The following is a 57,117-nucleotide window of genomic DNA, read 5'->3' on the forward strand; positions in this document are numbered from 1 at the left end:
CTCCGAAGGCCGGTAACCCCGTTGCGGGGCTACGTAGAAAGTAATGGGGGGGGGCTGGTCGCGCAGTTCCCCGCGCCCCTGAGGGGCGCGGCCCTCTATTCCACCGTCACCGACTTCGCCAGGTTCCGCGGCTTGTCGATGTCCCTGCCCAGGGCCAACGCCGTGTGGTACGCGAGGAGTTGGAGCGGGATGCCCATCAGGATCGGGTCCAGTTCGTCCTCGTTCTTGGGCACCACGATCGTCTGGTCGGCCTTCTCCTGCTCCTGGTGCGCGACCGCGAGGATCTTGCCGCTGCGGGCCTTGATCTCCTCTAGGGCCGCGCGGTTCTTCTCCAGGAGGTCGTCGTCGGGGACGATCGCGACCGTGGGGAGCGCGGGCTCGATGAGGGCGAGCGGGCCGTGCTTCAGCTCGGACGCGGGGTAGGCCTCGGCGTGGATGTACGAGACCTCCTTGAGCTTGAGCGAGGCCTCGCGGGCGACGGGGTAGCCGCGTACGCGTCCGATGAAGAGCATCGAGCGGGCGTCCGCGTACTTCTTGGCGATCTTCTTGATCTCGTCCTCCTGCTTGAGGATGTCCGAGATCTGGCCGGGGAGCCTGCGCAGACCCTCGATGATCCGCTTGCCGTCGGTGACCGACAGGTCGCGGATGCGGCCCAGGTGCAGGGCGAGCAGGGCGAAGGCGACCGTGGTGTTGGTGAAGCACTTGGTCGAGACGACGCAGACCTCGGGGCCCGCGTGGACGTACACGCCCGCGTCGGCCTCGCGGGCGATGGCCGAGCCGACGACGTTCACCACGCCGAGGACGCGGGCGCCCTTGCGCTTGAGCTCCTGGACGGCGGCGAGCACGTCGTACGTCTCGCCGGACTGGGAGACCGCGATGTAGAGGGTGTCGGGGTCCACGACCGGGTTGCGGTAGCGGAACTCGGACGCGGGCTCCGCGTCGGCGGGGATGCGGGCCAGCTCCTCGATCATCTGGGCGCCGATCATGCCCGCGTGGTACGAGGTGCCGCAGCCGAGGATCTTGACGCGGCGCACCTTGCGGGCGTCGTGCGCGTCGAGGTTGAGGCCGCCGAGGTGCACGGTGGAGAAGCGGTCGTCGATGCGGCCGCGCAGGACGCGGTCGACCGCGTCGGGCTGCTCGAAGATCTCCTTGTGCATGTACGTGTCGTGGCCGCCCATGTCGTACGACTCGGCCTCCCACTCCACGGTGGTCGGCGAGGCGGTCGTGCGGGAGCCCTCGGTGGTGTAGGTGCGGTAGTCGTCGGCCTTGATGGTGGCCATCTCGCCGTCGTCGAGCGTGACGACCTGGCGGGTGTGCGAGACGAGCGCGGCGACGTCCGAGGCGACGAACATCTCCTTCTCGCCGATGCCGAGGACGACCGGGGAGCCGTTGCGGGCGACGACGATGCGGTCGTTGAAGTCGGCGTGCAGGACGGCGATGCCGTACGTGCCCTCGATGTGGCGCAGGGCCTCGCGGACCTTCTCCTCCAGGGTGTCGGCCTGGGAGCGGGCGACGAGGTGGGTGAGGACCTCGGTGTCCGTCTCGGAGAGGAACTCGACGCCGTCGGCGGTGAGCTTGGCGCGCAGCTCGGAGGCGTTGTCGATGATGCCGTTGTGGACGACGGCGACCTTGCCGTCCTGGGACAGGTGCGGGTGGGCGTTCTCGTCGGAGGGGGCGCCGTGGGTGGCCCAGCGGGTGTGGGCGATGCCGGTCGTGCCCTTGAAGCGGGCGGGGACCTTGGCCTCCAGGTCGCGGACGCGGCCCTTGGCCTTGACCGTCTTCAGGCCGGTGGCCTTGGGGCTGGTGACGGCGATGCCCGCGGAGTCGTAGCCGCGGTACTCCAGGCGCTGGAGGCCTTCGAGGAGCAGCGGGGCGACATCGCGCTTGCCGATATATCCGACGATTCCGCACATAGAGGGTGTCCTAGTCGTAGAGGGTGGTCGTGATCCTGCGGCGCCGGGCGTCCGCGGCCTAGCCGTAGACGATGCGGCGCAGCTGTCTCAGCGTGAGCTCGGGCGGTGCCACCGCGCGGTACGCGAGATCGGCCGAGATGCGCTCGAAGATCGCCGCGTTCAGCAGGCCCTGACCCTGCAGTTCGCGGTGGCGGCGACGGACGAACTCCTCGGTCGTCTCGTCGAAGTAGGCGAGCACGTCCTGGATGACCCGCAGCGCTTCGCCCCGCTGGAGCGGGGTGCTGCGGGTGAGGTGGTCCACCAGGTCGTCGTGCATTCGTTGATCCTGGGGGATCGGATGCCCTTTCGCAAGAATCCTGCCCGGAATCGGGCACGGGTGGCCTACATTCGGCGGAGGACCGCCTGTTTCGCCGTGCTGAACTCGTCGTCCGTGAGGATTCCGGCCTGGTGGAGCTCGCCCAGCTCGCGCAGCCGGCGCAGCAGGGCGTCGTGGTCCTCGGCCGGGGCCTGGGGGGCCGGGCCCGCCGGCACGGCCGGGGGCGAGTCCGCCTGAGCCGCCGCGGCGGCGGCCGAAGGGTGCGGAAGCCGGGCCTGGACCGCCGCGGCGACCAGCGCCATCAGCGGGTCCTTCTTGAAGCCCCACAGCTCGACCGAGTTCGGGTCGTACTTCGGCGGGGCCTTGGTCGGGGCGTTCTTCACGGTGAACCGGAGGTAGCCGTTCTCCAGGCCGACCGCGGGCTGCCACTCCACCGCCGCGATGTCGTCGAGGGTGAGCGAGCGGGTCCCGGCCGCGGACTTGGCGTCCTCCGTCTTCCAGTTCCACTCCAGCCGGACGTTCTCCCCGTCGAAGCTCGCCGTGCCGTCGCCCGCCGACACCGACAGGGGCACGGAAGGGCCGGACAGGAGGTAGTCCGGGCAGGAGGCGGCGGGTACCTGTTCGATCAGGTGGGCGTTGCGCACCTCGTCGACCAGATACTCCGCGACGCCGTACCTGTCCGGGTCCACGGTGAGCTGATACGGGTCCGCGCCGCCCGTGAGCTTGCCGCCCGTCGCCTGGAGCAGCGGGTCCGCGCCGTCACGCAGGCGCAGCCTCAACCGGCCCGACTTCTTGCCCTGTTCGAAGGCGATGCCCGCCAACGCCGTCAGCGGTACGGCCAGTTCGCCCAGCGTCTTGCGCAGCAGGGACACATTCTTGTCGTGGCCCGGCACGAGGCGCAGCGTCTCTCCGTCGAAGGTCCAGGTCCCGTCGCGCTGGATGATTTCCGCCATGGGGGAATTCTCGCATTGGCCGTCCCGCGGCCCGGTGCCGCGGTGGACCGCGGAACTGGTCTACACCCCTTGACCCTTTGTAGGGGGCGCGGTCCCATGGTGACCGTTCGATTGCGATGACCCACAGTTGCGTCGGCCCGTCGAAGGGACCCGCTTGTGAGACACATTCAAAGATCGACTCGTCTGCTCGGCTCGCTGCTGCTCGTCGCCGCGGCCGGTATCTCATCCATGGCGGCCCTGCCGGCCGGTGACCGTGAGGAGAAGGCCACGTCCGCGACTCCGCTCGGCCAGATCGTGCCGGTGCCCGCCAAGGTCGACGCGGGCGGCCCCGCGTACGAGATCACGTCGAAGACCCGCATCCGGGTCCAGGACGACTCGCGCCAGGCGCGCAGGATCGGCGACTACCTCGCGGGGCTGCTGCGTCCCGCCACCGGGTTCAAGCTGGGCGTCACCGACGACGAGGGCCGTGACGGCATCCGGCTGCGCCTCGGTTCCGACGACAAGAGCCTGGGCGACGAGGGCTACCGCCTCGAATCCAGGCGCGGCTCCCTCACCATCACGGCCCGGGGGGCCGCGGGACTCTTCCACGGCGTGCAGACCCTGCGCCAGCAACTGCCGGGCCAGATCGAGCGGAAGACCCGGCAGGCCGGGCCCTGGCTCGTCGCGGGCGGCACCATCGAGGACACCCCGCGCTACGGCTACCGCTCCACCATGCTCGACGTCTCGCGGCACTTCTTCACCGTCGACCAGGTCAAGCGCTACATCGACCAGGCGGCGCTCTACAAGATGAACACGCTGCATCTGCACCTCAGCGACGACCAGGGCTGGCGCATCGCCATCGACTCCTGGCCGCGCCTCGCCACTTATGGCGGGTCCACGCAGGTCGGCGGCGGCAAGGGCGGCTACTACACGAAGGCGCAGTACAAGGAGATCGTCGCGTACGCCGCCTCGCGCCATCTGGAGGTCGTCCCGGAGATCGACATGCCGGGGCACACCAACGCCGCGCTCGCCTCGTACGCCGAACTGAACTGCAACGGCGTCGCGCCGCCGCTCTACACCGGCACCGAGGTCGGGTTCAGCTCGCTGTGCGTGAAGAAGGACGTCACGTACGACTTCGTGGACGACGTGATCCGTGAGCTGGCCGCCCTCACGCCCGGCAGGTACCTCCACATCGGCGGCGACGAGGCGCACTCCACCAGTCACGAGGACTTCGTCGCGTTCATGGACAAGGTGCAGCCGGTGGTCGCCAAGTACGGCAAGACGGTGATGGGCTGGCACCAGCTGACCGGCGCCACGCCCGCCAAGGGTGCCGTCGCGCAGTACTGGGGCTACGACAAGACCGGCGCGGCCGAGCGCGAGCAGGTCGTGAACGCCGCGAAGAACGGCACCAGGCTGGTCCTCTCCCCGGCCGACCGCTCCTACCTCGACCACAAGTACACCAAGGACACCCCGCTCGGGCTCTCCTGGGCGGGCTACGTCGAGGTCCAGCGGTCCTACGACTGGGACCCGGGGACGTATCTCCAGGGCGCGCCCGCCGACTCGATCATGGGTGTCGAGGCGCCGCTGTGGTCGGAGACCCTCTCCACCTCCGCGCATCTCGACTACATGGCGTTCCCGCGGCTTCCCGGGATCGCCGAGCTCGGCTGGTCGCCCGCGGCCACGCACGACTGGGACGCGTACAAGGTGCGGCTCGCCGCGCAGGCCCCGCGCTGGGACGCGCTCGGCATCGGCTACTACAAGTCGCCGCAGGTGCCGTGGCCCGCGCAGTAGCACGTACGTAGATGGGGCTCAGGAGGACCGTCTCCTGAGCCCCATCGGTCTTATGCGATCGGGTTCTTGAGCGTCCCGATCAGCTGCAGTGCACCCGAGGGGTCCGCCAGGTCCACCATCTGCTCGTTGTTGCGCAGCTGGAGCCGGTTGAGGCAGGACAGCGCGAACTCCGGGGCGAACATGTCGTACTGCTTGAACTTGTCGGCCAGTTCGGGCATCGCCTCCTGGTAGGCGGTGACGCACTCCGCGACCGTCCGCCAGAACGTGTCCTCGTCGATGAGGCCCTCGCCGACGAGGTTCGCGGACAGGAAGCGGAAGAAGCAGTCGAAGACGTCCGTGAAGATGGACAGGAGCTTCTTGTCCTCGGGGACCTCCACGCGGATCCGCTCGACGACCGGCGGAAGCACCGCGTCCGGGTCCATCACCGCGATCTCCTCGGCGATGTCCTTGAAGATCGCGCGCTGTACGACGCCGTCCTTCAGGACCAGGATCACGTTCTCGCCGTGCGGCATGAAGACCAGGTCGTACGCGTAGAAGCTGTGCAGCAGCGGCGTCAGGTACGCGTGCAGATAGCGGCGCAGCCACTCGGCGGGGGCGAGGCCCGAGCGCTCGATCAGCGCGCCCGCGAAGGTGCCGCCGTCGCGGTCGACGTGCAGCAGCGAGGCCATGGTGGCCAGTTGCTCGCCCTCGGCGATGCGCTCCACGGGGCTCTCGCGCCACAGGGCGGCGAGCATCTTGCGGTAGGGGGAGTAGCGGTCGGTGGCGGCCTCGTACTCCAGGTGCCGGTAGCCGACGGCGGCGCGCTCGCGGATGATCGTCAAACCGGTGCCGCGCAGCGTCTCGTCGTTCTCGATGACACCGGCGAGCCAGTCGTTGATCGCCGGGGTCGCCTCCATGTACGCCGCCGAAAGGCCGCGCATGAAGCCCATGTTGATGACGGAGAGGGCCGTCTTCACATAGTGCTTGGCGGGTGCGGTGGAGTTGAAGAAGGTGCGGATCGACTGCTGCGCGAGGTACTCGTCGTCGCCCTCGCCGAGGCAGACGAGGTGGCGCTGGGCGACCTCCGCGGCGAACGTCACCGACAGCTTGTTCCACCACTGCCAGGGGTGCGCGGGGATGAGGAGGTACTCCGCGGGCTCCAGGCCCTGGGTGCGCAGGACCCTGTCGAAGCGGTCCAGGGTCGCCTCGCCCAGCTCGGCGCGGAGGAAGGACTCGTAGTCGAGGCCCGCGCCCGCCGTGAACGCCGCCCGGTCCCTGCGCGCCGCCAGCCACACCAGGCGGACGGGGCTCGCGGTCTCGGGGGCGTACGAGAGGTACTCGTGCACGCCGAAGCCGAGCCGTCCGTTGTTGGCGACGAAGCAGGGATGGCCCTCCGTCATGCCCGTCTCGATCTCCTGGAAGCCGGAGCGGGAGAGCTCGGCGGCGGGGATCGCGGGCTTGGTGAGCTTGTAGCAGATGCCGGAGAGCGTGGAGGAGATCTCCTCCAGGTAGACCGGGAGCATCGCGTCGCTCAGGCCGAGCGCGCCGCGCAGTTCGGTGAAGAACTCCAGGGAGTTGAGCGGGAGTTCGGTGCCGTCGCGGTGGCGGGTGATCGACTCGGCGTCGATCTGCCAGTGGTCCAGGCGCAGCACGCGGGCGCTGAAGCGGTAGCGGGTGAGGGCGTCGTCGCTGCGGATGACGTACCCGCCGTCGCCGAGCGGCTCGGGGGTGAGCAGCCGTTCGTGGGCGAACTCGGCGAGCGCTTTGCGGATGAGCAGACGGTTGGCCGTGGCCCAGCGCTCCGGGGTCAGGTGCGCCACGGTGTCGGACAGGGTCATATCGCCAATTCCCTTTCACGTACTGCTGCTTCGAACTGCGCCCGGGTGCAGAAGCTCAGCAGGGCTTCCTTCTCCGGCTTCTGGATGACGGTCTCGGGCCGGAACCCGACGGCTTCGTTGAGGGCGTGCACCGCGGTGTTGCGCACGTCGGGCTCGACCACGACCCGCTCGGTCGCCGGGTCGGCGAACAGCTCCCGCATCACCGCGGTGATCACGCCGCGCGTGAAGCCGGGGATGCGGACGTCGGAGGGTGCGGTGAGGAAGTGCATGCCGACGTCGCCGGGCAACGGGTCGTACAGGCCGACGAGTTCGACGTACGCCGGGTCGTAGCGCTCCATCAGGAAGGAGGGCACGCCCTTGTGCAGGCCGAGGAACGCGTCGTGGTGCCCGGCGGCGGCGATCGCCATGTACTCGCGCTCGACGTCGGGCAGCGTGGCGCCCTGCATCAGCCAGAACGCGGCCTTGGGGTGGGTGACCCAGCCGTGCACGAGTTCGGCGTCGGTCAGGACGTCGAGCGGCCGGAAGGTGAAGTCCCGTGCGGCGGCGGGGAGTTCGTTCGGGTCGGTCATGCGAGGATCCCCTCCGGGGCCGCGAACTCCTGGAACGCGATGGACTTCTCGACCGGGTAGATCTCGCGGCCGAGCAGCTCGCCGACGATGTACGCGTTGCGGTACGCGCCCATGCCGAGGTCGGGGCTGGTGATCGAGTGGGTGTGCACCGAGGCGTTCTGCAGGAAGATGCCGCTCCCGGTGGTGTCGATGCTGTAGTTGCGGGCGACGTCGAAGCGGCCCTGGCCGTCCCAGCGGATGCGGTCGTGCACCGGGGCGAGGAACTCGGGGACCCGGTAGCGGTATCCGGTGGCGAGGATCAGGCCCTGGGTGCGCAGCTCGAAGTCCTTCTCCTGCTCCTCCTGGCGCAGGCCGAGCGTGTACGTCAGCGTCGAGCTGTCGTAACTCGCCCCGCTCAGCGCGGTGTTGGTGAGCAGCCGGGTCTGTACGGGCCCGGTGAGGTTCTTCTGGTAGAGCAGGTCGAAGATCGAGTCGATCAGCGCGCCGTCGATGCCCTTGAAGAGGCCCTTCTGCTGGGTCTCCAGGCGGTAGCGGGTCGGCTCGGGCAGCGCGTGGAAGTAGTCGATGTAGTCCGGAGAGGTCATCTCCAGCGTCAGCTTGGTGTATTCGAGCGGGAAGAAGCGCGGCGAGCGGGTGACCCAGTTGAGCCGGTAGCCGTGTACGTCGATCTCGCTGAGCAGGTCGTAGTAGATCTCGGCGGCGGACTGGCCGCTGCCCACCAGTGTGATCGACTCCTTCTTCTGCAGCTCCCGCTTGCTCTGCAGATAGCGGGAGTTGTGGATCGCGTCGCCGCCGAGACCGTCGCAGGCCTCGGGCAGGTGCGGGGGCGTGCCGGTGCCGAGGACGAGGCGGCGGGCGCGGAAGAACTCACCGGCCGTCGTGCGGACCACATAGACGTCGTCCTCGTACGACACCTCGGCGACCGTCGTGCTGAAGCGGACGGAGGAGAGTTTCGCGGCGGCCCAGCGGCAGTAGTCGTTGTACTCGGTGCGCAGGGGGTAGAAGTTCTCGCGGATGTAGAAGGAGTACAAACGCCCCGATTCCTTCAGGTAGTTGAGGAAGGAGTACGCGGACGTCGGGTCGGCGAGGGTGACCAGGTCCGACATGAACGGGGTCTGGAGGTGGGCGCCCTCCAGGAACATCCCGGAGTGCCACTCGAAGTCCGGCTTGGACTCCAGGAAGAGGCCGTTCAGCTCGTCGAGCGGCTCGGTCAGGCAGGCGAGGCCGAGGTTGAACGGGCCGAGGCCGATCCCGATGAAGTCGAGGGGCTCAGGAAGCGCGGTCAAGGGAGTCTCCCAGGTACTGCTCGGCGTGTCCTGCGATCAGGTCGAGGACGGCGGTGATGTCGTCGGTGGTGGTCTCTGGGTTGAGCAGGGTGAACTTCAGGAACTGGCGCTCGCCCACCTTGGTGCCCGCCACGACCGCGTCGCCGGACGCGAACAGGGCTTTGCGGGCATAGAGGTTGGCGCGGTCGATGGCGGCCGGGTCGCAGATCGCCCCGGGGATGTAGCGGAAGACGAGCGTGGAGAGCTGCGGCTCCACCACGACGTCGTAGCGCGGGTCGGCGGCGAGCAGTTTCCAGCCCTCCGTGGCGAGGTCGCACACCTCGTCGAAGAGGCCGCCGATGCCGTCGGCGCCCATCACGCGCAGCGTCATCCACAGCTTGAGGGCGTCGAAGCGGCGGGTCGTCTGGAGGGACTTGTCGACCTGGTTGGGTATGCGCTCCTGCACCGCGCGGCGCGGGTTGAGGTACTCGGCGTGGTACGTCGCGTGGGACAGCGTGGCCGCGTCGCGCACCAGGACGGCCGAGGAACTCACCGGCTGGAAGAAGGACTTGTGGTAGTCCACGGTCACCGAGTCGGCGTGCTCGATGCCGTCCAGGAGGTGCCGGTTCTTGCGCGAGGCGAGCAGTCCGCAGCCGTACGCGGCGTCGACGTGCAGCCAGGTGCCGTACTGCGCGCACAGCTCGGCGATCTCGGGCAGCGGGTCGATGGAGCCGAAGTCGGTGGTGCCCGCGGTGGCGACGACCGCCATGGGGGAGAGGTCGTCGCGGCGGCAGCGCTCCAGCTCGCGGGCCAGGGCCACGGTCTGCATGCGCTTGTTCTGGTCGGTGGGGATCACCACGACGGCGTCCTCGCCGAGGCCGAGCAGCCGGGCCGCCTTCTGGACGCTGAAGTGGCCGACCTCGGAGGCGAAGATGCGCAGCCGGGTGGGGTCCTGCTCCTTGGCCTCCTCGCGGGCGAGCAGCAGGGCCTGGAGGTTGGACTGGGTGCCGCCGCTGGTGAACACCCCGTCGGCGGCGGGGCCGAGGCCGATGCGCTCGGTGGTCCAGTCGATGAGGCGGCGCTCGATGAGGGTGCCGCCCGCCGACTGGTCCCAGGTGTCGAGGGAGGAGTTGACGGCGGAGAGCACGGCTTCGCCCAGGACGGCGGGGATGACGACCGGGCAGTTGAGGTGGGCGAGATAGCGGGGGTGGTGGAAGTACACCGCGTCGCGCAGATAGAGCTCTTCGAGCTCGTCGAGCGCGGCGACGGTGTCGTGCAGGGGCTCGTCCAGGTCGACGGCCGCGATGCGGGGCGCGAGGTCGTCGGCCGAGATCCCGGTGAACGGGCGGGAGGTGGTGGCGAGTTGGGCCGCCACCCGCTCGACTCCTTCCGTGACGGAGCTGCGGTACCGCTCCGCGGTGGTGTCATTGAGCAGGTGCGAGCGCATGAACTGTCCTCCAGGTGAGGGGACTGGAGCCGCGCCCCCGGGGACAGGAGTGTGGGGAGGCGAGGGCGCGGCGTGGAACTAAGGTTAGCCTAACCTAAGCTCCTGCCTCATTGAACCCCAGGGGTCTCACTGAGTAACAAAAACGGAGCCACCTGGTCCGTTTTGGACGGGGTGACTCCGTTTGTGGCGCGGCCAGTTGGCGGTCAGCTCTTCTTGAGCTTCTTCGCCTTCTCGAGCGCGTCCGCGAGGTCCTCGAGGATCGGCGCGCACTTGTCGTACGAGCAAATGGGCTCGGTGACGCGCGGGATGACCTGTCCGGCCTTGACCGCGGGCAGCTTCTGCCAGGTCGGCTTGGACTTGTCGAGCTCGGCGGGCTGGAGCGCGGAGGTGCGGTTGTCCATCATGATGAGGTCCGCGTCGTACTGGTCGACGTTCTCCCAGCTGAGGTTCTCGAACCAGCCGCCGGACTCCTTCTTGGCCTTCTCCGGCGGCTCGATGATGTTCACGCCGAGCGCCTTGAAGTACTCCAGGTCGATCGAGAGGTTCGAGCCGGAGACATAGAAGAGGTCCTGGCTCGCGGAGCCGACGAGGACCTTGATGTCCTTGCGCGTCCTGGCGACCTTGCGCAGCCGCTCGGACGCCGCCTCGAAGCGCTTCTTCGCCTTGACGACCTTGTCCGACTTCACATCCGCGCCGAGCGACTCGGCGAGCTCCTGGATGCGCTGCAGCGGGTGGGTCAGCTGGCGGTCGTAGACGCTGATGCCGACGCTCGGGGCGAGCTTGAGGACCTTGTCCTTGCTCTCCTCGGGGACGTACCAGAGGGTGCCCTGGCCGTCGAACATCGTGGAGATCAGCACGTCGGGGGCGAGGCCCGCGTACTTCTCGATGTTGAACTGGCCCCATTCGTTGCCGATGACCGTCAGCTTGCTGATGTCCATGTCGCCGGCCTGGACGTCGGGCTTGCCGTCCTTGGTCTTCGTCGGGCCGAAGACGCCCTTGACCTCGATGCCGTAGTCGAAGAGGGCGGCGGCGACACCGGTGAAGGCGACGATGTTCTTCGGCGTCGCGTCCTTCTTGGCGGTCTGGCCGCGATCGTCCTTGAAGCTCCAGGGGCCCGACTTGCCCGCGTTGCCCCCGGTCTTCCCCGACCCGTCCTTTTTCTCGTCGCCGCAGGCCGCGAGGACGGCGGTGAGGCCGAGGGCGCCACCGGCGGCGAGGATGCCGCGGCGGGAAGGCTGGGAGAGGCGGGCCTTGGGCATGAAGGTCTCTGCTTTCGTGACGTACGGCGGCCGGGGCCGCTGGCCGGAAGTAGAGCTTAGGCTAGCCTAAGCTCACTCGAAGTCCAGCGGCCCCTCACGTCACGCTCGCCCCGCCGGGGGCGCACTGCTCGCCTTGCCGGGACTCAGTCACGCGCCCTGCCGGGGCCCGCCACGCGCCTTGCCGGGACTCAGCCCGCGAAACCCAGCTCGCGCGCGATCAGCATGCGCTGCACCTCGCTGGTGCCCTCGCCGATCTCCAGGATCTTGGAGTCGCGCCACATCCGGGCCACCGGGTACTCGTTCATGAAGCCGTACCCACCGTGGATCTGGGTGGCCTCGCGGGCGTTGTCCACCGCGACCGTCGACGAGTACAGCTTGGCGATGGCCGCCTCCTTCTTGAACGGCTCGCCCGCGACCAGGCGCGACGCCGCGTCGTGCCAGCCGACCCGGGCCATGTGCGCCCGCGTCTCCATGTCGGCGATCTTGAACTGGATGGCCTGGTTCGCGCCGATCGGCCTGCCGAAGGCGTGCCGCTCCTTGGCGTACTTCACGGACTCGTCCACACAGCCCTGGGCGAGCCCGGTGGCGAGCGCGGAGATGGCGACGCGGCCCTCGTCCAGGATGCGCAGGAACTGGGCGTAGCCGCGGCCCTCCTCGCCGAGCAGGTTCGCCGCGGGGACCCGGACGTCGGAGAAGGACAGCTCGCGGGTGTCCGAGGCGTTCCAGCCGACCTTCGAGTACGGCGCCGCGACCGTGAACCCGGGCGTCCCCGACGGCACGATGATCGCGGAGATCCGCGGGCGGCCGTCCTCCTTGCGGCCGGTGACGGCGGTGACCGTGACCAGGCCCGTGATGTCCGTGCCGGAGTTGGTGATGAAGCACTTGGAGCCGTTGATCACCCACTCGTCGCCGTCGCGCACCGCCGTCGTGCGCGTGCCGCCCGCGTCCGAGCCGCCGTCCGGCTCGGTCAGGCCGAACGCGCCGAGGATCTCGCCCGAGCACAGCCGCGGCAGCCACTCCCGCTTCTGCTCCTCCGTGCCGAAGAGGTGCAGCGGCATCGCGCCGAGGGAGACGCCCGCCTCCAGGGTGATCGCGACGGACGAGTCGACGCGGGCGAGCTCTTCGAGGGCGATGCCGAGCGCGAGATAGTCGCCGCCCATCCCGCCGTACTCCTCGGGGAAGGGCAGGCCGAACAGGCCCATGCGGCCCATCTCGCGGACGATCTCGTACGGGAATTCATGCCGCTCGTAGAAGTCGCCGATCTTCGGGGCGACCACGTCGTGCGCGAACGCCTCGACGGTGCGGCGCAGTTCCTCGTGCTCGGGGCTCAGACGGTGGTCCATCGTTCTTCACTGCTCCTGGTGGGTCAGGGCGCGGACGGTGCGGGACGGGCTGGGTCGGCCCAACTGGTCGGCCATCCACGCGCTGGTGGCGCTGAGGCGGCCGAGGTCGACCCCGGTGTCGATGCCGAGGCCGTGCAGCATCCACACGAGGTCTTCGGTGGCGAGATTGCCGGTGGCGCTCTTCGCGTACGGGCAGCCGCCGAGGCCGCCCGCGGACGCGTCCACCGTCGTCACGCCGTGCTGCAGGGCAGCGAGGGTGTTGGCGAGCGCCTGGCCGTACGTGTCGTGGAAGTGCACGCCGATGCGGTCCGTCGGCACGCCCTCCTCGTTCAACTCGGCGAGCAGGGACTGCACATGGCCCGGCGTCGCCACGCCGATCGTGTCGCCGAGGCTCAGCTCGTCGCAGCCCATGCCGAGCAGGGCGCGGCAGACGCGGACGACCTGCGCGACGGGCACGGGCCCCTCCCACGGGTCGCCGAAGCACATCGAGAGGTAGCCGCGGACGTGCAGCCGGTGCTCCCGCGCGCGGGAGACCACCGGGTCGAACATCGCGAGCGCCTCGTCCACCGTGCGGTTCAGGTTGGCCTTGGCGAAGGACTCGGTGGCGCTGGCGAAGACGGCGACCCGGTGCGCGCCGAGCGCGAGGGCGCGGTCGAGGCCGCGTTCGTTCGGCACGAGGACCGGCAGGTGCACGCCCTGGAGGTCGCCGAGCAGCGGGAACAGCTGTTCCGCGTCGGCCAGTTGGGGCACCCACTTGGGGTGCACGAAGCTGGTCGCCTCGACGGTGGTCAGGCCCGCGTCGGCGAGGCGGTGGATGAACTCCGCCTTGATCTCCGTGGGGACGACGCCCTTCTCGTTCTGCAGGCCGTCGCGCGCGCCCACCTCGTGGATGCGGATGCGGGGCGGCAGGTCCTGGGCGGGGACGGCCATGGGGAGTCCTGCGGCGGTCATGACGCCTCCTGCGGGTCGGCCTCGGTCTCGTGGGGCTCGACCACGGCCAGGACCTGGTCCATGGCGACCGTGGCGCCCGGGGCGACGTCCAGCTCGGTGACGGTGCCGGCGTGCGGGGCGGAGATGACGTGCTCCATCTTCATCGCCTCGACCACCAACAGGCTCTGGCCCGCGGTCACCTGGTCGCCGGGGGAGACCTTCACGACCGTGACGGTGCCCGGCATGGGGGCGGTGAGCGCGTCGGCCCCGGCGTGCGCGGCGCCGGTGAGGGAGGCGGCCACGGGGTCGTGGTCCTGCACGTGCCAGGCGTCGCCGTCGCGGCCGAGCCAGTCGCCCGCGCGGCGGAAGGTGTGCAGCGTGCCGTCGACGGTGACGCGGACGCGGTCGGGTTCCACGGTGTGCGGGCCGCGGGTGACATGGGTGACCGGGTCGAGCCCCGGCACGCGCAGCCAGTGGGTCAGGGGCGCGGGGGTGCCCCCGAGCCGCCAGCCGCTCGGCACGGAGAACGGGTCGGTCCAGCCGTCCCCCGCCGGGGGCGCGAGCGCGGCCTCGCGGACCGCGGCCGCCGCCTCGTACACCTCGTCGGGCACGCCGTCCGGGACCAGCCCGTCCGCCTCGCGCTCCACCAGGCCGGTGTCCAGATCGCCCGCCACCACGGCCGGGTGGGCCAGGAGCCTGCGCAGGAAGCCCGCGTTCGTCGGCACGCCGAGGGTGACGGTCTCGGCGAGCGCGGCGCGCAGCTTGCGCAGCGCGGTCGCGCGGTCGGGGCCGTACGCGATGACCTTGGAGAGCATCGGGTCGTAGAGGCTGCCGACCTCCGTGCCCCGGCTCAGCCCGGAGTCGGTGCGCACGCCGTCGCCCTGCGGTTCGTGCAGGGAAAGCACCGTGCCGCCGGACGGCAGGAAGCCGCGGGAGGGGTCCTCCGCGCAGATGCGGGCCTCCACCGCGTGACCGGTGAGGGTGATGTCCTCCTGCCCGAAGGGCAGTTGTTCGCCCGCCGCCACGCGCAGCTGCCACTCCACCAGGTCGAGCCCCGTGATCAGTTCCGTGACCGGGTGCTCCACCTGGAGGCGGGTGTTCATCTCCATGAAGTAGTACGACGAGGGGTCCTTGCCCGGCACGATGAACTCCACCGTGCCCGCGCCCGCGTACCCGCACGAGCGGGCCGCCTGGACCGCCGCCTCGCCCATCGCCGCGCGCGTGGCCTCGTCCAGGAGGACGCTGGGCGCCTCCTCGATGATCTTCTGGTGGCGGCGCTGGAGCGAGCACTCGCGCTCGCCGAGGTGCACCACGTTCCCCCGGCCGTCCGCGAGGACCTGGATCTCGATGTGCCGGGGGCGGTCGATCCAGCGCTCCACGAGCAGGGTGTCGTCGCCGAAGGAGGCGCGGGCCTCGCGCCGCGCCGCCGCGATCTCGTCGGCGAGCAGCGCCTCGTCCCGCACCAGGCGCATGCCCTTGCCACCGCCGCCCGCGCTCGGCTTGAGCAGCACCGGGGTGCCGATCTCGCGGGCCGCTTCGGCCAGTTGGCCGTCGGTCAGGCCGCTGCCCGACGAGCCGGGGACGACCGGGACCCCGGCCTTCCGCACGGTCTCCTTGGCGCGGATCTTGTCGCCCATGAGGGAGATGGCGTCGGCGGGCGGGCCGATGAAGGTGAGGCCCGCCCCGGCGCAGGCCCTCGCGAACTCGGCGTTCTCCGCGAGGAAGCCGTAGCCCGGGTGGACCGCCTGGGCGCCGGACGTGGCGGCGGCAGCCAGGATGCGCTCGACGGACAGATAGCTCTCGGTGGCCGGTGCGGGACCGATCCGTACGGCCGTGTCCGCCTCGCGCACATGCCGGGCGTCCGCGTCCGCGTCGCTGAAGACGGCGACGGAGCGGACGCCGAGCGCCCGCAGCGTGCGGATGACGCGGACCGCGATCTCGCCGCGGTTGGCGACGAGCACCGTGTCGAACATGGTCCCTCTCCCCGGGGTGGCCCCTTGCTGGAAGTCGCTCATCGTCCGCCCCTCACATCCGGAAGACGCCGAAGCCGGGCTCGCCCAAGGGGGCGCCCGCGCACGCGGTCAGGGCCAGACCGAGCACCTGCCGGGTCTCCAGCGGGTCGATCACGCCGTCGTCCCAGAGGCGGGCCGTGGCGTAGTAGGCATTGCCCTGCTGCTCGTACTGCGCGCGGATCGGGTCCTTGAACGCCTCTTCGTCCTCGGCCGCCCACTCCTCGCCGCGCGCCTCCAACTGGTCGCGCTTGACGGTCGCGAGGACGGACGCGGCCTGCTCGCCGCCCATCACGGAGATCTTGGCGTTCGGCCACATCCACAGGAAGCGGGGGCTGTAGGCCCGGCCGCACATCGAGTAGTTGCCCGCGCCGTACGAACCGCCGACCACGACCGTCAGCTTCGGCACGCGCGTGCAGGCCACGGCCGTGACCATCTTGGCGCCGTGCTTGGCGATGCCGCCCGCCTCATAGTCCCTGCCGACCATGAATCCGGAGATGTTCTGCAGGAACACCAGGGGGATGCCGCGCTGGTCGCACAGCTCGATGAAGTGCGCGCCCTTCTGGGCGGATTCGGCGAACAGGATGCCGTTGTTCGCGACGATCCCGACCGGGTGGCCGTGGATGTGTGCGAAGCCGGTCACCAGGGTCTGGCCGAACTCGGACTTGAACTCGGCGAAGCGCGAGCCGTCGACCACGCGCGCGATGACCTCGCGTACGTCATAGGGGGTGCGGGAATCCGTCGGCACCGCGCCGTACAGCCCCAGGGGGTCGACCTTGGGCTCCTCCACCGGCTCGACGGACCACGGCAGTTCACCGCGCCCGGGGAGCGTGGAGACGATGGTGCGCACGATCCGCAGGGCGTGCGCGTCGTCCTCGGCGAGGTGGTCGGTCACTCCGGAGACGCGCGAGTGCACCTCGCCGCCGCCCAGCTCCTCGGCCGTGACGACCTCGCCGGTGGCGGCCTTCACCAGGGGCGGGCCGCCGAGGAAGATCGTGCCCTGGTTCCGGACGATCACCGCTTCGTCGCTCATCGCGGGGACGTACGCGCCGCCCGCCGTGCAGGAGCCGAGGACGGCGGCGATCTGCGGGATCCCGGCGCCGGACATCCGCGCCTGGTTGTAGAAGATCCGCCCGAAGTGCTCGCGGTCGGGGAAGACGTCGTCCTGCATCGGCAGGAAGGCGCCGCCCGAGTCGACCAGGTAGAGGCACGGGAGGTGGTTCTCCAGGGCCACCTCCTGGGCGCGCAGGTGCTTCTTGACGGTCATGGGGTAGTACGTGCCGCCCTTGACCGTGGCGTCATTGGCGACGATCACGCACGCGCGGCCCGAGACCATGCCGATGCCCGCGATGACCCCGGCCGCCGGGGCGTCCCCTCCATAGAGCCCGTCCGCCGCGAGCGGTGCCAGCTCCAGGAAGGGCGAGCCCGGGTCGAGGAGCGTGTCCACGCGGTCCCGGGGCAGCAGCTTGCCGCGTGCCACATGGCGGGCCCGCGCCCGCTCGCCGCCGCCGAGGCGGGCCGCCGCGAGCTTGGCCCGCAGCTCCTCGGCGAGGGCGGTGTGCGCCGCCTCGTTCGCCCGCCATGCCTCGGACGCGGGATCAGCCGCGCTCGTCAGCACTGGTGCCTGCCGCATCAGTCGAGCCCCCTTGCTCGGTCCACTCGGTCGACCTCTGGATCACTCTGGATCGGTTAATGAGCGTTAACGCGTTTCCTTCAGGTTAACGAGCGCTAACCGCCCTGTCTAGAATCAATTCCATGGCCACGAGAACCGACGCCCCCACCCGCCGTGAGCAGATCCTCAAGGAGGCCGCCCGGCTCTTCGCCGAGCGCGGCTTCCACGGGGTCGGCGTGGACGAGATAGGGGCCGCCGTGGGCATCAGCGGACCCGGCCTCTACCGGCACTTCGCGGGCAAGGACGCGATGCTGGCCGAGCTGCTCGTCGGCATCAGCGGGCAGCTCCTGACGGGCGGCAAGCGGTGCGTGGCGGGCCCCGACAGGTCGCCGGAGCAGGTCCTTGACTCGCTCATCGAGGGGCACATCGACTTCGCTCTCGACGACCGCTCCCTGATCACCCTGCACGACCGGGAGCTGGACCGCCTGCGGGACAGCGACCGCAAGCTGGTCCGCCAGCTCCAGCGGCAGTACGTGGAGATCTGGGTCGACGTGGTGCGCAAGGTCTATCCGGACCTCGCCGAGAGCGCGGCCCGCGTCTCCGTGCACGCGGTCTTCGGACTGTTGAACTCCACTCCGCACCTGAGCAGGCGCGACGCCCTGCCGAGCCGTGCGGCGATGGCGGAACTCCTGCACCGCCTTGCGCGCGGGGCGTTCGCGGCGGCCGCCGGGGAGTGACGCGCATCTCTGGACGCTCTGATGACTCCCGGGTAACCTGTTGACTGAGCAAGCGCTTAGTCGTCGTGGGCAGAGGGAGTTCTCCGTGCGCCGTACCGTTTTCAATGAGGACCACGAGGCGTTCCGGGAGACCCTGCGCGCCTTCATCGAGGCCGAGGTCGTCCCGGTCCACGACGAGTGGTTCGCCGCGGGTGAGGTGCCGCGCGAGTTCTACTACAAGCTCGCCGAGCTCGGCCTCTTCGGCATCAACGTCCCCGAGGAGTTCGGCGGCGCGGGCCTTGAGACGCACAAGTTCGAGGCCGTCCAGTACGAGGAGACCGCGCGCGCGGGCGTCACCTTCGGCGGCTCCGGCGTGCACGTCCTGCTCGCCCTGCCGTACATCAAGATGCTCGCCACCGACGAGCAGAAGAAGCGGTACCTGGAGAAGTTCGTCTCCGCCGAGGAGATGTGGGCCCTCGCGATGACCGAGCCCGGCACCGGCTCCGACCTCGCGGGCATGAAGACCACCGCCAAGCTCTCCGACGACGGCACGCACTACGTCCTCAACGGCTCCAAGACCTTCATCACCGGCGGCGTGCACGCCGACCGCGTGATCGTCTGCGCCCGCACCTCCGCGCCGACCGCCGAGGACCGCCGCCACGGCATCTCGCTCTTCGCCGTCGACACCAAGTCCGAGGGCTACTCCATCGGCCGCAAGCTCGACAAGCTGGGTCTGCGCACCTCCGACACCGCCGAGCTGGCGTTCGTCGACGTGAAGGTCCCCGTCGAGGACCTCCTCGGCGAGGAGAACAAGGGCTTCTACTACCTCGGCAGCAACCTGCCCTCCGAGCGCTGGGGCATCGCCTACGGAGCGTACGCGCAGGCCAAGGCCGCCGTCCGGTTCGCCAAGGAGTACGTCCAGGACCGCACGGTCTTCGGCAAGACGGTCGCCTCCTTCCAGAACACCAAGTTCGAACTGGCCGCCTGCCAGGCCGAGGTGGACGCCGCCGAGGCCGTCGCCGACCGCGCCCTGGAGGCCCTGGATGCGGGCGAGCTGACCGCCGCCGAGGCCGCGTCCGCGAAGCTGTTCAACACCGAGGTCGCGCACCGCGTCATCGACAAGTGCCTCCAGCTGCACGGCGGTTACGGCTTCATGAACGAGTACCCGATCGCCCGCCTGTACGCGGACAACCGCGTCAACCGCATCTACGGCGGCACCAGCGAGGTCATGAAGATGATCATCGCGAAGGACATGGGCCTGTGACCCGGCCCGCAGAGACAGCCCTGTAGAACTGCGTTCATGAACCAGGCACTTGAGGACCTCCTCGATCTGCTCGACCTGGAGCAGATCGAGGAGGACATCTTCCGGGGCGTGAGCCGCCCGTCCATCGTGCCCCGGGTCTTCGGCGGCCAGGTCGCCGCACAGGCCCTGGTGGCCGCCGGGCGCACCGTCCCCGACGCGCGGCCCGCCCACTCCCTGCACGCGTACTTCCTGCGTCCTGGCGACCCCGGCGCGCCCATCGTCTACACCGTCGACCGGATCCGCGACGGCCGCTCCTTCACCACGCGCCGCGTCGTCGCCGTCCAGCACGGGCAGCCGATCTTCCACCTCTCCGCGTCCTTCCAGACGTACGAGGAGGGCCTGGAGCACCAGACCGGCATGCCGGCCGCGCCGGACCCGGAGACGCTGCCCACGGCCGCCGAGATGCTGCCGCGCCATCTGCCGCCGAAGGTCGCCGACCGGCTCATCAAGGCGCGCGGCGCGGTGGACATGCGGTACGCCGACGTGCCTCCGTGGGGCACCGTCGGGGAGCGCCGCGAGCCGCGCTCCCAGGTGTGGTTCCGGGCGGGCGGCAAGCTCGCGGACGACCCCCTGCTGCACGTCTGCCTCGCCACATACGTCTCCGACATGACGCTCCTTGACTCGGTGCTGCTCGCGCACGGCAGGGGCGGCTGGGCGGTCGGCGACGTCGTCGGCGCCTCGCTCGACCACGCCATGTGGTTCCACCGTCCCTTCAGGGCGGACGAATGGCTCCTCTACGACCAGGAGTCGCCGTCGGCCTCCGGCGGGCGCGGCCTCGGACAGGCACGGATCTGGACGCAGGACGGGCGGCTCGCGGTCACCGTCATCCAGGAAGGCGTGGTTCGCGTTCCTCGCTGATCGGACATACCGTCCGATACATGAGTGAGCAACCGTCAGCGGGTGGCACAGGCGGCGGCGAAAGCACCTTCACCGTCCTCGTCGCCGCCGTCGCCAACCTCGGGATCGCGGTGGCCAAAGCCGTCGCCGGTGTCATCAGCGGATCCAGCGCCATGCTCTCCGAAGCGGCGCACTCGGTCGCGGACACCGTCACGGAACTGATGCTGCTCGTCTCCCTGAAGGCCGGTGAGCGGCCCGCCGACGAGGAGCATCCGCTCGGCTACGGAGGCGCCCGCTACATCTGGGCGCTGCTCGCCTCCGTCGCCACGTTCGTCGGCGGCGGCGTCTTCGCCGTGTACGACGGCATCCACACCCTCACGCACGGCGAGGACCCGGGCGACCCGCTCGTCTCGTACATCGTGCTCGGCATCGCCTTCCTCCTGGAGGGCTACTCGCTGCGGACCGGCCTCAAGCAGGCCCGCGACGAGGCGAACCGCTTCGGGGTGCCCCTCAAGCGCTATCTGCGCCACACGCCCGACACCGCGGTCAAGGCCGTCGTGATGGAGGACTCGGCGGCGCTGGTGGGCCTCATGCTCGCCGCGGCCGGACTGCTCGGCGGGCAGCTCACCGGGTCCGGCGTGTGGGACGGCATCGCGTCGCTCTGCATCGGCGTACTGCTCGTGTACGTCGCATGGGTCCTCGGCCGCGCCAACTCCGAACTGCTCATCGGGCGCCCGCTGCCCCAGGAGATGCGGGCCGCGGTCCGGGCCGAACTGCTCGCCGACCCGCACGTCGTGGACGTACTGGAGCTGACCACGCTGCTCCAGGGGCCCAAGGAGGCCCTGGTCGCCGCGAAGGTCGACTTCAGGGACATGTCGAGCGCCGCCGACATCGAGCGGGCCTGCGACCGCATGGCGCACCGCATCCAGGAGCGCTTCCCCGCGGTCCGCCGGGTCTACCTGGACCCGACGCCGGGACCGTCTCAGGAGTCGCCGGAGAGCCCCGCGGCGTCGAGCAGGTAGGCCGTCATCGGGTCGTAGTGGCGCGGGCTCGTGACGTGGTCGTCCAGCGGGACCGTGACCTGCACCGTGCCCTCGGCCTCGGCGATGAACAGCGCCGGGTCGTTGCAGTCCGCGTACCCGACGGAGTCCAGGCCGCGCTGGCCCGCGCGCCCCGCCCAGCCGTGGTCGGCGACGACCAGGTCGGGCTGTGGGCGGCCCTCGCGCTCCAGGCCGTCGAGGATCGCGTTCATCGGCTCGGGGGAGTGCGTGTGCCACAGCGTCGCGCCGCGCTCCAGCATCGCCACGTCGGCGAACTGGAAGACCATGCCCTCGTCGGCCGTCAGGCCCTCGGGGATCACCACGATCTCGCAGCCCGCCGAGCGCAGCGCCGCGGCCGTCGCGCGGTGCACGTCGAGCATCCCTCCGGGGTGGCCGGTGGCGAAAAGCACCCTCTCCTTGCCGGCGGCCGCCTTGCGCAGGCGGGCCGCCATCCGCTCCAGGGCGTCGACCGTCAGCTCCGGGTCGATGGTGTCCTGGCCCTGCCGGTGCTGCGGGTCGTCGATCACGCCGCAGCGCTCCGCCATCACCGCGAGGACGTCCTGCTCGTCGGTCCAGCGCTCGCCGAGCTCCAGGCCGAGCCAGTAGTGGCGGTCGCCGTTCGCGAGCTTCCTGTAGTGGCTGAGGTTGTTCTCGCGAGGGGTGGCGACGTCGCCCGCGATGCGGGTGCGGACGAGGTGGTCGACGAGGGCGGCACGGCTGGGTATGGACATGGCTCTATTGTGCCGTCGCTCGGGCCGCGGGGCCGGGGCGTCCCTCAGGCTGGCCTGTGACGTTCGCCAAGTGCTGCGTCGCTCTTCGGCCGCGGGTTCGTCGTGGCTTGGCGCGCAGTTCCCCGCGCCCCTTGCGGGGCGCTGCTTACGGGGTCCGGTTCAGCGCGAACCACAGTTCCATGCGTACGTCCGGGTCGTCCACGTCGGAGCCCAGGAGGTTTGCGCATCGCGCGATGCGTTGGCGCACCGTGTTGCGGTGGACTCCCAGTGCCACGGCTGTGCGGTCCCAACTGCCGTGCAGGGAGAGCCAGGTGCGCAGGGTTTCGGTGAGGGGCCCGTTGTCGTCGAGCGGGGCGAGGAGTACGCGCGCGTGGGCGGTGGCTTCTTCGGGGGAGACCAGGGCGGCGAGGCCGTTCTCGTGGTGGCGTACGAGGGGCTGGCGGGTGGCCTCCGCGCGGCGCAGGGCGCGGGCCGCGCGGGTGTCGGCCGCCGCGAGGTCGCCGGGCGGCGCGGGCGCGGCGACGCCGAGGGTCCAGCCGTCCGTGGGGGTGATCTCGCGGTCGGCGGGGACGAGGAGGCGTACTACGTCGTCGCTGTGCGGGTCGACGAGGCCGCTGCCGAGCGCCGCGGCGAGTGCGGAGGCGGCCAGGGGGGTGTGCTCCCCGCGCGCGTGCACCACGGTCCACAGGTCGCTGCCCAGGAGAGGGCCGATGTCCGTGGGGGAGGCGCCGAGCAGGAGTCGTACGAGGGCGGCGGAGCGGGCCGCCTCGGAGGCGCTCTGGTGTTCGCCGGTGAGGAGTGAGAGCAGGACGACGGCGGCTCCCGCGATGGTGTGGTCGCCCGGTTCGCGGCGGTCCGTGGCGACGCCGAGCGCGAAGCCGCGGCCGCCGCCGAGCGCGTAGGCGGCCAGGTGGGTGGCGCCCGCGGTGTCGGCGGCGGACGCGGGGGCGGCGGGGGTGCCCCGGCGCACCACGCCGGTCAGCTCCCGCAGGGCGTGCCGCGCCGCATCGCGTGCCTGCCCCGCCGTCTGCAGTTCCGTCCCGTCGGGCCCGTAGAGGACCGTGAGCCCGCCGATGCGTGCCGCGAGCTGGCGCAGGACGGCCGGGATCGGGTCGGTCCTCGCCGCCGCCGTGGCGAGGCCCTGCTGTGCCTCGGTCACCCGGCGCAGCTCGGCGTGCCTGGCCTCGGCCATCAGCCGCCACACCGCGCGGGCGACCCCGCTGAACGTGGTGCGCGGCGGGACCTCGACGAGCGGCAGGCCGTAGTGGTCGCAGGCCTCGACTAGGGCGCGCGGCACCGTGTCGTGCACGGGGGCGACGCCGAAGCCGAGGGCCGCGCCGCCCGCGGCGACGATGCGGGCCACGTAGTCGTCGAGGTAACCGCCCGCGCCCGCCGGGTCGGTGATGTGCACGCCCGCGGTGAGCAGCAGCTCGCCGCCGAGGAGGTACGGGTAGGGGTCCGGCATCTCCGAGGTGTGCACCCACTGCACGGCCGTTCCCACCGTCCGTGCGTCCGGGCCCGCGATCTGCCGCAGGCCCAGGTCCTCGCGGGCGAGCAGCGCGGCGAGCGGGACGGGCGGGGTGGGCGGGGCGGACGGCGGGGGAGGCGAGGACGGGGCGGCGGGGTCGGTCATGGTGGACGTTCCATCCATCTCGTTCGTGGAGAGTGGAGGAAACGTACACTTCAGCGTTGCTTTCCGGCCACCTAAGGTCGTGCCGACCACAGGCTGTGGGTACGGGCGGATGTCCCCACGGCCGGTCATCACTCCCCTCTGCACGACACGCCACCGAGGTGCGCGAAGGAGGCCCCCTATGGCCGTCGACTACACAGTGATCGTCGTCTATCTCGCCGGGATGCTGGCCATGGGCTGGTGGGGCATGCGCCGCGCCAAGTCCAAGGCCGAGTTCCTGGTCGCGGGACGCCGCCTCGGGCCGTGGATGTACTCCGGGACCATGGCCGCCATCGTGCTCGGCGGCGCCTCCACCATCGGCGGCGTCGGCCTCGGCTACCAGTACGGGCTCTCCGGCGCCTGGATGGTCTTCACCATCGGCCTCGGCCTTCTCGCGCTGAGCGTCTTCTTCTCGGCCCGGATCGCGCGCCTGAAGGTGTACACGGTCTCCGAGATGCTCGACCTGCGCTACGGAGGGCGCGCGGGCGTCATCTCCGGAGTGGTCATGTGGGCGTACACGCTGATGCTCGCGGTCACCTCGACCATCGCGTACGCCACGATCTTCGACGTCCTCTTCGACCTCAACCGCACCGTCGCGATCATCCTCGGCGGCTCGATCGTCGTCGCGTACTCCACGCTCGGCGGCATGTGGTCCATCACGCTCACCGACATGGTGCAGTTCGTGGTGAAGACCATCGGCGTGCTGCTCCTGCTGCTGCCCATCGCCGTCGTCAAGGCGGGCGGCTTCGGCGAGATGAAGGCCAAGCTGCCCACCGAGTACTTCGACCCGCTGGGCATCGGCGGCGAGACGATCTTCACGTACGTGCTGATCTACACGTTCGGCATGCTCATCGGGCAGGACATCTGGCAGCGCGTCTTCACCGCCCGCAGCGACAAGGTCGCCCGCTACGGAGGCACCGTCGCCGGCACGTACTGCCTGGTCTACGCGATCGCGGGTGCCGTCATCGGCACCGCCGCCAAGGTCATGTACCCGAAGCTGCCCAGCGCCGACGCGGCCTTCGCGACCATCGTCAAGGACGAACTGCCCATGGGCGTCCGCGGACTGGTGCTCGCCGCCGCGCTCGCCGCCGTGATGTCGACGTCCTCCGGAGCGCTCATCGCCTGCGCGACCGTCGCCAACAACGACATCTGGTCGCGGCTGCGGGGAGTGGTCTCCGCGCAGCCGGAGGACCACGACGAGGTCAAGGGCAACCGCGTCTTCATCCTCGTCATGGGCGTCGGCGTGATCCTCATCGCCATCGCTCTCAACGACGTCGTCGAGGCGCTGACCGTCGCGTACAACCTGCTCGTCGGCGGTCTGCTCGTGCCGATCCTCGGCGGGCTGCTGTGGCGGCGCGGCACCGCGGCGGGCGCGCTCGCGGCCGTCGCCGCCGGTGGGCTCTCCGTCATCGGGCTCATGTGGGGGTACGGGATCCTCGCCAACGAGCCCGTCTACTACGGCCTGTTGACCTCGCTCGCCGTGTACGTGGTGGTCTCCCTGGCCACGAAGCCCACCGACGCCGCGGTCCTCGCCGCCTGGCGCGAACGCCTGGCCGGGCGGGGCGCCGAGGAGCCGGAGACTCCGGTGACCGTCTAGACCTCCGCGCGGCCCCCTGTCAGTGGGCCGCGCGACACTTGAATCGCAGCACCCGCACCAACAGGAGGAAACCGACCATGAGCAGCGCCGAGACCCCGACGACCCCCCGCGGCCCCGTCGACTCCTCCCGCATCCCGAGGTACGCGGGCCCGGCGACGTACGCCCGCCTGCCCCGCCTCGACGAGGTCGGCGGCAGGACGGACGTCGCGGTGGTCGGCGTGCCCTTCGACACCGGCGTCTCGTACCGCCCCGGCGCCCGCTTCGGCGGCAACGCGATCCGTGAGGCGTCCCGCCTGCTCCGCCCCTACAACCCGGCGCAGGACGCCTCGCCGTTCGCGCTCGCGCAGGTCGCGGACGCGGGCGACATCGCGGCCAACCCGTTCAACATCAACGAGGCCGTGGAGACCATCGAGGCCGCCGCCGACGACCTGCTCGGCTCCGGTGCCCGCATGATGACGCTCGGCGGCGACCACACCATCGCGCTGCCGCTCCTGCGCTCCGTCGCCAAGAAGCACGGCCCGGTCGCCCTCCTCCACTTCGACGCCCACCTGGACACCTGGGACACGTACTTCGGCGCCGAGTACACGCACGGCACGCCGTTCCGCCGGGCCGTCGAAGAGGGCATCCTCGACACCGAGGCGCTGTCGCACGTCGGCACGCGCGGCCCTCTGTACGGCAAGAAGGACCTCACCGACGACGAGAAGATGGGCTTCGGCATCGTCACCTCGGCGGACATCTACCGCCGCGGCGCCGACGAGGTCGCCGACCAGCTGCGCCAGCGCATCGGCGACCGCCCGCTGTACATCTCCATCGACATCGACTGCCTCGACCCGGCGCACGCGCCCGGCACCGGCACCCCCGAGGCGGGCGGCATGACGTCCCGCGAGCTCCTGGAGATCCTGCGGGGCCTGGCCTCCTGCAACCTCGTCTCGGCGGACGTCGTCGAGGTCGCCCCGGCGTACGACCACGCCGAGATCACGGCGGTGGCGGCATCCCACACGGCGTACGAACTGACGACGATCATGTCCCGCCAGATCGCGGAGGCCCGCGGCACGGGGAGCGCCCAGTGACCCATGACCACGACGTCGTGCTGCGGCCCACCACCGCGCAGACCCGGGCCGCCCTGAACCCGCCCCCGGGGCGCAACGGCGGCGACCTCGTCGTGGAGACCCTCCAGGGCCTCGGTGCGACGACGGTCTTCGGCCTGCCGGGCCAGCACGCGCTCGGCATGTTCGACGCGCTGCGCCGCTCCTCGCTCTCGTACGTCGGCCTCCGCGTGGAGAACAACACGGGCTTCGCCGCGGACGCGTACGGCCGGATCACCGGCGAGGTCGCCCCGCTGCTCCTGTCCACCGGGCCCGGCGCGCTCACCTCGCTCGCCGCGCTCCAGGAGGCGGCCGCGGGATCCTCGCCCGTCCTCGCGATCGGCAGCCAGGTCCCGGTGGCCGGACTCGGCGGCGGGCGCCACGGCTATCTGCACGAACTGCGCGACCAGCAGGCCTCGTTCAGGGACGTGGTCAAGTCCGTGCACACGGTCCGCACCGCCTCGCAGATCCCGTCCGCCATCGCGGCGGCCTGGGAGTCGGCGCTGACGGCCCCGCACGGCCCGGTCTGGGTGGAGATCCCGCAGGACGTGCTGCTCGCCGAGACGACGCTGCCGGTGGTCACGGCGATGGACGCGACGCCCGATGACGTCGTGCCGCGCCCCGAACTGACCGCGGTGGCCGCCGATCTGCTCACGCGCGCCGAGCGCCCCGCGATCATCGCGGGCGGCGGCGTCGTGCGCGCGGACGCCTCCGGCAAGCTGCTCGCGCTCGCCGAGCGGCTGAACGCGCCGGTCGTCACGACCTTCGGCGGCAAGGGCGCCTTCCCCTGGGAGCATCCGCTCTCGCTCCAGTCCTGGCTGGAGGACCGGCACACCACGGACTTCCTGGAGGACGCGGACGTCCTGCTCGTCGTCGGCTCAGGCCTCGGTGAACTGTCCTCGAACTACCACACGTTCAAGCCGCGTGGCCGGGTGATCCAGATCGAGGCGGACGCCGGGAAGCTGGAGTCCAACCACCCCGGGCTCGGCATCCACGCGGACGCGCGCCTCGCGCTCTCCGCGCTCCTGGAGACGATCGAGGCCGAGCGCCCCGATCCGACGGCCCACGCGCGCGTGGCGGACCTGCTCGCCCAGGTGCGCGCTCGCATCGACGCCCAGGACCTCACCCTGGAGCGGCAGGTGCTCGCCGCCGTCCGCGAGGCCCTGCCCGACGCGTCGCCGTCCTTCTGGGACATGACGATCCTCGCCTACTGGGCGTGGTCCGCCTTCGACGCCCGGCGCCCGAACACCATGCACTCGGCGCAGGGCGCGGGCGGCCTCGGCTACGGCTTCCCCGCGGCCCTCGGAGCGGCCGCCGCCGACCCCTCGCACCCCGTCCTCGCGGTCTCGGGCGACGGCGGCGCGATGTACTCCATCGCCGAGCTGGCCACGGCCAAGCAGTACGGCCTCGACGTGACCTGGCTGATCGTCGACGACGGCGGCTACGGCATCCTGCGCGAGTACATGTCCGACGCCTTCGGCGAGGCGACCGCCACGGAGCTGGCGCGGCCCGACTTCGTCGGGCTCGCCGAGTCCTTCGGGGTGCCCGGCGTACGGACGACCCCGGAGACCCTCCGGGACGACCTCGCGAAGGCCCTCGCCGAGCCGGGCCCCTCCGTCGTCGTGCTTCCGGCGGTCCTGCGGATGTTCGCTCCGACACATCTGGGCTGATCGGCCCGGTTTTCGTACAACCATTCACCGGTACTGGTGAGTCATGTGAGGCGAGTGCGCCGGGGGGTGCACTCGTACGGCCCCTGAGGGGCTCGTACAGACCCAAGGGGGATGGGGAAACTCCATGACTCACCCGGTATCCGGGATATCCAGGCGTGCCCGCGTGCTCTCGGCGGGCCTCGCCGCAGGGGTGCTCGTGCCGCTCGGCACGGCCTCCGTCGCCACGCCCGCCGTCGCCGCGACCGCGCCGAAGGTCACCTGCACCTCCGCGCAGGCCGGTCTGGCCGCCAAGCTCACCAAGGACATCACTGCGGCGCTCAAGAACCGCAAGGGCACCGTCGCGGTCGGCCTCCACGACCGCACCACCAAGACCACCTGCACGCTGCGCGCGGGCACCGCCTTCGACTCGGCGAGCGTCGTCAAGACGACCGTCCTCGCGGCGCTCCTGTGGGACGCGAAGAAGACCGACCGGAAGCTGTCGGCCCGCGAGTCGGACCTCGCGTACGCCATGATCACCAAGTCGGACAACGCGGCGACCAGCAAGCTCTGGCGCCAGCTCGGCACGGGGAAGATCAAGGCGTTCCTCAAGGCCGCCAAGATGACGAAGACCGTGCCGGGATCCGGCGGCTACTGGGGCCTGACCCGGATCAACGCGGCCGACGAGCAGAAGCTCCTCGCGCTGATCACCGCCAAGAACTCCGTCCTGAGCGACAACGCGCGCGCCTACATCCTCAAGCTGATGGGCAAGGTCGTCTCCTCGCAGCGCTGGGGCACCCCCGCGGGGGCGCCGTCCGGCGTCAAGATCCACGTCAAGAACGGGTGGCTGCAGCGGTCCACCCACGGGTGGCGGGTGCACAGCATCGGGGCGTTCAAGGGGGGTGGGCACGACTACACGATCTCCGTGCTCACGCACGGCAACAGCACGATGAACTATGGCGTTGCCACGATTCAGGGGGTGGCCAAGGCTATTCATAAGGACCTGACGCCCAAGGCGCCTGCGGCGCGGCGGTATGCGCCGACGAATGCGCCTCAGGAGGCGTTTGTGGCTGTGCCCAGTAGCTGAGTCTTTCGCTACGGGTCCGCTGTGGCTTGTCGCGCAGTTCCCCGCGCCCCTTACGGGGCGCCATTTGTTGCGGTGGGATGAAATCCGCCTGTCACAGCGTTGGTGCCTTCCGGCAGTGAAGACGACCGGGAGGCACCGAGTGGCAGAGCAACGGGGATGGGCGAAGCGTCTCACCGGATACGCGTGGCGGTATCCGAAGGACGTCGTGCTCGCGCTCGGGTCCTCGCTGGCCGGCATGGCCGTCATGGCCCTCGTGCCGCTGATCACCAAGGTGATCATCGATGACGTGATCGGGCAGGACGGGCAGGGCGGCGGCCGGTCCATGGGCCCCTGGGCCGGTGCGCTGCTCGGCGCCGCCGTCCTCGTGTACGTCCTGACCTACATCCGCCGCTACTACGGCGGCCGGCTCGCCCTCGACGTCCAGCACGACCTGCGGACCGAGATGTACGGGACGATCACCAAGCTCGACGGGCGGCGCCAGGACGAGCTGTCCACCGGGCAGGTCGTCGGGCGCGCGACCAGCGACCTGCAGCTCATCCAGGGCCTGCTCTTCATGCTGCCGATGACCATCGGCAACGTCCTGCTCTTCGTGATCTCGCTCGTGATCATGGCGTGGCTCTCGCTGCCGCTCACCCTCGTCGCCCTTGCCGTCGCCCCCGCCCTCTGGTACATCGCCCGCCGCTCCCGCTCCCGGCTGCACCCCGCCACCTGGTACGCGCAGGCCCAGGCCGCCGCCGTGGCGGGTGTCGTCGACGGCGCCGTCAGCGGCGTACGCGTGGTGAAAGGTTTCGGCCAGGAGGAGCAGGAGACCGGGAAGCTCCGCGAGGTCGGGCGCAAGCTCTTCGCGGGGCGGCTTCGCACCATCCGCCTCAACTCCCGCTACACGCCCGCCCTGCAGGCCGTGCCGATGCTCGGCCAGGTCGCGATGCTGGCCCTCGGCGGCTGGCTCGCGGTGCGCGGGGAGATCACGCTCGGCACGTTCGTCGCCTTCTCGACGTATCTCGCGCAGCTCGTGGGCCCCGTGCGGATGCTCGCCATGGTCCTCACCGTGGGCCAGCAGGCCCGCGCCGGTGTCGAGCGCGTGCTCGAACTGATCGACACCGAGCCGAGCCTGCGGGACGGCACGAAGGAGCTGCCCGCCGACGCCCCCGCCACCGTCGAGTTCGACGACGTCTCCTTCGCGTACGAGGAGGACAGGCCGGTCCTCGACGGCCTCTCCTTCCAGATCGCCCCCGGCGAGACCCTCGCCGTCGTCGGCTCGTCCGGCAGCGGCAAGTCGACCGTCTCGCTGCTGCTTCCCCGCTTCTACGACGTGACGCACGGCGCCGTCCTGATCGGCGGCCGGGACGTGCGCGAGCTGACCCTGGAGTCGCTGCGCTCCGCCATCGGGCTCGTGCCCGAGGACTCCTTCCTCTTCTCCGACACCATCGGCGCGAACATCGCGTACGGCCACCCGGAGGCGACCCGGGAGCAGATCGAGACGGCCGCACGCGCCGCACAGGCCGACCGGTTCATATCCGAGCTGCCCGACGGCTACGACACCAAGGTCGGCGAGCAGGGTCTGACCCTCTCCGGCGGCCAGCGCCAGCGCATCGCGCTCGCCCGCGCCATCCTCACCGACCCCCGTCTGCTCGTCCTCGACGACGCCACCTCCGCGGTGGACGCCCGCGTCGAGCACGAGATCCACGAGGCCCTCAAGCACGTCATGGCGGGCCGCACCACGCTCCTGATCGCGCACCGCCGCTCCACCCTCGGTCTCGCCGACCGCATCGCCGTCCTCGACGAGGGGCGCCTCGCCGACATCGGCACCCACGCGGAGCTGGAGGAGCGTTCCGCGCTCTACCGCAGGCTCCTGACCGACCCGGACGAGCTCGGCGGTGTGTCGCCGGGCCACGCGCTGCCCGCGGATCTGCCCGAGGACACCTCGGTGCGTGCCGAGCTCGACGCGGAGTTCGACGCGGAGCGGGGCATCACGCCCGCGCTGTGGAGCGGCGACCGTGAGGCCAGGACCGCCAAGGATCCAGCGCTCTCCGGGATGCCGTCGACGCCCGAACTCCTCGCCCAGGTCGACGCGTTGCCGCCGGCCACCGACACGCCGGGCATCGACGAGGCGCGGGCCGTCACTCCGGAGGAGTCGTACGGGCTGCGCAGGCTGCTCGCCGGGTTCGGCACGGCGCTCGTCCTGAGCCTGCTGCTCGTCGCCGTCGACGCGGGCATGGGGCTGCTGCTCCCCGTCCTGATCCGGCACGGCATCGACGAGGGCGTCAGCGAGCTCGCGCTCGGCGCGGTCTGGGCCGCGTCCGGTCTCGCGCTCGTCGCCGTCGTCGTCCAGTGGTTCGCGCAGACCGGTGAGATGCGCATGACCGGACGTACCGGTGAAAGGGTGCTCTACTCGCTGCGGCTGAAGATCTTCTCGCAACTCCAGCGGCTCGGACTCGACTACTACGAGCGGGAGTTGACCGGGCGCATCATGACCCGGATGACCACCGACGTGGACGCCCTCTCGACCTTCCTGCAGACCGGTCTCGTCACGGCCTTCGTCTCCGTGGTCACCTTCTTCGGCATCATGGTCGCCCTGCTCGTCATCGACGTACAGCTGGCGCTGGTGGTCTTCGCGACGCTGCCGCTGCTGATCGTCGGCACGTACTTCTTCCGCAAGTCCAGCGTGAAGGCGTACGAACTGGCGCGTGAGCGCGTGTCCGTGGTCAACGCCGAACTCCAGGAGTCCGTCGCCGGGCTGCGCATCGTGCAGGCCTTCCGGCGCGAGCGGGCGGGCGGCGAGCGGTTCGCGGCGCACAGCGACAGCTACCGCGCGGCCCGCATCCGGGGCCAGTGGCTGATCTCCGTGTACTTCCCGTTCGTGCAGCTCCTGTCGTCGGTGGCCGTCGTCGCCGTGCTGATGGTGGGCGCGGGACGGGTCGAGGCGGGCACCCTGACGACCGGTGCGCTCGTCGCGTATCTGCTCTACATCGACCTGTTCTTCGCGCCCGTGCAGCAGCTCTCGCAGGTCTTCGACGGCTACCAGCAGGCCACCGTCTCGCTCGGCCGCATCCAGGAACTGCTCCAGGAGCCGACCTCGACCGAGGCCGCCGACGAGCCGCTCGAAGTCCTCTCGCTGCGCGGCGAGATCGCCTTCGAGGACGTGAACTTCGCGTACGCCGACGAGGAGGAGGCCCTCACCGGCATCCGGCTGCGGATACCCGCGGGCCAGACCGTCGCCTTCGTCGGCGAGACCGGCGCGGGCAAGTCGACGCTCGTCAAGCTCGTCGCCCGCTTCTACGACCCGACCGGCGGCCGCGTCACCGTCGACGGCACCGATCTGCGGGACCTGGACATGACGTCCTACCGGCACCGCCTCGGCGTCGTGCCGCAGGAGGCGTACCTCTTCGCGGGCACGGTCAGGGACGCCATCGCCTACGGCCGCCCCGACGCCACCGACGCCCAGGTGGAGGCCGCGGCCCGCGCGGTCGGCGCGCACGACATGATCGCCACCCTGGACGGCGGCTATCTGCACGAGGTCAGCGAGCGCGGCCGCAATCTCTCCGCGGGGCAGCGGCAGTTGATCGCGCTGGCCAGGGCCGAGCTCGTGGACCCGGACATCCTGCTGCTCGACGAGGCGACCGCGGCGCTCGACCTCGCCACCGAGGCGCAGGTCAACCAGGCCACCGACCGGATCGCGGGCAGGCGCACGACGCTCGTGGTGGCCCACCGGCTGACCACGGCGGCCCGCGCCGACCGGGTGGTCGTGATGGACCACGGACAGGTCGCCGAGGACGGCACGCACGAGGAGCTGCTCGCCCTCGACGGGCGGTACGCGCGGCTGTGGCGGACGTTCGTGGGGGAGGACGAGCCGGAGCTCAGCACGTCGACGTGAGGGGCCGATGCCGGGGTTACTCCGCGGTATCCCTTCCGCGGCAAAAATGCCCCGGAAGCCCGCAACCGTGGGGGTCATGAACGGCGTCCGTACATCAGTACGCTGATGCCACAGGGGTGGGAGGGACACACGTGAGCAGTGGTCGGATACGACGGCGGCTGTCGCTCGGCGCCGCCGTGCTCACCGCCTCCGTGCTGCTCGCCCTCGCGGGCCCCGGCATCGCCGCGGCGAAGGCCCCCGCGGCCCCCTGCCGCGGCCACAAGGCGCGCACGCTCCCCTTCAGCACCGGCCGCGTCGACGTCTTCAAGGCGCGCGGCTACCTCTGCGCCATCGCCTACGCCAAGCGTCCCGGCGCCCGCAAGACGATGTCGGTCAGCATCCAGGCGCGCGGCAGCCGCCCGGCCCGCGACAAGGGCAACTACACCCACCACGCGGGCCCGGTGACGGTCCACGCGGGCCACCGCTGCGTCTGGGTGACCGGGAAGATCGGCGGCGGCGGGGTCAGTTCGGGCTGGATCCTCTGCTGATTCCGGCGGCCCCCGCTCAATCTCCTCTGGTGCGGACCCAGTTGCTCCGTTAGGTTCCGGTGCATTGCTGTGTCGACAGGGGAGGGTGCATGCGCAAGGCGCTCAGATGGCTGCTGTCGCTCGTGGTGCTGATAGGTACCGCGAGCGCGGCCGGAGCGACGACGACCGGAGCGGCCACCGCCGCGGAACGGGACGTCCCAGATACGTCCGGCACCTCGCACATATCCAGTGCGCAGGACATCAAGGACAGGCTGCTCGCCATACCCGGCATGAGCCTGATCGAGGAGAAGCCGTACACCGGCTACCGCTTCTTCGTGCTCAACTACACCCAGCCGGTGGACCACAGGCACCCGTCCAAGGGCACGTTCAAGCAGCGGATCACCGTGCTGCACAAGGACACCAGCCGCCCCTCGGTCTTCTACACGAGCGGCTACAACGTCTCGACGACCCCGAGCCGCCGCGAGCCGACGCAGATCGTCGACGGCAACCAGGTCTCCATGGAGTACCGCTTCTTCAGCCCGTCGCGCCCCGACCCGGCCGACTGGACCAAGCTCGACATCTGGCAGGCCGCCAGCGACCAGCACCGCATCTACCAGGCGCTGAAGCCGATCTACGGCAAGAACTGGCTGGCCACCGGCGGCTCCAAGGGCGGCATGACCGCCACGTACTACGAGCGCTTCTACCCGCGTGACATGGACGGCGTCGTCTCCTACGTCGCGCCCAACGACGTGGTCGACAAGGAGGACTCGGCGTACGACGAGTTCCTCGACGGCGTCGGGCCCAAGGAGTGCCGCACCGCGATCCAGGACGTGCAGCGCGAGGCGCTGGTGCGCAGGGAGCCGCTGTCGAAGAAGCTCGCGGCCTACGCCGAGGCGGAGGGCTACACCTTCAAGACCGTCGGCACCCTTGACAAGGCGTTCGAGGCGGTCGTCCTCGACCTGGTCTGGGGCTTCTGGCAGTACCAGCCCGCCGCCACCGCCTGCGGGAAGATCCCGGACGCGGCGACCGCGACCGACCAGCAGATCTTCGACTACGTCGAGTCGGTGGGCGGCTGGTCCTCCTACACCGACCAGGGTCTTGAGGCCTACACGCCGTACTACTACCAGGCGGGCACCGAACTCGGCGCGCCGTCCGTCAAGCAGCCCTGGCTCGGCGACCTGAGCCGCTACGGCTACCAGCCGCCGCGGAACTTCGTGCCGCGCGAGATCCCCATGACGTTCAGGCCGGGCGCCATGCGCGACGTCGACCGGTGGGTGCGGCACAACGCGCACCAGATGATGTACGTGTACGGCGAGTTCGACCCGTGGGGCGCCGAACGGTTCCGTCCGGCCCGGGGCGCCAAGCACGACTCGTACGTCTTCACGGCGCCCGGCGCCAACCACGGCGCGTCCGTCTCGCAGCTCGTCGCGGACGAGAAGGCGAAGGCGACCCAGCGGATCCAGGCGTGGGCCGGGGTCTCGTCGGCCGCGGGCAAGCCGCTCGCGCCGTACGACAAGAAGCTCGACAAGCGCGACGTGCGCAAGGAGCTGACGCTGCGGCCGTAGGCCCCGCGTGACCGTCCCGGCGGGTGCGTCACACGCGTACGGCGCACCCGACCGGGCGGTCGCCGCCCAGGGTCACGTAGAGCTGGGTGGCGGAAGGGCATTGGGACCTTTCCGCCACCGCCGACGTGACCCGGTACTCCGGGGCGCGCTTGCCGGAGCCGTCGCAGGCGGTCTCCCGCACCTCGCCGCGTCCCGCGCCGTAGACGCAGTCACCGACGACGGTCCGCGGCCCGCCGCCGCCCCCGGGGTCACCGGGGTGCGGCGGTTCCAGGTTCCGCATGCACGCGTAGCCCTGCGGGACCTCGCCGTCGCCGTCCTCGTCGACCGCGGGCCTGCTCTCGCTGATGTGCAGGACGAAGTCCGTGCGCGCGGGGCACGTCGGGCCCTCCCTGACCTTGCCGTCGTAGCGCGCGACGACCCGCGCGGCCGCCCGCTCGCTGGTGCACGGCACCTCCGTGAACGTCTCGCGCCCGCGCGAACTGCACTCGTCGACGGCGAGGAACACCGCGCCGAACCCGGAGGGACGCGAGGCCGCGGGAGTCTGGTCGTCGATCCGCCCCGACGAAGAGGGGTCCGAACCACCGGACTTCTGGCAGCCGGTCAGCGCGAGCGCGGCGGCAAGGAGCAGCGCGCGGAACGTCCAGGTCGTCCCCCGGACAGCACGAGGCCGCGCCGTGGTGCAGGCAAGCATGGCAGTCCCCCCGATATGTGCACCCAGCGTGGCCCGCCGCAGCGGGCGCACGCCAGGTGCACAGGGCGCTTTGGGTCACTTGGGGGTGGTGCGCCGGTAGTGCGTCGTACGTCTCAGTACGTCAGCCCGTGGCCGACCGGGTACAGCAGCTGCGCCGGATCGTCCGCCCGCCGCACCGGCACCGGCAGCCGCCCGCGCGGCGCCGCCCGGCCCGCGATCACCCGTGCCGCGGCGCGCAGTTCGACGTCCGTCCACGAGTACGAGGCGAGGGCGGCGTCCACGTCGGGCAGATGCGCGACGTCGTAGGGGTTGCGGACGGCGAGGGCGATGACGGGGACGCCGGTGGCCTTGAGGGCGGCGACCAGGGCGGACTGGCCGTCGGCCGCGGTGTTCTCACCGGTCCGGGACGCCTTGTCGAGCGCCGCGTTGGCGGCCTGCGTGTTGTCCCGTGCCGTGCTCGGCGCCGCCACGTTGTACGTCGCCACGAGCACCGCGTCCTTGCCCTGCGCCGCCGTCACCGCCCGCCCGACCGCCGCGCCGTCGGGGGTGGTTCCGGTGGACAGGGCCGTCGCGGCGAAGCCGAGGCCGGTCAGGGTGTCGGCGAGCACCGAGGTCGGCGGGCCCGTCGTGCCGGACGGCGAGCCGGGGTCCGCGCCGACCACCAGGATCTCCCGGTGCGTGTCCGGCGACAGCGGCAGCAGCCCGGCGTCGTCGCGCAGCAGCGTCGTGGTCGCCTCCGCGATGCGGTCGGCGGCGGCGAGATGGCCGGGGGTGCCGACGGTGGCGTCCACGGCGTCGGCCGTGGCCTCGGGGAACACGTCGTCGAGGAGGCCCGCCCCCGCCTTCATCCGCAGGACGCGCAGTACGGACTCCTCGATCCGCCGCACGGTCAACTCGCCCTCCTCCACGGCCCGCAGGACCGCGTGCCACGCGACCTCGGGCTGCGGCGGATTCAGGAGCTGGTCGACGCCGGCCTTCAGGGCGAGCACCGCCACGCGGTCGTCGCCGTACTTCGTGCGGACGCCGCGCATCGCGAGCGAGTCCGTGGCGATCACACCGTCGAAGCCCAGCTCCTCGCGCAGCACACCGGTCACGATCGGATACGACAGGGTGGCCGGGTCGCCCGACGGGTCGAGCGCGGGCACCACGATGTGCGCGGTCATCACCGAGTCGACGCCCGCCGCGACCGCCGCGCGGAACGGCGGGGCGTCGATGCGGTCCCACTCCTCGCGGGTGTGGTGGATGTGCGGCAGTTCCGTGTGGCTGTCGTCCATGGTGTCGCCGTGCCCGGGGAAGTGCTTGGCCGCCGTCGCGACGCCCGCGCTCTGATACCCCTCGATCTGCGCGGTGACGAACCCGGCGACCGCCTCGGGGTCGGAGCCGAAGGAGCGCACGCCGATGACGGGGTTGGCGGGGTCGACGTTCACGTCGGCGTCCGGGGCGTGGTCCTGGCGGATGCCGAGCGCGCGCAGTTCGGCGCCCGCGATCCGGGCGGCCTCGCGGGCGGCGTCGTGGGAGCCGGACGCGCCGAGCGCCATCGCGCCGGGCAGCAGGGTCGCGGGGGCGCCGACGCGGGCGACGATGCCATGCTCCTGGTCCACGGAGATCAGCACCGGGATGCCGGACGGCTGGGCGGCCGCGGCCTTCTGGATGCCGTTGGACAGCTCCGCGATCTGGTGCGGGGTACGGGTGTTGTGGGCCCAGCCGAAGTAGATGACGCCGCCCGGGCGGTACTTGGCGATCATCTCGGCGGCGTCCCTGACCCCCAGCTCCCGGAGGTTGGTGTCGACGTCCGCCTGGTCCGGGTCGGTGGCGGTGTGGCCGTACACGTGCATCACGAAGAGCTGGCCGACCTTCTCCGCCAGGCTCAGGCCGGAGATGATCCCGCGGAGACGGCGGTCGAGGTCGTCGTTCTGGGACACGTGCGCTCCTGCGGGCTCGCGGAAAGTTTCTTTCAGGCCCTACGGATATCCCGAAGCTTTCTGCCGGTCAAGGGGCGGGAGAGGGGCGAGGGAAGGGTGGGGCGCGGAACGGGAGGGGGCGGGGAGGGGCCGTCACCGGCGCTGTGTGGAGGGGGGCGCACCGGTGACGGCGTGCTGCCGGCCGCAGGCGGCGGAGAGGGTGGTCAGCGTTCGCAGCCAGCAGCGATGCCGACACCGCCTTGCGGAGACTCACCGACAGCGTGGCGGTTGGACGGGGGCGCGGGCGCGTGGGTTCCCCTCGGGCCGGTGATTTCCGGAAAGTGGTGCGGAGGTGCTCGCGCCCCGTGCTCAGCCCGCCCGCGTCACCAGGCGTGTCAGCAGCTCACGGCCAGGACCGAGCAACTCCGGGAAGGGCGCCGCCTCTTCGTACCACCGCTTCTCGTACTCCCAGCACAGCCAGCCGTCCCAGTTCTCCTGACCGAGGAGGGCCACGCACTCGGCGAGCGGCAGGACCCCCGCACCGAGGGGGAGTGGTGTCGTGTCGTCCGCCGACGCGATGTCCTTCACCTGTACGTAGCCGAGGTACGGGGACAGTGCGGCGAACGTGTCGACGACGGGCTCGCCGCCGAGCCAGGTGTGCATCACGTCCCACAGCGCGCCGACCTGCCGGTGCCCGACCGTGCCGAGGACGCGGATGACGTCGGCGCCGGTGCGGTGCGAGTCGTGCGTCTCCAGGAGGATGCGGACGCCCGCGTCGGCGGCGTGCCGTGCGGCGGTGCCGAGCCGCCGGGCGGCCGTCGCGTCGGCCTCGTCCGCGCTCTGCTCCGTGCCGCCGCCCGGGAAGACCCGGACGAACGGGGCGCCCAGGTCGCGGGCGAGCGCGACGAGCGACCGCAGCTCGGCGAGGACGGGCTCGTCCTCGCCGGGCTCCGCCACGCGCGCGTACCCCGCGATGCCGAGGATCTCGACGCCCGCCGCCTTGAACGAGGCGGCCACGTCGGCCCGTTCGACCAGGCCGATCCCCGGGTGCACCGGCTCCTCGGGGTGCGCGCGCAGCTCCACGCCGTGGTAGCCGTGCCCGGTGGCCAGGCGCAGCACGTCGGACAGGGGGAGCCCAGGGACGCCGAGGGTGGAGAAGGCGAGTTTCATGGCCACGACAGTAGGCGGCACGGGTCAGGGGTCAACCCCGCAGCTCGTGCAGCGGCAGCCGCCAGTCCTGTCCCACGAGATCGGCGCCGAAGGAGCGGTGCGGCTTCTCCGCGACGAGCACGAAGCCGTGCCGCTGGTAGAGGGTGCGGGCCGCCGCGAGCACGTCGTTGGTCCACAGGACGAGGTCCCGGTAGCCGACGCCGCGCGCGAACTCGACGCAGGCGTCGATGAGCTGGTCGCCGATGCCGAGGCCCCGCGCGTCCGGCTCGACGAGCAGCAGCCGCAGCCGCGCCGTCGCGGGCGCCTCGTCCCGTACGCACATCACGCACCCCACGGGCCGCCCGTCGAGCTCGGCGATCCACACCCGCTCCAGATGGGGGTCGTGGTCCTGGGCGAAGTCGGCGACGAGACGGGCGACGAGCCCCTCGTAGTCGGCGTTCCACCCGAACTCGGCCGCGTACACCGCCGCGTTGCGCTGCACGATCCACCCCAGATCGCCCGCGCCCGGCTCCCTGAGCAGGACGTGCGCGCCGCGCCGCCCGACCCGCCCGGTCGAGCCCGCCAGAATCTCCCGCACCGTACGCATCGCCGCCGCGAGCCGCTCCCGCTCGTCGCTCGGCACATCGGCCAGCAGCGACCCGACGGCCTCGCGCGACCGCTCGTCGAGCAGATCGGCGGCGTCGCGGCCACGGGCGGTCAGCGTGATGCGCTGTCGCCGCGGATCGGGCGCGGACGGCGCCCGCTCGACCAGGCCCGCCCGCTCGAACTTGCCGAGCAGACGGCTCAAGTATCCGGCGTCCAGGGAGAGTTCACCGCGCAGATCGGCCGCGTCGGTGTGCGGCGAGTGGGCGAGTTCGTACAGGACGCGGGACTCGGTGAGCGTGTACGGCACGTACAGATGGCGGCTGTAGTCGAGCGCGCCGATCAGGTTGGTGTAGAAGCGGTTGAAGGCGCGGATCTCATGGATCGGCGCGTGGATCGGCGTGCGGGCTGCGCGCGGCGGATTCGCCATGACGGATCACTCCGGAGGTCACCTTTGACTGAGTCAACGGTACGGCGGAGTGGGCCGGGAGGGAAGCCTTCCGGGCGCTTGCGAGGGGCCCGCCGCCTCAGAGGAACGCGAGGCGCGCCCCCAGCGCGGCGAACGCCACCGCGAAGGTGCGCCGCAGCCAACTCACCACGTGCGGCCGCGAGATGACATGACTGCGCATCGCCGCGGCGAACCGTCCGTACGCCGCGAAGACCGCGAACGTGATCAGCATGAAGTACGCACTGAGCTCCGTCATGCGCAGGAAGGCGTATGGCTCGTCGGCGTCCACGAACTGCGGCAGGAACGCGAAGAAGAACAGCGTGAGCTTCGGATTGAGGATGTTGATCAGCACACCGGTGAGGATGGTGCGCCCCGCCGAACGCGGCGCGCTCTCCCGCTCCGCGGTGAGGTCGCTCTTGTCCCGCAGCGTGCTCCACGCCATGTACAACAGGTAGGCCACACCGAGGTACTTGAGCGTCTCGAAGGCGACCGCGCTGGCGTTCAGGAGCGCGGCGAGCCCGGTGATCGCGGCGACCATGTGCGGCACGACCCCCAGCGTGCAGCCGACGGCGGCGACCACGGCGGCGCGGGTGCCGCGGGAGAGACCGGCCGCGATCGTGAAGAGGACCCCGGTGCCGGGTGTCACACAGACGACGAGTGAGGTGAGCAGAAATTCCATGCCCCGACCCTGGCGCCCACAATGGATCCATGAACAGGTCCAAAGGATCTCCTTCCGGCAGGTCCATAGCGGGCGGGGGCGCCGCCACCTCCGACTTCCTCCAGCTCGACACCCGCGACGCCCCCAGGGGCGGCCTCGCCGACTGGCTGGCGCGGCGGATCAGGGAGGCGATCGCGGACGGCCGCCTCGCCACCGGCGGCAGACTGCCCGCCACCCGCACCCTCGCCGACGAACTGGGCGTCTCCCGAGGCGTGGTGACCGAGGCGTACCGGCGCCTGACCGAGGACGGGCACGTGGCGGGGCGGGGGAGGGGCGGCACGGTGGTGGTGGCGGCACCGGTCGCCGCGCCGGTCCGGGGAACCCCAAGTGCCGGTATGGAGAGGGGTATTGGCACCCGCGTGCGCACTCGCCTCCGCGCGGAGGCGGACACCGCCGCCCTCTTCACCACACCCCCCGACGACCTCGGCATCTTCGACGCCATCCGGGCCGCGCCCGCCCGTATCGACCTGTCGCCGGGCCTGCCGGACCTCTCCGCGTTCCCGCGTGCGGCCTGGCTGCGGGCCGAACGCGCCGTGCTCGCGGGGCTCGTGCCGGAGGACTTCGGGTACGGGGATCCGCGCGGCACCCCCGGCCTGCGCGGCGCCGTGGCGCGGTGGCTCTCCCGCAACCGGGGGATCGTCGCGGACCCGGACGACGTGATGATCGTGAACGGCACGGCCCAGGCGCTGCGCCTGCTCGTCGACGTGCTGCGCGCGGAGGGGATCTCCCAAGTGGCGGTCGAGGAACCGGGTTCACTGGGAGTACGTCAGCACCTGCGCCCGCTGGACACCCCGCCCGTACCGGTGGACGCGCAGGGCATCCGGGTCGACGCGCTGCGGGCCTCCGGCGCACCGGCCGTGCTGCTGACGCCCGCGCATCAGTTCCCGACGGGTGTGGTGCTCGGCGGGGAACGGCGCCGCGCGTTGATGGAGTGGGCCCGCGAAGGAGGCCTGGTCATCGAGGACGACTACGACGCCGAGCACCGCTACGACCGTCCCGCCGTCCCCGCACTCCGCGCCGTACTGCCCGAGCACGTCTGCTACGCGGGGAGCGTCTCCAAACTGCTCGCACCCGCGCTGCGCCTCGGCTGGCTGCTGGCCCCGCCCGCGTACCGGGACGCGCTGGTGGACGCCAAACGCCTCGTCGACCTGGGCAACGCGGCGCTGCCCCAGCTCGTCCTCGCCCACCTGATGGACTCCGGCGACCTGGAACGCCACCTCCGCCTCATCCGCAAGCACCACCGCAGGCGCAGGGACGCGATGATCGAGGCGATCGGAACGTGCCTGCCCGGGGCGGTGGTGCACGGCGCCGCGGCGGGCCTGCACCTCACGATCACCTTCGACGCGTCGGCGTACGACGGCTCGGACAAGGACCTCGCCACGGCGTCCCTGTCCCACGGGGTCAAGGTCCACCCCCTGTCCTGGCACACCCAACTCCCGCACCCGCCGGGCCTGGTCCTCGGCTACGCGGCGGCCGGTACGGCGGACATAGCCGAGGCCATGACGACCCTGGGCCACCTGCTCCGCCCCTCCTGACGAGGCCGGGCCCGGCCGGTGGCGCGCAGAGGTGGGGCCGTCCCCTCTGGCGGCCCCACCCCGGTCCGTGCCGGTCGGTCCCGGTGGGGCTCAGTACCCCACCGTGAACCTCTGACGGCGGTGCAGCGGCGACTCGATCTCGTCCAGCAGCGCGATCGCGTAGTCCTCGGCCGAGATCCGGGACGTTCCGTCGGCCCCGGTCAGCAGGTTCTCGCCGCCGAGCCGGAAGACCGTGGTCCGCTCGCCGGGCACAAAGAGGGCGGAGGGGCTCAGGAACGTCCACTCCACCTCGTCGGGCAGCGCCCGCAGCTCGTCCAACAGCTCGACGTGCGCGGACGCCTCGGGCTTCCACTCCTCGCGGAAGTCCGGCCGGTCGATGACGCGTTCACCGGCCGGCAGCCGCAGACTGCCCGCGCCGCCGACGAAGACAAGGCGGGTGCCCGCGGCACGGGCGGGACCGGCCAGCTCGGTCAGGAGCGGGAGTACGACCCGGGCGGGCAGCGCACTGACGACGACATCGGCGGCGCCGACGACCCGGTCGAGCAGCGCGGGGTCGGTGACGTCCCCGCCTTGCGACCGCGCGACCGCCGTGACCTCATGGCCACGGGCCCGTGCCTCGCCGACGATGCGGCTGCCGGCCATACCGGTGGCGCCGAGTACGGCGATCCTGACCGCCGTACCCGGCAGGACGCCGCTACTCATAGGTGTAGAAGCGCGTGTGGTCGAGCATGTCGGCGGGGGTGATGCGCTCCCCGCGCTCGCTCCAGGGCTTCATCGGCTGGTTCAGCGCGACGACGTCCTTGACCGGTGTGACGGGCAGGTAGCCGGAGCCCGGGTGCCTGCGCTGCCACTCGACCCACAGCTTGTCGATGAAGCAGTGGTGCATCCAGAAGACCGGGTCGTTGGGGGACTTGCCGGAGTTCATCGCGCCGCCGATGTAGCGGTGCACGGCGTTGTGCGGCCCGGTGTTCCGGTTCGCCCAGCCCTCCAGGACGTTGCGGAAACCGCCCACGCTCCGGCCGTTCCACGGTGCCTCGTCGTAGTGGGCTATGGAGAGGGCGGACTCCACCTGCGCGGCCGTGGGGAGCATGTCGGTCGAGCCGATGTCCCTGCGCAGGAACGGGCGCTCGTCCGTCCCGAGGTAGATCTTCCACTTGCCGCCGGAGTACGCGAACGGACCGTCCATGACCTGGCTGTCGCCCGCGCGGCCCGTGGTGCCGAGGAAGTCCGGGCGCATCGGGGACGTCGTCGTACGGTCGACCGTCCAGTCCCAGTACGGCAGCGTGACCGAGGGGTTGACGGTCTGCAGGTCCCGCTCGAAGTCGAGCAGGAACTTACGGTGCCAAGGGAGGAACGACGGCGCCGAGTGTCCGGTGCGCTCCGCGTCGTCGAGGTCGTTCGTCGCGAAGTAGTCGTGGACCTCGACGTACTTGTCGTAGGCGCCCCGGGCCTTGAGGGTGAGGAGCGCGTCGATGAAGGCGCGGCGCTCGGCCGCGCTCAGGTTCGCCTGGTTCTTGCGAACTGCCATGAGAATTCAGACCTTTGTCGTGTCGCTACGAGATCAGACGGATCAGACGAGGTTGGCGCCCTGGAGCGCGCGCACCGCCGCGAGCGCCGTGTCGTACGGCGTGTCGAAGACCTCGTAGTGGTTCATGACGCTGACCCAGCCCCAGGCGCGCGGCATGATGTGCAGCATCCGGCCGTCGATGTAGACCTCGATGCCGAAGTCGTGGTGACCGCCGTGGCCGGACGTGAGGCGGCCCTCGATGCGGCGGCCCTGGTAGATCTCGTCGAACGGCCTGATGCCGGGGTAATCACCATGCTCCCCATGGCTGGTGGCACCGGTCTGTGCGGACTCGGCCGCGAAGGCCTGCGTCGCAGGCACGGCCAGCATGATTCCGGCGGCTGCCGCGGCAGCCCTGCCCATCATGCGGCGACGGGTGATGTCAGACACCCTGGATCCCCCTCTGTTCACGCTCTGAGGTCCCCCCTCAGAAGAATGGTTCTTCCTTCGAGAGATCAGAGGGGAGCGCGGGATGTGCGAGGCCTGGTCACGGCTGTCGTCGCTGCCGCCGATCCCCCCGATCGGCTCGTCGCATACGGCGGGCCTCATGGGGTCCGCCGAAGACGATCAAGAACTTAACAGATCATCGGAACGTAACGGACATGTGCCGAGATACAAGGCGATGAGGGGTTACATCGGAACAGGGGGGTGCCTGGGAAACGAAGGCACTGGGCGCCTGGAGCGAAAGAATATGCTGCCATACCTGCCTGCTGGCAAAAGATTTGCGCAGAATTCCCTGACGCGTGGCCTGACTCACGCCCCTGCCGGGAGTCCGGCAGGGGCGTGGTGCGAAGGCTCAGCGCCTGCGGGTGGCCTGTCCGCTCAACGCCTGCTGGTGGCCCGTCTGTCCGACGTCTTCAGGTGCCGGGTGAAGAACTGGGCCGCGGCTTCCCCCGCGAACTGCGGGACGCCGGTGTGCCCGCCCATGTTGGCGTGCAGCGCCTTCTCCGTGGAGCCGAAGGCGTCGAACAGGTCCAGGGCGGCCTGCCGGTCGTTGCCCTCGTCGTCCCACTGCAGCAGGACGTGCAGCGGAATGGTGACCTGCCGGGCCTCCTCGAACAGGGCGCGCGGCACAAAACTTCCGGCGAACAGCACGGCGGCCGAGATGCGCGGCTCGACCACCGCGAGGCGGGTCCCGATGGAGATCACGCCTCCCGAGTAGCCGACCGGGCCACCGATTTCGGGCAGCGCGAGGAGGGCGTCCAGGGCGGCCTGCCATTCCGGGACCGCCTGGTCGACCAGGGGGAGGATGAGGGCGTCGATGAGCTCGTCGCCGACCGGCTCACCGGCCTCCAGGGTCCGTCGCAGTTCGGCGCGGGCCTGCTCGTCGGCGGGCCGACGGGGCCGGTCGCCGCTTCCGGGGAGCTCGATGGTGGCCGCGGCGAAGCCGTCCGCCGCGGCGTGCCGGGCGCGGGCCGCAAGGCGGGGGTACGCCTTGCGCAGCCCGAGGGGCGGAGGGCCGAGCAGGATCAGCGGCGTCGGTGCGGCCGCGGACGCGGATACGGGCGTCCACAGGATGCCGGGGATGTCGCCGAGGGTGAAGGCGCGCTCGACGACGCCGTCGTCGAGACGCTGTTCAGAGGTGAAGTGCATGGTCGTGCCTTTCGGGAGGGCTCACGGGCGGCGCTCCCGGACGACCTGTCTATCGCCCGACCGTGACCCCGGAGGGGAGCACCCATGTCGATACTGCGTTCACGGGTACCACCTCCTCGTTCTCTCGCACGGCCTCCGGAAAAGTAGCAGCGGCCGCCATGGCTGTGCCAACGGGTTTTCGCGGAGGCTCGGTGCGCAGCCGGGGCAGGGCCCCTACCGGGACCGGGGCCCCGCCGTGGACCCCCGCACCATCAACTCCCCGTGCACCGTGGCCACACCTCCCGGCGGGGCCTTCTCCTTGCCCATGGCGATGCGGCCCGCCCGCGCTCCCGCCTCATGCAGCGGCAGCCGTACCGTCGTCAGCGCGGGCACCGCGTCGATGCTGAAGGGGAGGTCGTCGAAGCCCGCCACGGACACGTCGTCCGGGATGCGCAGACCCTTGTCGCGCAGGGCCGCGCACGCGCCGAGCGCCACCGTGTCGTTCGCGGCGACGACCGCCGTCAAGTCGGGGGCGCGGCGCAGGAGTTCGACCGTGGCGTCGTACCCGGAGCGGCGGTCGTACGGCCCGTGCACCGTCAGCGCGGGATCGTCCTCGATGCCGCGCGCGGCGAGCGCGGCCCGGTGGCCCTCCAGGCGGTGCCGGGTGGTCGTGCGCTCCTCCGGGCCCGCGATGTAGCCGACGCGCCGGTGCCCGAGGCCCAGCAGGTGTTCCGTCAACTGCTGCCCGCCGCCACGGTTGTCGAAGGTGAGCGCGACCGCGTCGGTGTCCGGCGACGGCGGCCGTCCGCACAGCACCACCCGCGTGCCCGCCTCCGCGAGCCGTCGCAGCTTCCCGGCGATCGCGGCGGCGTGCCCGGCGTCCTCGACGGCGCCGCCGGTGAGGATCACCGCGGCGGCGCGCTGGCGCTGGAGCAGGGTGAGGTAGGTGAGTTCGCGCTCCGGGGAGCCGCCGGTGTTGCAGACGACGGCCATGCGCTCGCCGCCCGCGCGTCCGCCGGGCCCGCCGATCTCGGACTGCACGGCGCCCGCCATGATCCCGAAGAACGGGTCGGCGATGTCGTTGACGAGGATGCCGACGAGGTCGGAGGTGGCCGCGGCGAGCGCGCTCGCGGGTCCGTTGAGGACGTATTCGAGGTCGTCCACGGCCCGCAGCACGCGCTCGCGCGTGGCCGCCGCGACGGGGTAATTGCCGTTCAGCACGCGGGAGACGGTGGCGGGGGAGACCTGCGCGCGGGCCGCCACGTCCGCCAGGGTCACGGTCATCTCGTCGTCCTCCGGTCACTGCTCTGGTCGTTGCGCGGGCCCACGCCCCAGAGCCTGCTCCGCTCCGAAAGTTCGAAGCCCTTGTCCGAACCTTGCCCGGCAGGCTAGCTTGCCCTGGGATAGAAAGCGCTTGCTAGGCTTCTACGGAGGGACTTTCGTGACACGCAAGACGGTGCGCATCGCCATGAACGGCGTCACGGGACGCATGGGCCACCGCCAGCACCTGATCCGCTCGATCCTCGCCCTCCGCGAACAGGGCGGCCTCGACCTGGGCGACGGCACCGTGCTGTGGCCCGAGCCCGTCCTGGTCGGCCGCAGGGAGCACGCACTGCGCGCGCTGGCCGAACAGCACGGCGTGGAGCACCACTCGACGGACCTCGACGCGGTCCTCGCCGACCCGTCCGTCGACATCTACTTCGACGCCCAGGTCACCTCCGCGCGTGAGGAAGCCATCAAGCGGGCCATCGCCGCGGGCAAGCACGTCTACACGGAGAAGCCGAGCGCGACCGGCCTCGACGGCGCCCTGGAGCTGGCCCGTCTCGCGCGGGACGCCGGCATCAAGCACGGCGTCGTCCAGGACAAGCTCTTTCTGCCGGGCCTGCTGAAGCTGAAGCGCCTCATCGACGGCGGCTTCTTCGGGCGGATCCTCTCGGTCCGCGGCGAGTTCGGCTACTGGGTCTTCGAGGGCGACTGGCAGGCCGCCCAGCGCCCCTCCTGGAACTACCGCGCCGAGGACGGCGGCGGCATCGTCGTCGACATGTTCCCGCACTGGGAGTACGTCCTGCACGAGCTGTTCGGCCGGGTGCGCAGTGTCCAGGCGCTTGCCACCACGCACATCCCGCAGCGCTGGGACGAGCACGGCAAGCCCTACGACGCCACCGCCGACGACGCGGCGTACGGCGTCTTCGAGCTGGACAGCGGCGTGATCGCGCAGATCAACTCCTCCTGGGCGGTGCGCGTCCACCGCGACGAACTCGTCGAGTTCCAGGTCGACGGCACGGAGGGCTCGGCCGTCGCGGGCCTGCGCAACTGCCGCGTACAGCACAGGAGTACGACACCGAAGCCGGTCTGGAATCCGGACCTGCCCGCCACCCACTCCTTCCGCGACCAGTGGCAGGAGGTCCCCGACAACCAGGGGCCCGAGGGATTCGACAACGGCTTCAAGGCGCAGTGGGAGCTCTTCCTCAAGCACGTGTACGCGGACGCGCCCTACCGCTGGGACCTCCTCGCGGGCGCGCGCGGCGTGCAGCTCGCCGAACTGGGCCTGAAGTCCTCGGCGGAGGGCCGCCGCATCGAGGTACCGGAGATCGAGCTGTGAGCACCGTCCTGCTGCCGGCCGCGGGCGGCGGCACGCGCGCGTACACCCCACGCGACGAGCCCCCGCGCACGACGCCCGGCGGCCCGCCGTTCACCTCCCGCACCGTCTTCTCCGCCGCCCACGTGGTCGCCGACCCCTTCGCGGACGTCGCCCCCGACGGACCCGCCGCCGTCGACTGGGACGCCACGCTCGCCTTCCGCCGCCACCTGTGGGCGCACGGGCTCGGTGTCGCGGAGGCCATGGACACCGCCCAGCGCGGCATGGGCCTCGACTGGGCGGGCGCGGCCGAGCTGATCCGGCGTTCGGCCGCGGAGGCGAAGGCGGTCGGCGGGCGCATCGCGTGCGGTGTCGGCACCGATCAACTCACGCTCCCCGCCGATCCGCTGACGGTCCGTACGGCGTACGAGGAGCAGCTCGACGTCGTCGAGTCGAGCGGCGCCCAGCCGATCCTGATGGCGTCGCGCGCCCTGGCGGCCGCGGCCACGTCGCCGGACGACTACCTGGAGACGTACGGCCATCTCCTGCGCCAGGCCGCCGAACCGGTGATCCTGCACTGGCTCGGGCCGATGTTCGACCCGGCCCTGGAGGGCTACTGGGGCTCGGCCGACCTGGACGCGGCGACGGACACCTTCCTGGAGGTCATCGCCGCCCACCCCGACAAGGTCGACGGCATCAAGGTCTCCCTCCTGGACGCGGACCGCGAGATCGCCCTGCGCCGCCGCCTCCCCAAGGGCGTCCGCTGCTACACCGGCGACGACTTCCACTACCCCGGACTGATCGCGGGCGACGACCACGGCTTCAGCCACGCGCTGCTCGGCATCTTCGATCCGCTGGGCCCCCTCGCCGCGGACGCGGTGCGGATCCTGGACACGGGGGACGCGAAGGGCTTCCGCGAACTCCTCGACCCCACCGTCGCGTTGTCCCGCCACCTCTTCCAGGCGCCGACCCGCTACTACAAGACGGGCGTGGTGTTCCTCGCCTGGCTCGCGGGCCACCAGTCGCACTTCACGATGGTCGGCGGCCTGCAGTCGGCGCGCTCGCTGCCGCATCTGGCCCGGGCCTACGAACTGGCCGACGGACTCGGCCTGTTCCCCGATCCGGCCCTCGCCGCGGCCCGGATGCGATCCCTGCTCACCGTCCACGGGGTATCCCAATGAGCACTTCTGCGAGCGCCTCTGCGAGCACCCCCGTGAGCGCCTCTGTCGACCCGTCCCGGCTGAGCATCAACCAGGAGACCATCAAGCAGTGGTCGCTGCCCGAACTCGCCGAAGGCTGCATCAAGGAGGGCATCACCGCGGTCGGCCTGTGGCGCGCGCCGGTCCAGGAGTACGGGGTCGAGCGCACCGCCCGCCTCCTGCGCGAGAGCGGCCTCACCGTCACCAGCCTGTGCCGGGGCGGCTTCTTCACGGACATCGACCAGGGGGCACGCGCGCGTGCCCTCGACGACAACCGCGCGGCGGTCGACGAGGCGGCGGCGCTCGGCACGGACACCCTGGTCCTGGTCTCCGGCGGCCTGCCGCCCGGCAGCAAGGACCTGGCGGGCGCGCGCGAACGCGTCGCGGACGCCCTCGCCGTCCTCGGGCCCTACGCCGAGGAACGGGGCGTACGCCTGGCGATCGAACCGCTCCACCCGATGTTCGCCGCCGACCGCTGTGTGGTCTCCACCCTCGGCCAGGCCCTCGACCTCGCGGAACGCTTCCCCGCGCGGCAGGTCGGCGTGGTCGTGGACACCTACCACCTCTGGTGGGACGACCAGGTGCCCGCACAGATCGCCCGCGCGGGCCGCACCGGCCGCATCCACGCCTTCCAACTGGCCGACTGGATCACGCCGTTGCCCGCGGGCGTCCTGCTCGGCCGGGGCCAACTCGGCGACGGAAGCGTCGACTTCAAGGCGTTCCGCGCCCTGGTCGACGGCGCCGGGTACACGGGGCCGATCGAGGTCGAGATCTTCAACGAGGCGCTGTGGGAACGGGACGGGGGAGAGGTGCTGCGGGAGACCGCGGAGCGGTTCCGCACGCACGCGTAATGCGTCCTTGCGGCTACTTCTTGCCGCCCAGGATCTGACCGAGCAGATCGCCGAGGCCGCCGGAGGACGCCGACGCCTTCGGGGCCGCGCCGCCGGATGCCTTCGTGCTCGCCGCGCGCTTGGACAGCACCGCGAGCACCACGGGGATGAGCATCTCGATGACACGGGTGACCGTCGGCGCGGGGATGCCGGTCTTCTTGGAGACCGCGTCCGCCACCGGCTTGCTCATCTTCGCGAGCACGCCGGACATCATCCCGCCCGCGGCGAGACCGCCCAACCCGCCGAAGGCGGCCACCCCTTGGAGGGGCGGTTCGGCGGACTCGACCTCGGCGAACGCCTGCCGCACCTCGTCGGCCTCCGCGGGGTCCTCGGCCTTGCCCTTGAGGTCTCCGGAGAGCGCGGTCACGGTGGTGCCCACGATGTCCTGGGCCCCTGCCGCGTCCGTGCCGAGCAGACCGGCGATCTCCTGGAGCTTGTCGTCGCCGAGCTCTTGCAGCACGTCCTGCTCGAAGGACTGGGAATCGCTCATGCAACAAACGCTACGTCTGCCCCGCTTTGTCAGCACCTGGAGCGGGGCCGGGAAACTTCCGCGCGACTGCGTGCAACCCTTCCGGCACCATGCGTGTCGTACTTGGCGTCAGGACTTCCCGAGGGGGGAATCTGGGGGGATTCCGGGGGGAATCGCGGGGTTTCTGACAGGGGAGGGAACCGAGGGGGCCTGGTCGACGGAGCAGGCCCCCTCAAAACGTCCCGGCGAGCCGAAGTTATCCACAGGCTTCCCGCGATGTCGGTGCCGGGCGGTAGCGTCGGATCATGTCGAGTCAAGCACCGGCGATGTCGGTGCTCGAGGGGGTCCTCGAGCGCATCACGTACGCCAATGAGGAGACCGGGTACACGGTCGCGCGCGTCGACACCGGACGCGGTGCGGGCGACCTGCTCACCGTCGTCGGCGCGCTGCTCGGCGCCCAGGCCGGCGAGTCGCTGCGGATGCAGGGCCGCTGGGGCTCCCACCCGCAGTACGGCAAGCAGTTCACGGTCGAGAACTACACGACGGTGCTGCCCGCCACCATCCAGGGCATCCGCCGCTATCTCGGCTCCGGCCTCATCAAGGGCATCGGCCCGGTGATGGCCGACCGCATCACCACCCACTTCGGCGTGGACACCCTCGACATCATCGAGACCGAGCCCAAGCGTCTCGTCGAGGTGCCCGGGCTCGGCCCCAAGCGCACCAAGATGATCGCCGCCGCCTGGGAGGAGCAGAAGGCCATCAAGGAAGTCATGGTCTTCCTCCAGGGAGTCGGCGTCTCCACCTCCATCGCCGTGCGCATCTACAAGAAGTACGGCGACGCCTCGATCTCCGTCGTGAAGAACGAGCCCTATCGCCTCGCCGCCGACGTCTGGGGCATCGGCTTCCTCACCGCCGACCGCATCGCCCAGGCCGTCGGCATCCCGCACGACAGCCCGGAGCGCGTCAAGGCCGGTCTGCAGTACGCCCTTTCGCAATCCACCGACCAGGGCAACTGCTATCTCCCCGAGGAGCGCCTCATCGCCGACGCGGTGAAGCTCCTCCAGGTCGACACGGGCCTCGTCATCGACTGCCTCGCCGAACTCGCGGGCGAGGAGGAGGGGGTCGTACGGGAGACCGTGCCGGGCCCGGACGGCGGAGAGGATGTCACCGCCGTCTACCTGGTCCCCTTCCACCGCGCCGAACTCTCCCTGGCCGCCCAGCTGTTGCGCCTCCTGAAGACCGGCGACGACCGCATGCCCGGCTTCCGGGACGTCGCCTGGGACAAGGCGCTGGCCTGGCTCGCGCGGCGCACGGGAGCCGATCTCGCGCCCGAGCAGGAGGAGGCGGTCAAGCTCGCGCTGACCCGGAAGGTCGCCGTCCTGACCGGCGGACCCGGCTGCGGAAAGTCCTTCACGGTCCGCTCGGTCGTCGAGCTGGCCCGCGCCAAGAAGGCCAAGGTCGTCCTCGCCGCCCCCACGGGACGCGCCGCCAAGCGCCTGGCCGAACTCACCGGAGCGGAGGCGTCCACGGTCCACCGCCTGCTCGAACTGAAACCGGGCGGAGACGCGGCGTACGACAAGGAGCGGCCGCTCGACGCCGATCTGGTCGTGGTCGACGAGGCCTCCATGCTGGATCTCCTCCTCGCCAACAAGCTGGTCAAGGCCGTCCCGCCCGGCGCCCATCTGCTCTTCGTGGGCGATGTGGACCAGTTGCCCAGCGTCGGCGCGGGCGAGGTGCTGCGGGACATGCTCGCCGACGGGAGCCCCATCCCCGCCGTCCGCCTCACCCATATCTTCCGGCAGGCCCAGGAGTCGGGCGTCGTCACCAACGCCCACCGCATCAACTCCGGTGTCCCGCCCCTCACCCAGGGCATGAAGGACTTCTTCCTCTTCGTCGAGGAGGAGACCGAGGACGCGGGCCGCGTCACGGTGGACGTCGCCGCGCACCGCGTCCCGAAGAAGTTCGGCCTCGACCCGCGCCGCGACATCCAGGTCCTCGCGCCCATGCACCGCGGCCCCGCGGGCGCCGGAAACCTCAACGGCCTCCTCCAGCAGGCCATCACGCCCGCCAGGCCCGACCTGCCCGAGAAGCGCTTCGGCGGCCGGGTCTTCCGCGTCGGCGACAAGGTCACCCAGATCCGCAACAACTACGAAAAGGGACAGAACGGCGTCTTCAACGGCACGGTGGGCGTCGTCACCGCCCTCGACCCCGACGAGCAGCGGCTCACCGTCCGCACCGACGAGGACGAGGAAGTCCCTTACGACTTCGATGAACTGGACGAGCTGTCCCATGCCTACGCCGTGACGATCCACCGCTCCCAGGGCAGCGAATATCCGGCGGTGGTGATCCCCGTCACCACGGGCGCGTGGATGATGCTGCAGCGCAATCTGCTCTACACCGCGGTGACACGCGCCAAGAAGCTGGTCGTTCTTGTCGGTTCACGCAAGGCTCTGGCCCAGGCGGTACGCACGGTCTCCGCGGGTAAGCGTTGTACGGCCCTGGATTTCAGGCTCTCGGGGCGCCGTGGAGAAGGCCCTGGACGTTTTGATCGATCAAACGAGTCGTAAACGTCACACAGCACTTCCGGAACCGGGGCGAAGGGGGCAGGATGAGCAGGTTGGCGGCACTGAGTGCCGCCAATAGGCCCAATGGTCGACCCCGAGTGCACTCTCCAGGGCCAAATGGGGGATGGTAGAGACAGTCAGGGCACCTCGAAGAAGAGGCACAACGTCGGTGAGGGATGACGTGAGCGAGAACGCTAACAACGGTGTAGTACTGCGGTACGGCGACGGCGAGTACACCTACCCGGTGATCGAGTCGACCGTCGGCGACAAGGGCTTCGACATCGGGAAGCTCCGCGCCCAGACCGGTCTGGTGACCCTGGACAGCGGCTACGGAAACACCGCCGCCTATAAATCCGCCATCACCTATCTCGACGGTGAACAGGGCATCCTCCGGTACCGCGGCTACCCGATCGAGCAGCTGGCCGAGCGCTCCACCTTCACCGAGGTGGCGTACCTCCTGATCAACGGCGAGCTGCCGAAGGTCGACGAGCTGGCCACGTTCAAGAACGAGATCACGCAGCACACCCTGCTGCACGAGGACGTCAAGCGGTTCTACGACGGCTTCCCGCGCGACGCCCACCCGATGGCGATGCTGTCGTCCGTGGTCAGCGCGCTGTCGACGTTCTACCAGGACAGCCACAACCCGTTCGACGAGAAGCAGCGTCACCTCTCGACGATCCGCCTGCTCGCCAAGCTTCCGACGATCGCGGCCTACGCGTACAAGAAGTCGCAGGGCCACCCGGTCGTCTACCCGCGCAACGACCTCGGCTACGTCGAGAACTTCCTGCGCATGACCTTCTCGGTGCCCGCCGCCGAGTACGAGCTGGACCCGGTCGTGGTCTCCGCGCTCGACAAGCTCCTGATCCTGCACGCGGACCACGAGCAGAACTGTTCGACCTCCACCGTGCGTCTGGTCGGCTCCTCGCAGGCGAACATGTTCGCCTCGATCTCCGCCGGCATCTCCGCCCTGTGGGGTCCGCTGCACGGTGGCGCCAACCAGTCGGTCCTGGAGATGCTCGAGGGCATCCAGGCGTCCGGTGGCGACGTCGACACCTTCATCCGCAAGGTGAAGAACAAGGAAGACGGCGTGAAGCTCATGGGCTTCGGGCACCGGGTCTACAAGAACTTCGACCCGCGCGCGAAGATCATCAAGGCTGCCGCGCACGATGTCCTCTCGGCCCTCGGCAAGTCCGACGAGCTGCTCGACATCGCGCTGAAGCTGGAAGAGCACGCGCTGGCCGACGACTACTTCGTCGAGCGGAAGCTGTACCCGAACGTCGACTTCTACACCGGCCTCATCTACCGGGCCATGGGCTTCCCGACCGAGATGTTCACCGTGCTCTTCGCGCTGGGACGTCTTCCGGGGTGGATCGCCCAGTGGCACGAGATGATCAAGGAGCCGGGTTCGCGCATCGGTCGTCCCCGCCAGATCTACACCGGTGAGGTTCTTCGGGACTTCGTCCCGGTCGAGGGCCGCTGAGCCCTCTGGGTGGCTGCGGGCCGGTTCTCGGCTGAGCGCGCAGTTCCCCGCGCCCCTTACGGGGCGCCCCCTCGGTACTGAAGCGGAAAGCGCCCCGCCATCGATCCCCCCACGGGTCGACGGTCGGGGCGCTTCCCTTTTTCCCGGTGCGGATTCCCCCCACGGGATCCGGCCGGGCGTCTGTGGTTGCCCTGCGGTCTGCCGGGACGCGTACGTACGGGAGGGCCGCTCAAAGCTCCCCGGTGCACGTGCCCCGGCAACGCAATTCAAGGAACATCCCCCAAGATGTCCCCATATGCCGGAAGACGTCCCCCAAGACATCTTCCTGCATCGCCCCATTAGACTCGCGACCCCCCTCAATGGTTACGTTCGGATCACTGTGATCTGCGTCTCTTGCATATGTCCTGTACATGCGCAAGAGCCCCGATATGGGGATCGGGGCTCTCGCGTGAGGATGTTGAAACGGGTCTGTGAAGGGCCTATGTGAACGTCCTCAGACGGAGGCTGTTCGTCACCACGAAGACGGAGGAGAACGCCATCGCGGCGCCCGCGATCATCGGGTTCAGGAGCCCGGCCGCGGCGAGCGGCAGCGCGGCCACGTTGTAGCCGAAGGCCCAGAAGAGGTTGCCCTTGATGGTGGCGAGCGTCTTCCGGGAGAGCCTGATGGCGTCGGCCGCGACCCGCAAGTCCCCGCGCACCAGGGTCAGGTCGCTCGCCTCGATCGCGGCGTCCGTGCCGGTGCCCATCGCCAGGCCCAGATCGGCGGTGGCGAGCGCGGCCGCGTCGTTCACGCCGTCCCCGACCATCGCCACGACCCGGCCCTCGCCCTGCAGGCGCCGTACGACGTCGACCTTGTCCTGCGGCAGGACCTCCGCGTGCACGGCGTCGGGCCCGATGCCCACGGCCTGCGCCACCGCGTCGGCGACGGCCTTGTTGTCGCCGGTCAGGAGGACCGGTGTCAGGCCGAGGGCACGCAGTTCGCGCACCGCCCGGGGGCTGGTGTCCTTGACGGCGTCCGCGACCGCGAGGACGCCGCGTGCGGCGCCGTCCCAGGCGACGAGGACCGCGGTGCGCCCGGCGGCCTCCGCGTCGTCCTTCAGCTTCGCCACCGCGTCCAGGCCCGTCACCCCCGCGTCCGCGAGGAGCCGCGCGCGGCCGACGAGCACCTCGTGTCCGTCGACCGTGCCGTGCACCCCGAACCCGGCGACGTTCTCGAACCGCTCCGGTGCGGGCGGCGCGGTCCCCAGGTGCTCGGCCGCGCCCGCGGCGACGGCGCGGGCCACCGGGTGCTCGGAGGCGTGCTCCAGGGCGCCCGCGAGGCGAAGGAGCTGCTTCTCCTCCGTGTCCCCCGCGACGTACACGTCCGTCAGTTCCATGTGTCCCGTCGTCACCGTCCCCGTCTTGTCCAGGACGACGGTGTCGACGCGGCGCGTGGACTCGAGGACCTCGGGGCCCTTGATCAGGATGCCGAGCTGGGCGCCGCGGCCGGTGCCGACCATGAGGGCGGTCGGGGTCGCGAGCCCGAGGGCGCAGGGGCAGGCGATGATCAGGACGGCGACCGCGGCGGTGAACGCGGCGGTCACATCGCCCGTGGCGCCCAGCCAGCCGCCCAGCGTGCCGACCGCGATGAGCAGGACGACGGGCACGAAGACGCCGGCGATCCGGTCCGCGAGGCGCTGCACCTGGGCCTTGCCGGTCTGCGCGTCCTCGACGAGCTTCGCCATCCGCGCCAGTTGGGTGTCGGAGCCGACCCGCGTCGCCTCGACGACCAGGCGCCCCGACGTGTTCACGGTCGCCCCGGTGACCGTGTCGCCGACGCCCACGTCGACCGGCACGGACTCGCCGGTCAGCATCGAGGCGTCGACCGCCGACGCGCCGTCGACGACCGTGCCGTCGGTGGCGACGGTCTCTCCCGGGCGTACGACGAAGTGGTCTCCCACGGCGAGGCGGCCGACGGGGATCCGGGTCTCGGCGCCGGAGCGCAGCACCGTCACGTCCTTCGCGCCCAGTTCGAGCAGGGCGCGCAGCGCGGCGCCCGCCTTCCGCTTGGAGCGGGCCTCGAGCCAGCGGCCGAGCAGGATGAACGTGATGACGCCCGCGGCCACTTCGAGATAGATCGTCGAGGCCCCGTCGCCCCCGGAGACCGTGAAGTCGAAGCCGTGCCGCATCCCCGGCATCCCGGCGTCCCCGAAGAACAGTGCCCACAGCGACCAGCCGAAGGCGGCGAGCGTGCCGACGGAGACCAGCGTGTCCATCGTCGCCGCGCCGTGCCGGAGGTTGGTGAAGGCGGCCCGGTGGAAGGGGAGGCCGCCCCAGACGACGACGGGCGCGGCGAGCGTCAGCGAGAGCCACTGCCAGTTGTCGAACTGCAGGGCGGGGACCATCGCGAGCAGCACCACGGGCAGCGCGAGGAGCGCGGAGACGGTCAGGCGCTGGCGCAGGGTGTCGGGCTCGGCGATGTCGGCCGTGGTCGGCGCCGGGGCGTCGCCGGGCCGAGGCTCCGGCTCGGGCTCGGGCGGGAGGATCTCCTCGGCCGTGTAGCCCAGCTTCTCGACCAGCGCGATCAGCTGGGCGACCTCGACTCCTTCGCCCTCGTCGTACGAGACCTTCGCCTTCTCCGTGGCGAGGTTGACCGTGGCGGTCACGCCCGCCATGCGGTTCAGCTTCTTCTCGATGCGCGACGAGCAGGAGGCGCAGGTCATTCCGCCGACGGCGAGTTCGACTTCGGTCATGACTCTTTCGTACTACTTCCGGGGTGGTGGGACGGCCGCGGGGCCCCCGGGGGTGGGGGCACCCCCGGGGCCCCGGGCCCCCCCGGGGGGGGGGGGGGGAGGGCAGGTACGCCGGGCGCCCGGAACCCCCCCCCACGCCGCGGGGGCGCCCCCCCCCCCCCACGC

General features: G+C 71.0%; 44 protein-coding genes. 18 read left to right on the plus strand and 26 right to left on the minus strand.

Annotated features, from left to right (window positions below; all coding sequences use genetic code 11):
* Positions 1 to 95: 95 nt before the first annotated feature.
* The 3 genes from glmS to ACFWZ2_RS35325 form a co-directional block, all read right to left on the minus strand.
* A complete protein-coding gene (gene glmS, locus ACFWZ2_RS35315) occupies positions 96 to 1,913 on the minus strand; it encodes a glutamine--fructose-6-phosphate transaminase (isomerizing) (protein WP_384552819.1) in 1,818 nt (605 codons plus the stop codon).
* Between the two features lie 58 nt (positions 1,914 to 1,971).
* Positions 1,972 to 2,229, minus strand: a complete 258-nt coding sequence (locus ACFWZ2_RS35320) for a hypothetical protein (protein WP_384552820.1) — start codon at positions 2,227 to 2,229, stop codon at positions 1,972 to 1,974.
* A gap of 65 nt (positions 2,230 to 2,294) precedes the next feature.
* Positions 2,295 to 3,182, minus strand: coding sequence for a DUF4429 domain-containing protein (locus ACFWZ2_RS35325; RefSeq protein ID WP_384552822.1), 888 nt, complete (start codon positions 3,180 to 3,182; stop codon positions 2,295 to 2,297).
* A gap of 228 nt (positions 3,183 to 3,410) precedes the next feature.
* On the opposite strand from ACFWZ2_RS35325, the gene ACFWZ2_RS35330 reads away from it, so the two are divergent.
* Positions 3,411 to 4,952 (plus strand): beta-N-acetylhexosaminidase, encoded by a 1,542-nt coding sequence (locus ACFWZ2_RS35330; protein ID WP_384552895.1) that lies wholly within the window; start codon positions 3,411 to 3,413, stop codon positions 4,950 to 4,952.
* A gap of 50 nt (positions 4,953 to 5,002) precedes the next feature.
* Here ACFWZ2_RS35330 and ACFWZ2_RS35335 read toward each other — a convergent pair whose 3' ends face one another.
* From ACFWZ2_RS35335 to ACFWZ2_RS35375, 9 genes are all read right to left on the minus strand, one after another.
* Entirely contained in the window at positions 5,003 to 6,769 is a 1,767-nt protein-coding gene (locus tag ACFWZ2_RS35335) for an IucA/IucC family protein (protein WP_384552824.1), read from the minus strand.
* Entirely contained in the window at positions 6,766 to 7,338 is a 573-nt protein-coding gene (locus ACFWZ2_RS35340) for a GNAT family N-acetyltransferase (RefSeq protein WP_384552826.1), read from the minus strand. Before ACFWZ2_RS35340 ends, ACFWZ2_RS35335 begins: the two co-directional genes overlap by 4 nt.
* Positions 7,335 to 8,624 (minus strand): lysine N(6)-hydroxylase/L-ornithine N(5)-oxygenase family protein, encoded by a 1,290-nt coding sequence (locus tag ACFWZ2_RS35345; protein WP_384552828.1) that lies wholly within the window; start codon positions 8,622 to 8,624, stop codon positions 7,335 to 7,337. Before ACFWZ2_RS35345 ends, ACFWZ2_RS35340 begins: the two co-directional genes overlap by 4 nt.
* Complete coding sequence (locus ACFWZ2_RS35350; protein ID WP_384552830.1) at positions 8,608 to 10,050, minus strand: pyridoxal phosphate-dependent decarboxylase family protein; 1,443 nt, start codon at positions 10,048 to 10,050, stop codon at positions 8,608 to 8,610. Before ACFWZ2_RS35350 ends, ACFWZ2_RS35345 begins: the two co-directional genes overlap by 17 nt.
* A 203-nt stretch (positions 10,051 to 10,253) precedes the next feature.
* A complete protein-coding gene (locus ACFWZ2_RS35355) occupies positions 10,254 to 11,309 on the minus strand; it encodes an ABC transporter substrate-binding protein (protein WP_384552832.1) in 1,056 nt (351 codons plus the stop codon).
* Positions 11,310 to 11,497: 188 nt separating this feature from the next.
* Positions 11,498 to 12,652, minus strand: coding sequence for an acyl-CoA dehydrogenase family protein (locus tag ACFWZ2_RS35360; RefSeq protein WP_384552834.1), 1,155 nt, complete (start codon positions 12,650 to 12,652; stop codon positions 11,498 to 11,500).
* 6 nt (positions 12,653 to 12,658) lie between these two features.
* Positions 12,659 to 13,603 carry a hydroxymethylglutaryl-CoA lyase gene (locus ACFWZ2_RS35365; protein ID WP_384552836.1) on the minus strand — a complete coding sequence of 315 codons (945 nt, stop codon included), beginning with the start codon at positions 13,601 to 13,603 and terminating at the stop codon, positions 12,659 to 12,661.
* Positions 13,600 to 15,555, minus strand: coding sequence for an acetyl/propionyl/methylcrotonyl-CoA carboxylase subunit alpha (locus tag ACFWZ2_RS35370; protein WP_384552838.1), 1,956 nt, complete (start codon positions 15,553 to 15,555; stop codon positions 13,600 to 13,602). The genes ACFWZ2_RS35365 and ACFWZ2_RS35370 overlap by 4 nt, the downstream gene beginning before the upstream one ends.
* Before the next feature lie 52 nt (positions 15,556 to 15,607).
* Complete coding sequence (locus tag ACFWZ2_RS35375; RefSeq protein WP_384552840.1) at positions 15,608 to 17,224, minus strand: carboxyl transferase domain-containing protein; 1,617 nt, start codon at positions 17,222 to 17,224, stop codon at positions 15,608 to 15,610.
* A 122-nt stretch (positions 17,225 to 17,346) separates the two neighbouring features.
* Here ACFWZ2_RS35375 and ACFWZ2_RS35380 point away from each other — a divergent pair, with 122 nt between their 5' ends.
* The 4 genes from ACFWZ2_RS35380 to ACFWZ2_RS35395 all read left to right on the plus strand — a co-directional run bounded on the left by ACFWZ2_RS35380 (position 17,347) and on the right by ACFWZ2_RS35395 (position 21,081).
* Positions 17,347 to 17,940: a TetR/AcrR family transcriptional regulator gene (locus tag ACFWZ2_RS35380; protein ID WP_384552841.1), complete on the plus strand. Its 594-nt coding sequence runs from the start codon at positions 17,347 to 17,349 to the stop codon at positions 17,938 to 17,940.
* An 85-nt stretch (positions 17,941 to 18,025) separates the two neighbouring features.
* Entirely contained in the window at positions 18,026 to 19,183 is a 1,158-nt protein-coding gene (locus ACFWZ2_RS35385; protein ID WP_384552843.1) for an acyl-CoA dehydrogenase family protein, read from the plus strand.
* Positions 19,184 to 19,219: 36 nt separating this feature from the next.
* Positions 19,220 to 20,080, plus strand: coding sequence for an acyl-CoA thioesterase (locus ACFWZ2_RS35390; RefSeq protein WP_384552845.1), 861 nt, complete (start codon positions 19,220 to 19,222; stop codon positions 20,078 to 20,080).
* Between the two features lie 20 nt (positions 20,081 to 20,100).
* Positions 20,101 to 21,081 (plus strand): cation diffusion facilitator family transporter, encoded by a 981-nt coding sequence (locus ACFWZ2_RS35395; RefSeq protein WP_384552847.1) that lies wholly within the window; start codon positions 20,101 to 20,103, stop codon positions 21,079 to 21,081.
* Here ACFWZ2_RS35395 and ACFWZ2_RS35400 read toward each other — a convergent pair.
* Together ACFWZ2_RS35400 and ACFWZ2_RS35405 are read right to left on the minus strand one after the other, a co-directional pair.
* On the minus strand, positions 21,042 to 21,830 hold the full coding sequence (locus ACFWZ2_RS35400) for a phosphatase (protein WP_384552849.1): 789 nt from the start codon (positions 21,828 to 21,830) through the stop codon (positions 21,042 to 21,044). The genes ACFWZ2_RS35395 and ACFWZ2_RS35400 overlap by 40 nt on opposite strands.
* A gap of 145 nt (positions 21,831 to 21,975) precedes the next feature.
* Entirely contained in the window at positions 21,976 to 23,463 is a 1,488-nt protein-coding gene (locus ACFWZ2_RS35405) for a PucR family transcriptional regulator (protein ID WP_384552850.1), read from the minus strand.
* Between the two features lie 178 nt (positions 23,464 to 23,641).
* Between ACFWZ2_RS35405 and ACFWZ2_RS35410 the strand changes: the two genes are divergently transcribed.
* The 7 genes from ACFWZ2_RS35410 to ACFWZ2_RS35440 all read left to right on the plus strand — a co-directional run bounded on the left by ACFWZ2_RS35410 (position 23,642) and on the right by ACFWZ2_RS35440 (position 34,859).
* Positions 23,642 to 25,096 (plus strand): sodium:solute symporter, encoded by a 1,455-nt coding sequence (locus ACFWZ2_RS35410; protein ID WP_384552852.1) that lies wholly within the window; start codon positions 23,642 to 23,644, stop codon positions 25,094 to 25,096.
* Between the two features lie 77 nt (positions 25,097 to 25,173).
* On the plus strand, positions 25,174 to 26,166 hold the full coding sequence (speB, locus tag ACFWZ2_RS35415) for an agmatinase (protein WP_384552853.1): 993 nt from the start codon (positions 25,174 to 25,176) through the stop codon (positions 26,164 to 26,166).
* Positions 26,163 to 27,851: a thiamine pyrophosphate-binding protein gene (locus ACFWZ2_RS35420; RefSeq protein WP_384552855.1), complete on the plus strand. Its 1,689-nt coding sequence runs from the start codon at positions 26,163 to 26,165 to the stop codon at positions 27,849 to 27,851. The genes speB and ACFWZ2_RS35420 overlap by 4 nt, the downstream gene beginning before the upstream one ends.
* 124 nt (positions 27,852 to 27,975) lie before the next feature.
* Complete coding sequence (locus tag ACFWZ2_RS35425) at positions 27,976 to 28,914, plus strand: serine hydrolase (RefSeq protein ID WP_384552856.1); 939 nt, start codon at positions 27,976 to 27,978, stop codon at positions 28,912 to 28,914.
* A 139-nt stretch (positions 28,915 to 29,053) separates the two neighbouring features.
* The gene (locus ACFWZ2_RS35430) at positions 29,054 to 32,788 is read left to right on the plus strand and encodes an ABC transporter ATP-binding protein (protein WP_384552858.1); all 3,735 of its coding nucleotides are present in this window, start codon (positions 29,054 to 29,056) and stop codon (positions 32,786 to 32,788) included.
* Between the two features lie 131 nt (positions 32,789 to 32,919).
* Positions 32,920 to 33,315 carry a hypothetical protein gene (locus ACFWZ2_RS35435; protein WP_384552860.1) on the plus strand — a complete coding sequence of 132 codons (396 nt, stop codon included), beginning with the start codon at positions 32,920 to 32,922 and terminating at the stop codon, positions 33,313 to 33,315.
* Positions 33,316 to 33,404: 89 nt separating this feature from the next.
* Positions 33,405 to 34,859 (plus strand): aminopeptidase, encoded by a 1,455-nt coding sequence (locus ACFWZ2_RS35440; protein ID WP_384552862.1) that lies wholly within the window; start codon positions 33,405 to 33,407, stop codon positions 34,857 to 34,859.
* A gap of 28 nt (positions 34,860 to 34,887) precedes the next feature.
* Here the strand turns inward: ACFWZ2_RS35440 and ACFWZ2_RS35445 are convergent, their stop codons facing one another.
* From ACFWZ2_RS35445 to ACFWZ2_RS35465, 5 genes are all read right to left on the minus strand, one after another.
* The gene (locus ACFWZ2_RS35445) at positions 34,888 to 35,550 is read right to left on the minus strand and encodes a hypothetical protein (protein ID WP_384552864.1); all 663 of its coding nucleotides are present in this window, start codon (positions 35,548 to 35,550) and stop codon (positions 34,888 to 34,890) included.
* A gap of 113 nt (positions 35,551 to 35,663) precedes the next feature.
* The gene (locus ACFWZ2_RS35450) at positions 35,664 to 37,472 is read right to left on the minus strand and encodes a glycoside hydrolase family 3 protein (protein ID WP_384552866.1); all 1,809 of its coding nucleotides are present in this window, start codon (positions 37,470 to 37,472) and stop codon (positions 35,664 to 35,666) included.
* Positions 37,473 to 37,820: 348 nt separating this feature from the next.
* Positions 37,821 to 38,621 carry a sugar phosphate isomerase/epimerase family protein gene (locus tag ACFWZ2_RS35455; RefSeq protein ID WP_384552868.1) on the minus strand — a complete coding sequence of 267 codons (801 nt, stop codon included), beginning with the start codon at positions 38,619 to 38,621 and terminating at the stop codon, positions 37,821 to 37,823.
* Between the two features lie 31 nt (positions 38,622 to 38,652).
* Positions 38,653 to 39,633, minus strand: a complete 981-nt coding sequence (locus ACFWZ2_RS35460; protein ID WP_384552869.1) for a GNAT family N-acetyltransferase — start codon at positions 39,631 to 39,633, stop codon at positions 38,653 to 38,655.
* 97 nt (positions 39,634 to 39,730) lie between these two features.
* Positions 39,731 to 40,330 (minus strand): LysE family translocator, encoded by a 600-nt coding sequence (locus tag ACFWZ2_RS35465; protein WP_384552871.1) that lies wholly within the window; start codon positions 40,328 to 40,330, stop codon positions 39,731 to 39,733.
* Positions 40,331 to 40,359: 29 nt separating this feature from the next.
* Here ACFWZ2_RS35465 and ACFWZ2_RS35470 point away from each other — a divergent pair, with 29 nt between their 5' ends.
* A complete protein-coding gene (locus tag ACFWZ2_RS35470) occupies positions 40,360 to 41,904 on the plus strand; it encodes a PLP-dependent aminotransferase family protein (protein ID WP_384552873.1) in 1,545 nt (514 codons plus the stop codon).
* Positions 41,905 to 41,994: 90 nt separating this feature from the next.
* On the opposite strand, the gene ACFWZ2_RS35475 is transcribed toward ACFWZ2_RS35470, so the two are convergent.
* From ACFWZ2_RS35475 to ACFWZ2_RS35495, 5 genes are all read right to left on the minus strand, one after another.
* The gene (locus ACFWZ2_RS35475; RefSeq protein WP_384552875.1) at positions 41,995 to 42,606 is read right to left on the minus strand and encodes an NAD(P)-dependent oxidoreductase; all 612 of its coding nucleotides are present in this window, start codon (positions 42,604 to 42,606) and stop codon (positions 41,995 to 41,997) included.
* Positions 42,599 to 43,432 (minus strand): tyrosinase family protein, encoded by an 834-nt coding sequence (locus ACFWZ2_RS35480; RefSeq protein WP_384552876.1) that lies wholly within the window; start codon positions 43,430 to 43,432, stop codon positions 42,599 to 42,601. The genes ACFWZ2_RS35475 and ACFWZ2_RS35480 overlap by 8 nt, the downstream gene beginning before the upstream one ends.
* A gap of 42 nt (positions 43,433 to 43,474) precedes the next feature.
* Complete coding sequence (locus ACFWZ2_RS35485) at positions 43,475 to 43,858, minus strand: tyrosinase family oxidase copper chaperone (protein ID WP_384552878.1); 384 nt, start codon at positions 43,856 to 43,858, stop codon at positions 43,475 to 43,477.
* 432 nt (positions 43,859 to 44,290) lie between these two features.
* The gene (locus tag ACFWZ2_RS35490) at positions 44,291 to 45,061 is read right to left on the minus strand and encodes an alpha/beta hydrolase (RefSeq protein WP_384552880.1); all 771 of its coding nucleotides are present in this window, start codon (positions 45,059 to 45,061) and stop codon (positions 44,291 to 44,293) included.
* A 213-nt stretch (positions 45,062 to 45,274) separates the two neighbouring features.
* The gene (locus ACFWZ2_RS35495) at positions 45,275 to 46,324 is read right to left on the minus strand and encodes a LacI family DNA-binding transcriptional regulator (RefSeq protein WP_384552881.1); all 1,050 of its coding nucleotides are present in this window, start codon (positions 46,322 to 46,324) and stop codon (positions 45,275 to 45,277) included.
* Positions 46,325 to 46,481: 157 nt separating this feature from the next.
* On the opposite strand from ACFWZ2_RS35495, the gene ACFWZ2_RS35500 reads away from it, so the two are divergent.
* From ACFWZ2_RS35500 to ACFWZ2_RS35510, 3 genes are read left to right on the plus strand one after another with little or no spacing between them, the layout of a single operon-like run.
* Entirely contained in the window at positions 46,482 to 47,642 is a 1,161-nt protein-coding gene (locus ACFWZ2_RS35500; RefSeq protein WP_384552883.1) for a Gfo/Idh/MocA family protein, read from the plus strand.
* Positions 47,639 to 48,799, plus strand: a complete 1,161-nt coding sequence (locus ACFWZ2_RS35505) for a dihydrodipicolinate synthase family protein (protein ID WP_384552884.1) — start codon at positions 47,639 to 47,641, stop codon at positions 48,797 to 48,799. The genes ACFWZ2_RS35500 and ACFWZ2_RS35505 overlap by 4 nt, the downstream gene beginning before the upstream one ends.
* Positions 48,800 to 48,831: 32 nt before the next feature.
* On the plus strand, positions 48,832 to 49,668 hold the full coding sequence (locus ACFWZ2_RS35510) for a sugar phosphate isomerase/epimerase family protein (RefSeq protein WP_384552886.1): 837 nt from the start codon (positions 48,832 to 48,834) through the stop codon (positions 49,666 to 49,668).
* A gap of 13 nt (positions 49,669 to 49,681) precedes the next feature.
* Here the strand turns inward: ACFWZ2_RS35510 and ACFWZ2_RS35515 are convergent, their stop codons facing one another.
* A complete protein-coding gene (locus ACFWZ2_RS35515) occupies positions 49,682 to 50,197 on the minus strand; it encodes a DUF937 domain-containing protein (protein WP_384552888.1) in 516 nt (171 codons plus the stop codon).
* Between the two features lie 305 nt (positions 50,198 to 50,502).
* Between ACFWZ2_RS35515 and ACFWZ2_RS35520 the strand changes: the two genes are divergently transcribed.
* Positions 50,503 to 52,743, plus strand: coding sequence for an ATP-dependent RecD-like DNA helicase (locus ACFWZ2_RS35520; RefSeq protein ID WP_384552897.1), 2,241 nt, complete (start codon positions 50,503 to 50,505; stop codon positions 52,741 to 52,743).
* Between the two features lie 178 nt (positions 52,744 to 52,921).
* Positions 52,922 to 54,220, plus strand: coding sequence for a citrate synthase (locus ACFWZ2_RS35525; protein WP_055565825.1), 1,299 nt, complete (start codon positions 52,922 to 52,924; stop codon positions 54,218 to 54,220).
* A 479-nt stretch (positions 54,221 to 54,699) separates the two neighbouring features.
* Here ACFWZ2_RS35525 and ACFWZ2_RS35530 read toward each other — a convergent pair whose 3' ends face one another.
* On the minus strand, positions 54,700 to 56,952 hold the full coding sequence (locus ACFWZ2_RS35530) for a heavy metal translocating P-type ATPase (protein WP_384552890.1): 2,253 nt from the start codon (positions 56,950 to 56,952) through the stop codon (positions 54,700 to 54,702).
* Positions 56,953 to 57,117 lie beyond the last annotated feature (165 nt).

It is taken from the genome of Streptomyces sp. NPDC059002, from assembly GCF_042740435.1.
In the GTDB taxonomy this organism is placed as follows: Bacteria; Actinomycetota; Actinomycetes; order Streptomycetales; family Streptomycetaceae; genus Streptomyces.

Excerpts from the sequence above, each read along its gene's own strand:
- ACFWZ2_RS35395 (WP_384552847.1), top strand. The coding sequence starts at position 20,101 with ATGAGTGAGCAACCGTCAGCGGGTGGCACAGGCGGCGGCGAAAGCACC.
- ACFWZ2_RS35350 (WP_384552830.1), bottom strand. The coding sequence starts at position 10,050 with ATGCGCTCGCACCTGCTCAATGACACCACCGCGGAGCGGTACCGCAGC.
- ACFWZ2_RS35440 (WP_384552862.1), top strand. The coding sequence starts at position 33,405 with ATGCGCAAGGCGCTCAGATGGCTGCTGTCGCTCGTGGTGCTGATAGGT.
- ACFWZ2_RS35490 (WP_384552880.1), bottom strand. The coding sequence starts at position 45,061 with ATGCACTTCACCTCTGAACAGCGTCTCGACGACGGCGTCGTCGAGCGC.
- ACFWZ2_RS35380 (WP_384552841.1), top strand. The coding sequence starts at position 17,347 with ATGGCCACGAGAACCGACGCCCCCACCCGCCGTGAGCAGATCCTCAAG.
- ACFWZ2_RS35520 (WP_384552897.1), top strand. The coding sequence starts at position 50,503 with ATGTCGGTGCTCGAGGGGGTCCTCGAGCGCATCACGTACGCCAATGAG.
- ACFWZ2_RS35400 (WP_384552849.1), bottom strand. The coding sequence starts at position 21,830 with ATGTCCATACCCAGCCGTGCCGCCCTCGTCGACCACCTCGTCCGCACC.
- ACFWZ2_RS35340 (WP_384552826.1), bottom strand. The coding sequence starts at position 7,338 with ATGACCGACCCGAACGAACTCCCCGCCGCCGCACGGGACTTCACCTTC.
- ACFWZ2_RS35455 (WP_384552868.1), bottom strand. The coding sequence starts at position 38,621 with ATGAAACTCGCCTTCTCCACCCTCGGCGTCCCTGGGCTCCCCCTGTCC.
- glmS (WP_384552819.1), bottom strand. The coding sequence starts at position 1,913 with ATGTGCGGAATCGTCGGATATATCGGCAAGCGCGATGTCGCCCCGCTG.
- ACFWZ2_RS35355 (WP_384552832.1), bottom strand. The coding sequence starts at position 11,309 with ATGCCCAAGGCCCGCCTCTCCCAGCCTTCCCGCCGCGGCATCCTCGCC.
- ACFWZ2_RS35480 (WP_384552876.1), bottom strand. The coding sequence starts at position 43,432 with ATGGCAGTTCGCAAGAACCAGGCGAACCTGAGCGCGGCCGAGCGCCGC.
- ACFWZ2_RS35375 (WP_384552840.1), bottom strand. The coding sequence starts at position 17,224 with ATGCGGCAGGCACCAGTGCTGACGAGCGCGGCTGATCCCGCGTCCGAG.
- ACFWZ2_RS35465 (WP_384552871.1), bottom strand. The coding sequence starts at position 40,330 with ATGGAATTTCTGCTCACCTCACTCGTCGTCTGTGTGACACCCGGCACC.
- ACFWZ2_RS35320 (WP_384552820.1), bottom strand. The coding sequence starts at position 2,229 with ATGCACGACGACCTGGTGGACCACCTCACCCGCAGCACCCCGCTCCAG.
- ACFWZ2_RS35495 (WP_384552881.1), bottom strand. The coding sequence starts at position 46,324 with ATGACCGTGACCCTGGCGGACGTGGCGGCCCGCGCGCAGGTCTCCCCC.
- ACFWZ2_RS35335 (WP_384552824.1), bottom strand. The coding sequence starts at position 6,769 with ATGACCCTGTCCGACACCGTGGCGCACCTGACCCCGGAGCGCTGGGCC.
- ACFWZ2_RS35410 (WP_384552852.1), top strand. The coding sequence starts at position 23,642 with ATGGCCGTCGACTACACAGTGATCGTCGTCTATCTCGCCGGGATGCTG.
- ACFWZ2_RS35530 (WP_384552890.1), bottom strand. The coding sequence starts at position 56,952 with ATGACCGAAGTCGAACTCGCCGTCGGCGGAATGACCTGCGCCTCCTGC.
- ACFWZ2_RS35515 (WP_384552888.1), bottom strand. The coding sequence starts at position 50,197 with ATGAGCGATTCCCAGTCCTTCGAGCAGGACGTGCTGCAAGAGCTCGGC.
- ACFWZ2_RS35445 (WP_384552864.1), bottom strand. The coding sequence starts at position 35,550 with ATGCTTGCCTGCACCACGGCGCGGCCTCGTGCTGTCCGGGGGACGACC.
- ACFWZ2_RS35370 (WP_384552838.1), bottom strand. The coding sequence starts at position 15,555 with ATGTTCGACACGGTGCTCGTCGCCAACCGCGGCGAGATCGCGGTCCGC.
- ACFWZ2_RS35325 (WP_384552822.1), bottom strand. The coding sequence starts at position 3,182 with ATGGCGGAAATCATCCAGCGCGACGGGACCTGGACCTTCGACGGAGAG.
- ACFWZ2_RS35475 (WP_384552875.1), bottom strand. The coding sequence starts at position 42,606 with ATGAGTAGCGGCGTCCTGCCGGGTACGGCGGTCAGGATCGCCGTACTC.
- ACFWZ2_RS35365 (WP_384552836.1), bottom strand. The coding sequence starts at position 13,603 with ATGACCGCCGCAGGACTCCCCATGGCCGTCCCCGCCCAGGACCTGCCG.
- speB (WP_384552853.1), top strand. The coding sequence starts at position 25,174 with ATGAGCAGCGCCGAGACCCCGACGACCCCCCGCGGCCCCGTCGACTCC.
- ACFWZ2_RS35425 (WP_384552856.1), top strand. The coding sequence starts at position 27,976 with ATGACTCACCCGGTATCCGGGATATCCAGGCGTGCCCGCGTGCTCTCG.
- ACFWZ2_RS35405 (WP_384552850.1), bottom strand. The coding sequence starts at position 23,463 with ATGACCGACCCCGCCGCCCCGTCCTCGCCTCCCCCGCCGTCCGCCCCG.
- ACFWZ2_RS35330 (WP_384552895.1), top strand. The coding sequence starts at position 3,411 with ATGGCGGCCCTGCCGGCCGGTGACCGTGAGGAGAAGGCCACGTCCGCG.
- ACFWZ2_RS35460 (WP_384552869.1), bottom strand. The coding sequence starts at position 39,633 with ATGGCGAATCCGCCGCGCGCAGCCCGCACGCCGATCCACGCGCCGATC.
- ACFWZ2_RS35360 (WP_384552834.1), bottom strand. The coding sequence starts at position 12,652 with ATGGACCACCGTCTGAGCCCCGAGCACGAGGAACTGCGCCGCACCGTC.
- ACFWZ2_RS35390 (WP_384552845.1), top strand. The coding sequence starts at position 19,220 with ATGAACCAGGCACTTGAGGACCTCCTCGATCTGCTCGACCTGGAGCAG.
- ACFWZ2_RS35470 (WP_384552873.1), top strand. The coding sequence starts at position 40,360 with ATGAACAGGTCCAAAGGATCTCCTTCCGGCAGGTCCATAGCGGGCGGG.